Raw genomic sequence first — 57671 nt, forward strand, 5'->3', positions numbered from 1 at the left:
AGATTTCCCATAGCGTAAGCTAGTAAGATCCCTGAAAGATGATCAGGTTGATAGGTTCGAGGTGGAAGCATGGTGACATGTGGAGCTGACGAATACTAATAGATCGAGGACTTAACCATATAATATGTAGCAATGTTATCTAGTTTTGAAGGAATATGCCTTCAATAGTTTGGTGATGATGGCAGAGAGGTCACACCCGTTCCCATACCGAACACGGAAGTTAAGCTCTCTAGCGCCGATGGTAGTTGGGACCTTGTCCCTGTGAGAGTAGGACGTCGCCAAGCAAGAACCTAAGTCATTTCGACTTAGGTTTTTTTGTGTTTATTTTTATTTACCGAATGCTATAATCCATAAATTTAATAAAGCTAAAGACGAAAAAGAATGAAATAGCCACTAAAGTAATACTTAAAATAGGACACATTATTTCTATCATAAGTATATATTTTAAATAATGAGATGCTATAAATAAGTATTTAATAATTACAGAAATTACTGCAATAGAGAAAAATAAATAGGATAATAGCATAGTTCTTTCTTTAACAGTTATCCTCCTTAGAAATTAAATCGTTATAATAATACAAGAGTGTATATATTTTGATTTAAAACATACTGAAGTGCCATTTAAAAGATTATACGTAAAATAGATGTCTAGAAATATATATTCTAATTCCCTTTTCTTCTTGCATATAGTTGCAATTCTTCTTTTGAATATAACTAAAACACGAACGTTATTGACTACTAATAAAAAAACATTCGATTATTTATTGACATTGTTTATGAAATATTGTTAATATAACCATAGAAACAATAATATAAGACCTCATATAATCGCGGGGATATGGCCTGCAAGTCTCTACCTAACGACCGTTATTCGTTAGACTATGAGGGAAAGTCACTCGGTATTTTTCTATTCACAAGGGATACGTATGCCTGAGTAGAGCGCTTTCTCTCATAGTAAAAGAGAAACTGTTCTATTTCAGGCTTTTTTTATTTGAATCGGGGGGATTCTAATATGAAATCACTAGTTGGAGTCATAATGGGAAGTACGTCAGACTGGGAAACAATGAAATATGCTTGTGACATTTTAGATGAATTAAATATACCGTATGAGAAAAAAGTTGTATCCGCTCATCGGACTCCGGATTATATGTTTGAATATGCAGAGACGGCTCGTGAACGTGGATTGAAAGTTATTATTGCTGGAGCTGGTGGAGCAGCACATTTACCAGGAATGGTTGCAGCGAAGACAAATCTTCCTGTAATTGGAGTTCCAGTTCAATCAAAAGCATTAAACGGCTTAGATTCATTATTATCCATCGTCCAAATGCCAGGAGGTGTTCCAGTTGCAACTGTTGCAATTGGTAAAGCCGGTTCAACGAATGCTGGATTACTTGCCGCACAAATACTTGGATCATTCCATGATGACATACATGATGCATTAGAATTGAGACGAGAAGCGATTGAAAAAGATGTGCGTGAAGGTAGTGAGCTAGTATGACGAGGATCATTTTACCTGGAAAAACAATCGGCATTATTGGAGGCGGCCAGCTAGGAAGAATGATGGCATTGGCAGCTAAGGAGATGGGATATAAAATTGCTGTTTTAGATCCTACAAAGCATTCGCCATGTGCACAAGTTGCTGATATTGAAATTGTTGCACCATATGATGATTTAAAAGCAATTCAGCATTTAGCAGAGATAAGTGATGTTGTCACATATGAATTTGAGAATATTGATTATAGATGTTTACAATGGCTTGAAAAACATGCGTACTTACCACAAGGTAGTCAGTTGTTAAATACAACGCAAAATCGTTTTACAGAAAAGAATGCGATTGAGAAGGCTGGGTTACCAGTAGCAACGTATAGACTAGTTCAAAATCAAGATCAGCTTACAGAAGCAATTGCTGAGTTATCATTCCCTTCCGTCTTAAAAACGACGACAGGTGGATATGATGGGAAAGGGCAAGTTGTTTTAAGAAGAGAAGCTGATGTTGAGGCAGCAAGAAATCTTGTGGATAAAGCAGAATGTATTTTAGAGAAATGGGTGCCTTTTGAAAAAGAAGTATCAGTTATTGTGATTCGTAGTGTAAGTGGTGAAACAAAAGTGTTTCCAGTAGCAGAAAATATTCATGTAAATAACATTTTACATGAATCTATCGTTCCAGCTCGCATTACAGAAGAGCTTTCTCAAAAAGCAATTGCTTATGCAAAGGTACTTGCGGATGAATTAGAACTTGTGGGAACACTAGCTGTAGAGATGTTTGCTACAGATAATGGTGAGATTTATATTAATGAATTAGCGCCACGACCTCACAATTCAGGACACTATACACAGGATGCATGTGAGACGAGTCAATTTGGTCAACATATTCGAGCAATCTGTAATTTACCTCTAGGAGAAACAAATTTGTTAAAACCAGTTGTCATGGTAAACATTTTAGGCGAACATATAGAAGGGGTCCTAAGACAAGTGAATAGATTAACCGGGTGCTATTTACACTTGTATGGAAAAGAAGAAGCAAAAGCACAGCGAAAAATGGGGCATGTTAATATTTTAAATGATAATATTGAAGTCGCTCTAGAAAAAGCGAAGAGTTTGCATATTTGGGACCATCAAGAACAACTGTTGGAGGGAAAAAGATGATTAGTCGTTATACACGCCCTGAAATGGGTGCGATTTGGACGGAAGAGAACAAATTTAAAGCGTGGTTAGAAGTTGAGATTTTAGCTTGTGAAGCATGGGCTGAGCTTGGCGATATTCCAAAAGAAGATGTTAAAAAAATTCGTGAACATGCATCATTTGATATTGATCGTATTTATGAAATTGAAAAAGAAACACGTCATGACGTAGTTGCATTCACTCGTGCTGTATCAGAAACGCCAGCATTAGGCGAAGAACGTAAATGGGTTCATTACGGTTTAACATCTACAGACGTAGTAGATACAGCATTATCTTACATCTTAAAACAAGCGAATGAAATTATATTAAAAGACTTAGAGAACTTTGTAAGCATTTTAGCTAACAAAGCGAAAGAGCATAAATACACAATCATGATGGGAAGAACACATGGTGTTCATGCAGAACCAACGACATTTGGTTTAAAACTTGGTCTTTGGTATGAAGAAATGAAACGTAACGTAGAGCGTTTCAAACAAGCTGCTGATACAGTTCGTGTTGGTAAACTATCTGGTGCGGTTGGTACATATGCAAATATCGATCCATTCGTAGAAAAATATGTTTGTGAAAATTTAGGATTAGAAGCAGCACCAATTTCAACACAAACATTGCAACGTGATCGTCATGCACACTACATGTCAACACTTGCACTAATTGCAACATCTATCGAAAAGATGGCAGTTGAGATTCGTGGTTTACAAAAGAGTGAAACACGTGAAGTTGAAGAAGCTTTCGCAAAAGGTCAAAAAGGTTCTTCTGCAATGCCACATAAACGTAATCCAATTGGTTCTGAAAATATGACTGGTTTAGCTCGTGTTATCCGCGGTTATATGATGACAGCTTACGAAAATGTTCCATTATGGCATGAGCGTGACATTTCTCACTCTTCGGCAGAACGCGTAATTTTACCAGATGCTACAATCGCATTAAATTACATGTTAAATCGCTTTGGTAATATCGTTAAAAACTTAACTGTATACCCAGAGAATATGAAACGCAATATGACAAGAACATACGGCTTAATTTATTCTCAGCGCGTAATGCTTACACTAATTGACAAAGGTATGGTACGTGAAGAAGCTTATGATATCGTACAGCCTAAAGCGATGGAAGCTTGGGAAACACAAGTACAATTTAAAGAGCTTGTAGAAGCTGATGAGCGTATTACAAGCAAGTTAACACAAGAAGAAATTAATGAATGCTTCAACTATGAGCATCATATGCAACACGTTGATACAATCTTTGAACGCCTTGGATTAAACGAAGCGTAAAATTTCATATGGCACAGAATAGAGTCATTCTGTGCCATTCTTTATAAAAACATTATTCACATTTTTCAAACTACAGGGGGCTTGCGAAATGCAAAAGCTAGAATTGCTGTATGAAGGTAAGGCAAAAAGAATTTATCGTACAGAATCAGCAGATATGGTTTGGGTAGAGTACAAAGATAGTGCGACTGCTTTCAATGGGGAGAAAAAAGAGACGATTACAGGAAAAGGTCGTTTGAACAATGAAATTACAACTTTATTGTTCAGAAAGTTACAAGAAGTGGGAATTAAAACGCATTTTGTTGAGAAGTTATCTGAAACAGAACAACTTGTTAAAAAAGTGAGTATTATTCCTTTAGAAGTTGTCACAAGAAATGTAATTGCAGGAAGTCTTTCAAAACGATTAGGAATGGAAGAGGGAACTGTACTTGCAGAACCAATCGTAGAATTTTACTTCAAAGATGATGATTTAGGAGATCCGCTTGTAACGGAAGATCATATTCGTGTATTAAACGTTGCATCACCAGAGCAAGTAAGTGTATTACGAGATATGGCTCTACAAATCAATCAAGTGTTGATTGATCATTTCGCAAGCTGTCGTGTAAGATTAGTAGATTTCAAATTAGAGTTTGGTGTAACGGAAGAAGGAGAAATCATTTTAGCGGATGAAATTTCACCAGATACTTGCCGTTTATGGGATGAAACGAGCAATGAAAAGTTTGATAAAGACGTATTCCGTCGTGATCTTGGAAATTTAACAGATGCTTATGAAGAGATTTTAAAACGTTTAGGGGGAATTTCACATGTATAAAGTTAAGGTATATGTAACATTAAGAGAGAGCGTATTAGATCCACAAGGAACAGCAGTAAAAGGAGCACTTCATAGTCTTTCATTCACAGAAGTACAAGATGTTCGAATCGGAAAGTACATGGAACTAACAATTGATAAATCTGTATCTGATTTAGATAGCAAGGTAAAGGAAATGTGTGAAAAACTATTAGCGAACGTTGTAATGGAAGACTTCCGTTATGAAGTTGAGGAGGTTGTCGCACAGTGAAATTTGCCGTAATAGTATTTCCGGGTTCGAACTGTGATGTCGATATGTTCCATGCAATTAAAGATGAGCTTGGCGAAGAAGTAGATTACGTTTGGCACGATACAGAGAATTTAGATGAATATGATGCAATTCTACTACCAGGTGGATTTTCTTATGGTGACTACTTACGCTGCGGTGCTATCTCTCGCTTTGCTAATGCAATGAAAGCAGTGCAAAAAGCTGCTGAGCAAGGAAAGCCGATTTTAGGTGTATGTAATGGATTCCAGATTCTTGTTGAATCAGGATTACTACCAGGAGCGTTAATGAGAAACGAAAACTTAAAATTTATGTGTCGCACTGTTCAGTTGCGAGTTGAAAATAATGAAACGATGTTTACATCACAATATGGAAAAAATGAAGTAATTAATATTCCAATTGCGCATGGTGAGGGGAATTACTATTGTGATGAAGCGACTCTTAAACAATTAGAAGAGAACAATCAAATCGCATTCCGTTACGTAGAAAACCCTAACGGTAGCGTTTCAGATATTGCTGGTATTGTAAATGAAAAAGGAAATGTACTTGGTATGATGCCACACCCAGAGCGTGCTGTAGATGAATTACTTGGCGGTGCTGAAGGGTTAAAAGTCTTTCAATCTATCTTAAAACAGTGGAGGGAAACATATGTCGTTAATGCTTGAACCAAATCCAACACAAATTAAAGAAGAGCGTATATATGCGGAAATGGGGCTAACAGACGAAGAGTTTGCCATGGTTGAAAAGATTTTAGGTCGTCTGCCAAATTATACAGAAACAGGGTTATTCTCTGTAATGTGGTCTGAACATTGTAGTTATAAAAATTCGAAACCAGTTCTTCGTAAGTTTCCAACTACAGGTGAGCGCGTTCTGCAAGGACCTGGAGAAGGTGCTGGAATTGTAGATATCGGTGATAATCAAGCAGTTGTATTTAAAATGGAAAGTCATAACCATCCTTCAGCTATTGAACCATATCAAGGAGCTGCAACAGGTGTTGGTGGTATTATTCGTGACGTATTCTCTATGGGAGCACGTCCGGTAGCTCTATTAAACTCACTTCGTTTCGGTGAATTACAGTCACCACGTGTGAAATATTTATTCGAAGAAGTAGTAGCAGGAATTGCAGGATACGGTAACTGCATCGGTATTCCGACTGTTGGCGGCGAAGTACAATTTGATCCATGTTATGAAGGAAATCCACTTGTAAATGCAATGTGCGTAGGTTTGATTAACCACGAAGACATTAAAAAAGGGCAAGCGCACGGTGCTGGTAACACAGTAATGTACGTAGGAGCATCAACTGGTCGTGACGGTATTCACGGTGCAACATTCGCGTCGGAAGAACTATCTGAAAGCTCAGAAGCGAAACGTCCAGCGGTTCAAGTAGGGGATCCATTTATGGAAAAACTTCTTATTGAAGCGTGTTTAGAATTAATTCAATCTGATGCACTTGTTGGAATTCAAGATATGGGTGCGGCTGGTTTAACATCATCATCTGCAGAAATGGCAAGTAAAGCAGGAATGGGTATTGAAATGTACTTAGATGATGTACCACAGCGTGAAACAGGAATGACACCATATGAAATGATGCTATCTGAATCACAAGAGCGTATGTTAATTGTCGTGAAAAAAGGTAGAGAACAAGAAATAGTAGATTTATTTGAGAAGTATGGTCTTGCAGCGGTTACGATGGGGAAAGTAACAGAAGATAAAATGCTTCGTTTATTCCATAAAGGTGAAAAGGTAGCTGAAGTTCCAGCAGATGCTTTAGCAGAAGAAGCACCAATTTATCATAAGCCATCAAAAGAAGCAGCATACTTTGCTGAATTCCAAGCAATGAAAATGGAAACGCCAAAAGTAGAAAATTATAAAGACGCGTTATTTGCTTTATTACAGCAACCAACAATTGCAAGTAAAGAGTGGGTATACGATCAATACGATTACCAGGTTCGCACAAGCACAGTTGTTACGCCAGGTTCAGATGCTGCAGTTGTACGTGTACGCGGTACAGAAAAAGGATTAGCAATGACGACAGATTGTAACTCTCGCTACATTTATCTAGACCCAGAGATGGGCGGTAAAATTGCAGTAGCAGAGGCAGCGCGTAATATCGTATGTTCTGGCGGAGAGCCACTTGCAATTACAGATTGCTTAAACTTCGGTAACCCAGAAAAACCAGAAATCTTCTGGCAGATTGAGAAATCAGTAGACGGTATGAGTGAAGCTTGTCGCACATTACAAACACCAGTTATCGGCGGAAACGTATCGATGTATAACGAGCGTAGTGGTGAAGCTGTATATCCAACACCAACTGTTGGGATGGTGGGACTTGTGCATGACTTAAAACATGTAACAACACAAGAGTTTAAGCAAGCTGGTGATTTAGTGTATGTAATTGGTGAGACGAAAGCTGAGTTTGGCGGAAGTGAATTACAGAAAATGATTCACGGCAAAATTTTCGGTCAATCACCAAGTATCGATTTAGATGTAGAATTAAAACGCCAAAAACAAGTATTAGAAGCAATTCAGGCTGGTCTTGTTCAATCTGCACATGATGTTGCTGAAGGTGGTTTAGCAGTTGCGATTTCAGAAAGTGCAATTGGTGCTAAAGGCTTAGGTGCTACTGTGAAATTAGATGGAGAAGCAACAGCAGCATTATTCGCTGAATCACAGTCTCGCTTCGTGATAACTGTAAAACGTGAAAATAAAGAGGCGTTTGAGAAAGCAGTAGAAGCAATCCAAGTTGGAGAAGTAACAAGTACAAATGAAGTAACAATTCATAATGAAGAAAATGAAGTATTACTTACAGCAAATGTAGATGAAATGAGAAAGGCTTGGAAAGGGGCAATCCCATGCTTGCTGAAATAAAGGGGTTAAACGAAGAATGTGGCGTTTTCGGAATTTGGGGGCATGAAAATGCAGCACAAGTTTCATACTACGGATTGCACAGTTTACAGCACCGTGGGCAAGAAGGCGCAGGCATTGTCGTAAATAATGGGGAAAAAATCGTCGGTCACAAGGGGTTAGGTTTAATATCAGAAGTGTTTTCAAGAGGTGAGCTAGAAGGATTAAATGGAAAATCAGCAATCGGACATGTACGATATGCAACAGCTGGTGGAAGTGAAGTTGCTAACGTTCAACCATTGTTGTTCCGTTTTTCTGATCATAGTATGGCGTTAGCTCATAACGGAAATTTAATTAACGCAAAAATGCTTCGTCGTGAATTAGAAGCAGAGGGCAGTATTTTTCAAACTAGTTCAGATACAGAAGTACTTTTACATCTTATTAAACGTAGCACGAAAGATTCTTTAATTGAAAGTGTAAAAGAGGCTTTAAATAAAGTGAAAGGTGCGTTTGCGTATCTTTTACTAACTGGAAATGAAATGATCGTTGCATTAGATCCGAATGGGTTCCGTCCGCTTTCAATTGGAAAGATGGGGGATGCTTACGTTGTAGCATCTGAAACATGTGCTTTTGATGTAGTAGGTGCAACATACATTCGTGATGTAGAACCGGGTGAATTACTTATCATTAATGATGAAGGAATTCACGTAGATCGTTTCACAAACGATGTAGAACATGCAATTTGTAGTATGGAATATATTTACTTTGCAAGACCAGATTCTAATATTGCAGGCGTTAATGTTCATGCAGCACGTAAGAATATGGGGAAACGTTTAGCGGCAGAAGCTCCTATTGAAGCAGATGTTGTTACTGGTGTACCAGACTCTAGTATTTCAGCTGCGATTGGCTATGCGGAGGCGACAGGTATTCCATATGAGTTAGGATTAATTAAAAATCGTTACGTTGGACGTACGTTTATTCAACCTTCTCAAGAACTGCGCGAGCAAGGGGTTAAGATGAAGCTTTCCGCAGTAAGAGGTGTAGTTGAAGGGAAACGAGTTGTTATGATTGATGACTCTATCGTAAGAGGAACGACAAGTAAACGAATTGTTCGTATGCTTCGTGAGGCTGGAGCGACAGAAGTTCACGTAAGAATTGCTTCACCACCTCTGAAATATCCATGTTTCTATGGCATTGATATTCAAACGAGAAAAGAATTAATTGCAGCAAATCATACAGTAGAAGAAATCCGTGAAATGATCGGAGCAGATTCTTTAACATTTTTAAGTGAAGATGGATTAGTAGATGCAATTGGACGTCCATATGAAGGGAAATATGGCGGCCTATGCATGGCTTACTTTAATGGGGACTATCCAACAGCTCTTTATGATTATGAGCAAGAGCTTTTAGAAAGCATGAAATAAGAAAAGTGAGAAAAGCTTCTACTTCTTTTGATGTAGAAGCTAGATCCTTTCTTAAAATAGCCCGCCCTGGATGGGGAGAAATTAAAAGACGAGGTGTAAATAACGATGGCGAATGCATATAAGCAAGCAGGAGTAGATATTGAAGCTGGATATGAAGCGGTATCTCGCATGAAAAAACACGTACAAACAACTATGAGAAAAGAAGTACTAGGCGGTTTAGGCGGTTTTGGAGGTATGTTTGATCTATCAAAATTTGCATTAGAAGAACCTGTATTAGTATCTGGAACAGATGGCGTGGGAACGAAATTGATGCTCGCTTTTATGGCAGATAAACATGACACAATTGGTATTGATGCAGTAGCAATGTGTGTAAATGATATTGTTGTCCAAGGCGCAGAGCCGCTTTTCTTCCTTGATTATATTGCTTGTGGTAAAGCTGAACCTAGTAAAATTGAAAACATCGTCAAAGGTATATCAGAGGGCTGTCGCCAAGCTGGTTGTGCATTAATCGGTGGAGAAACAGCTGAAATGCCAGGAATGTATTCTACGGAAGAATATGATTTAGCTGGTTTTACAGTTGGGATTGTTGATAAAAAGAAAATTGTAACAGGTGAAAAGATTGAAGCTGGTCACGTGCTAATTGGCTTAGCATCTAGCGGTATTCATAGCAATGGTTACTCTTTAGTACGAAAAGTGTTACTAGAAGATGGAGAACTATCTTTAGAGCGTATTTATGGCCGCTTAGAACTACCTCTTGGTGAAGAATTATTAAAACCAACGAAAATTTATGTCAAACCTATTTTAGAACTATTGAAGAAACATGAAGTATACGGTATGGCGCATATTACAGGTGGCGGATTTATTGAAAATATTCCACGCATGTTGCCAGAAGGAATCGGTGCTGAGATTGAACTAGGATCTTGGGAAATTCAGCCGATCTTTAGTTTGCTTCAAGAAGTTGGAAAACTGGAAGAGAAAGAAATGTTCAATATTTTTAACATGGGTATTGGTATGGTAGTAGCAGTGAAGGAAGAAGATGCAAAAGATGTTGTTCGTCTTCTTGAAGAGCAAGGAGAAATGGCTCGTATTATTGGACGTACTATACAAGGAGCTGGCGTTACTTTTAATGGGGGCACAGCACTATGAGTAGATTAGCAGTTTTTGCTTCTGGAAGCGGATCTAACTTTCAATCTCTCGTTAATGCGGTAGAAGAAAAAAGATTGGATGCAGAAATTAGTTTATTAGTATGTGATAAACCAGAAGCACGCGCTGTTGGACGGGCAAATTATCATCATATTCCGTGTTTTGCTTTTTCAGCGAAAGCATATGAGTCAAAAGAAGCGTTTGAAAAAGAGATATTAAAGAAGCTAGAAGAATATGAAATTGATTATGTTATTTTAGCTGGATATATGCGTTTAATCGGGCCGACGTTATTAGAAGCATACGGCGGGAAGATTATTAATATTCATCCATCATTACTACCGAGCTTTCCGGGTAAAGATGCTGTCGGTCAAGCGTTAGAAGCAGGTGTGAAAATAACTGGAGTAACAATTCATTATGTAGATGCAGGTATGGATACAGGGCCAATTATTGCACAAGAAGCAGTGGCTGTTTCTGAAGGGGATACGAGAGAAAGCTTACAAAAGAAAATTCAACAAGTTGAACATAAATTATACGTAAATACAGTGAATCAAATTGTTCAGTCTGTGAAAGAATCAACTGTTAACTAACATACAACCAGGGGTGAAGGATAAATGAAAAAGCGTGCATTAGTAAGTGTTTCAGATAAAACAGGAGTAGTAGAATTTGTTAAAGGATTACTAGAACAAGGGATTGAAGTTATTTCAACAGGTGGTACGAAAAAGTTACTAGAAGAAAACGGCTTACAAGTAATCGGCATTTCTGAAGTAACTGGTTTCCCTGAAATTATGGATGGCCGTGTGAAAACATTACATCCAAATATTCATGGTGGTCTATTAGCAGTTCGTGATAATGAAACACATGTAACACAAATGAATGAGTTAGGTATAGAGCCAATTGACTTTGTTGTTGTTAACTTATACCCATTTAAAGAAACAATCGCTAAGCCTGATGTAACATTTGCTGATGCAATTGAAAATATTGATATCGGTGGCCCAACAATGATTCGCTCTGCTGCGAAAAATCATAAATTCGTATCGGTAATTGTAGATCCAGTAGATTATGATATTGTGTTAGCAGAACTGAAAGAGAACGGTGAAGTAGCAGAGGAAACAAAACGTAAACTAGCAGCGAAAGTATTCCGTCATACAGCAGCGTATGATGCGCTAATTTCTAACTACTTAACAGAGCAAATGGGTGAAGAAAGTCCAGAAACATTAACCGTGACATTTGAGAAAAAGCAAGACTTACGTTATGGCGAGAACCCACATCAAAAAGCAACTTTCTATAAAGCGCCATTCGCAGCAACTTCTTCTGTTGCATACGCAGAACAATTACACGGTAAGGAATTATCGTATAACAATATTAATGATGCAGACGCAGCGCTTAGCATCGTAAAAGAATTTACAGAACCAGCAGTAGTAGCAGTAAAACATATGAATCCATGTGGTGTTGGAGTAGGAACTAATATTCACGAAGCATATACTCGTGCTTATGAAGCAGATCCAGTATCAATCTTCGGCGGTATTATCGCAGCAAATCGTGAAATTGATAAAGCTACAGCAGAAAAGTTACATGAAATTTTCTTAGAAATTGTTATCGCACCTTCGTTCTCACAAGAAGCTTTAGAAGTGTTGCAAAGTAAGAAGAACTTACGTTTATTAACTATAAATATTGAAAAAGCGACAAGTGCAAGCAAAAAACTAACTTCTATACAAGGTGGACTTCTCGTTCAAGAGGAAGATACGTTATCATTAGATGAAAGTACAATTTCAATTCCAACGAAACGTGAACCTTCAGAGCAAGAATGGAAAGATTTAAAACTAGCTTGGAAAGTTGTAAAACATGTGAAATCAAACGCAATTGTTTTAGCGAAAGATGACATGACAATTGGTGTCGGTGCGGGACAGATGAACCGTGTAGGTTCTGCAAAAATCGCAATTACACAAGCTGGTGAAAAAACACAAGGTAGCGCGCTTGCATCTGATGCTTTCTTCCCAATGCCAGATACATTAGAAGAAGCAGCAAAAGCAGGAATTACAGCAATCATTCAACCGGGCGGATCAATCCGTGATGAAGATTCTATTAAAGTGGCAGATACTTATGGGATTGCTATGGTGTTCACTGGCGTACGTCATTTCAAACACTAATAGAGGATGTTTAAAAAGTCCGGTTAAGATAACCTTCGCATGTCGTCGTTGCAATGCCAGTGCGGTACTCATGTAGGAAAGCTACACTCCGTGTCCTCCTGGCAAATGCGCCTAGACCTGCTCGGTTCTCTTAATCCTCCTTTTTAAACCTTTATTGATATGGATGTTTAAAAAGTCCGGTCGAGATAACCTTTTATTGATATGAAAAAGCAAACTAGGAGCATAGCTTCTAGTTTGTACTTATTTAATTATTGGGGGATGAAATATGAATGTTTTAGTAATTGGCCGCGGTGGGCGTGAGCATGCTTTAGCTTGGAAGTTTGCACAATCTGAAAAAGTAGAAAAGGTATATGTAGCACCAGGTAATGAAGGTATGAGAGATGTTGCAACACCAGTTGATATTGATGAAAATGATTTTGATGCATTAGTTTTATTTGCAAAAGAGAATAATGTTGAGTTAACTTTCGTTGGACCAGAAATTCCGCTTATGAATGGAATTGTTGATCGTTTTAAAGAAGAGGGACTTCGCGTATTTGGTCCGAATAAAGCGGCTGCTGTTATTGAAGGTAGTAAAGCTTTTACAAAAGAGCTTATGAAAAAGTATGATATTCCAACTGCGGCGTACGAAACTTTTACAGATTATGAAGAAGCAGTACAGTACATTCAAAAAGTTGGTGCACCAATCGTTATTAAAGCTGACGGCTTAGCTGCGGGTAAAGGTGTAACGGTAGCGATGACGCTTGAAGAGGCATTACAAGCTGTGAAAGAAATGCTGCAAGATGTGAAATTCGGCGCGGCAAGTAAGAAGGTTGTTATTGAAGAGTTTTTAGATGGACAAGAATTTTCATTAATGGCATTCGTGAATGGAACAACTGTACATCCAATGATAATCGCCCAAGATCATAAAAGAGCTTTTGATGGTGATAAAGGTCCAAATACGGGCGGAATGGGTGCATATTCTCCAGTACCACAAATTCCAGAATCAGCAGTTCAAGAAGCGATTCAAACCGTATTGCATCCAACTGCTAAGGCGATGATTGCAGAAAACCGTTCGTTTACAGGTATTTTATACGCAGGTCTTATTTTAACAAATGATGGTCCGAAGGTAATTGAATTTAATGCACGCTTCGGTGATCCTGAAACAGAAGTTGTATTACCTCGATTAGAAAACGATTTAGTTGATGTATGTAACGCTGTATTAGATGAAAGTGAACTAATGTTACAATGGTCAGAAGAAGCGGTAATCGGTGTTGTACTTGCTTCTAAAGGATATCCAGAAGCATATAAAAAAGGTGATATTATTAGCGGACTAGATGCACTGCAAAATGTGATTGTTTTCCATGCAGGTACAGCAATGAAACATGGGGACTTTGTAACGAACGGTGGCCGTGTATTATTTGTTGCTTGTAAGGCAAATAGTTTACAAGAAGCAAAAGATAAAGTATATAAAGAAATCGGTAAAATTGAGAGTGATGGTCTATTTTATCGAAGTGACATAGGATATCGTGCAATTGGGCATGAGATGACGAAAAGTTAATATGTAAAAATCCCGCTGAGGAATCAGCGGGATTTTTTATGCATCTTTATCTTTTTTTAATTTCCCTTTTTGCTTTGCCATTTCTCGAAGTAAATACTCGATGTGTGCATTGACGCTACGAAATTCATCATTTGCCCATTTTTCGATGACTGCGTGTAATTCAGGATCAATACGTAATGGAAAGCTTTTCTTTTTAGCCATAATTACTTATAGCCCTTAGTATAGGCTTCCTGTATTAATAACTGGCTGCGCACCTTTATCTGAAACGATGGCAACTAATAAGTTGTTTACCATATTTGCTTTACGCTCGTCATCGAGTTCTAGTACGCCTTCTTCATCTAACATATGGATGGAATCTTTCGCCATCTTCACAGCACCTTCAACAATTTCTTTTCTAGCAGCTAATACTGCTTTTGCTTGCTGGCGTTGTAGCATTGCATGGGCAATTTCTGTTGCGTAAGCTAAGTGCGTTAAACGAGTTTCTAATACTTCTACACCAGCAATTTCAAGACGCGCCTCTAACTCACGTTTTAATTCCTCAGAGATTTCTTCAGTATTTCCGCGTAACGTAACGCAGGTTTCATCTTGGAAATTGTCATAAGGATATTTTGTTGCAACATGGCGAATTGCCGTTTCGCTTTGAATTTCTACAAATCGATCATAATGTTCAACACCAAACATTGCTTTTGCAGAATCAACAACTTTATATACGATAACAGCTGCAATTTCAATTGGATTTCCATCAACGTCATTTACTTTTAATTTTTTACTGTTAAAGTTTTCAACACGTAAAGATACAGTTTGACGGAATGCGAACGGAATCGTTAAAAATAAACCGTTTTGACGAATTGTTCCTAAATAATTACCGAAGAACGTAATAACCTTCGCTTGATTCGGTTGAACAATACCGATACCTGTAGCGAGAACTGCGGCTAATATAATAGTTAGTGCCGCTCCTATGAAAATTTCTTGTGCAAGGAAAAATACACCGATAGCAGCTAAAATCAAAATTCCAATAATACCGAGAAAACCATTTACATAAAATACTTGTTTTTCTTTCATATGATCGCCTCCTGATATAAAAATGATATCACTTTTATATCATTTTAAGCAAGAGGTATGCATCTAATTTTCTGAATTTTATTGGTTGATATCTTTTATATACATTTTAAGGTTCAAAAAGAGAATGTACGTTCTGTTTTGTGGTAAAATAAAGAAGACTTAACCGCCCACTGCAGCAGCTAAGTCCCTTTGAGAGCATCTTGCATCGTGACAAATGATTCAAAGCGGTTTTGCCAGGATTATATCTTCAATCGCTGACTCAATCTCTTTGTCAGAAGCGTCATAACTTCCTTTTGACTCTGGCTTGTCATGAGTGGAAGTTTGATTCACTTCTTCTTTAGCATGTCCTTTTTCAGCAAAATTCATGCTAGGCATTTTAAATGCCCCCATATTCATGTATTTTCCGAATTTCCACATTTCAACAACAGGGCAGAAACGAACAATTCCTTCTGCAACTTTCATTGCACCAATCCATAGAAAAATGTTAGACCAAGTGCACCACGGCTTGCGTACAAGTTTAGTTGCACTACATCCGAAGAGGACGAGACCAAGTGTAATTCGAATTAGAGCGTTTATTGTCCCGATATTTTGCTTCATTAGAAAAACACTCCTTTTTATGAAAGTTGAAATAGATAATACTATTTCTTTTATTAGTATCCCGTTTGATTTTTGGGATATGTAATCCAACATTTGACGTGGAAAAAGATGTTGGAATGTGCGTGTGTGTAAGTAACTTTTTTTGTTATAATGAAAGAATGCATAAAAGGAACTTCAAAATTAAATCCTCTAGTTTAAAAAATATGGAAGAGGTAATTCCAAACTTAATTCTCCGTTTTAAACAAATATTTAAGATGAAGTTAAAACAATAATGATGAAAATAAACTGTTATTTTGAACAGAAATATATATAACTAGAGAAAAGGAAGGGTGTTTTCATGTACGATATTTCCGGATGGAAACATGTATTTAAGCTTGATCCAAATAAGGAGTTAAGCGATGAACATTTAGAAATGATTTGTGAGTCTGGAACTGATGCGGTTATTGTAGGCGGAAGTGATGGAGTTACAATTGATAACGTATTACACATGCTAGTTAGCATTCGTAGATATGCAGTTCCTTGTGTATTAGAGGTTTCTGATGTAGAAGCAATTACACCAGGATTTGATTTTTATTACATCCCAAGTGTTTTAAATAGCCGAAAAGTAGAATGGGTAACAGGTGTTCATCATGAGGCATTGAAAGAATTTGGGGATATTATGGACTGGGACGAAATTTTTATGGAAGGGTATTGTGTTTTAAATCCAGAAGCGAAAGTAGCCCAGCTTACAGAAGCGAAATGTGATGTAACAGAAGATGACGTTATTGCATATGCTCGTTTAGCAGACAAGCTATTACGTTTACCGATATTTTATTTAGAATATAGCGGTACGTATGGAGATGTTGAACTTGTTAAAAATGTAAAAGCAGAATTGAAACAAGCTAAGTTATATTATGGCGGTGGTATTTCTAATGCAGAACAGGCGAAAGAAATGGCACAATATGCTGATACAGTAGTTGTTGGAAATATTATTTATGATGATATAAAATCGGCGTTAAAAACAGTTAAAGCAGTAAAAGGAGAGTAGGTGCAGGCGTATATGAGTATGACAGATAAGTTATTAAACGGTTTAAATCCACAGCAACAAAAAGCAGTACAAACAACGAATGGACCACTTCTATTAATGGCAGGTGCAGGTAGTGGTAAGACACGTGTGTTAACACATCGTATTGCGTATTTACTTGGTGAAAAAGGTGTAGCACCATGGAATGTACTAGCTATTACCTTCACAAATAAAGCAGCTCGTGAAATGCGTGAGCGTATTGATACACTTGTGGGACCAGAAGCAGAAGATATTTGGATTTCGACGTTTCACTCTATGTGTGTACGTATTTTACGACGCGATATCGATCGTATTGGTATTAATCGTAACTTTACAATCTTAGATTCAGGTGATCAGCTAACTGTAGTCAAAAAAATTATGAAAGAGCGCAATGTTGATCCGAAGAAATTTGAGCCGCGCTCTATTTTAGCGGGCATTAGTAATGCGAAAAATGAACTGTTATCTGCGGATAAATATGCAAAAAAAATTACAATGGCTGATCCATATGAAAAATTAACGAGCGATGTATATACAGAGTATCAAAAACGTCTTTTGAAAAATAATTCATTAGACTTTGATGATTTAATTATGACGACGATTCAGCTATTTGAACGTGTTCCAGAAGTATTAGAGTTTTATCAGCGTAAGTTCCAATATATTCATGTTGATGAGTATCAAGATACAAATAAAGCGCAATATCTTCTTGTTAAACATTTGGCAGCGCGTTTTAAAAATCTTTGCGTTGTGGGTGACTCTGACCAGTCTATTTATCGCTGGCGTGGTGCAGATATTTCTAACATTTTGTCATTCGAAAAAGACTATGAGAATGCACAAGTAATTCTGTTAGAACAAAACTATCGTTCGTCACAAAATATTTTAAATGCAGCGAATGCTGTTATTGAAAAAAATACGAATCGTAAGCCGAAGAAATTATGGACAGACAATCAAGTTGGAAGTAAAATCTCGTATTATCGTGCTGCAACTGAAAAGGACGAAGCGTATTTTGTTGCAAAAAAAATTCGTGACGATATTCAAATGGGGAAACGAAAATATACTGATTTTGCAGTGCTATATCGTACGAATGCTCAGTCTCGTATGGTCGAGGAGATTTTCCTTAAATCTAACATTCCGTATAAAATTGTCGGGGGTACGAAGTTCTACGATCGTAAAGAGATTAAAGATATTTTGGCGTACTTACGTTTAATCGGTAATCCAGATGATGAAATTAGTTTTGCACGTATTATAAATGTGCCAAAGCGTGGCATTGGTGCGACTTCTATCGATAAAATTATTAATTACGGTGTGCAAAATGGAATTTCATTAACTGCTGTATTTGATGAGATTGAGCATGTTGGAGTAAGTGCAAAAATTACAAAGGCAGTAAAAGAATTCGCGAATTTATTAAATAACTGGGTAAATATGCAAGAGTATTTATCTGTTACAGAATTAGTAGAAGAAGTTATTGAAAAAACAGGCTATCGCGATATGTTGAAAAATGAACGTTCTTTAGAAGCGGAAGGTCGTTTAGAAAACTTAGACGAGTTCTTATCTGTTACGCAAACATTTGAATCTCAAAGCGAAGATAAGAGCCTTGTTGCATTCTTAACAGATTTAGCACTTGTTGCTGATATTGATCGTGTAGATGAAGACCCAACTGCTGGTGAAGAAGTTATTTTAATGACGATGCACTCGGCGAAAGGATTAGAGTTCCCGGTTGTCTTTATTGTTGGCTTAGAGGAAGGGATATTCCCTCATACTCGTTCTCTTATGGAAGAGGATGAAATGCAAGAAGAACGTCGTCTTGCTTATGTAGGTATTACTCGTGCAGAAGAAGAGCTATATTTATCTAACGCGCAAATGCGTACATTATTTGGTAGAACAAGTATGAACGCTGCGTCTCGATTTATTACAGAAATACCGACAGAACTAGTGGAATCATTAAATGAAACAGCGCCGAAGCGTGAAACATCGTTTGGTACAAAAGGCAGAACGGCAAGTAGCGGCAAAACGACAATCACAACAGCAACACGCTCTCGTTCAGCTTTCGCGCGCCCTGCAGCTAAGACGACAGGTGGCGAACAAATTGGCTGGGCTGTAGGAGATAAAGCTTCCCACCAAAAATGGGGAGTCGGTACAGTTGTAAGTGTAAAAGGTGAAGGTGATGCAAAAGAATTAGATATTGCGTTCCCAAGCCCAATTGGTGTTAAACGTTTGTTAGCAAAATTTGCACCTGTGACGAAACAATAGGAAAGGAATGAGGATATGTCAAAAGAGATAGTAAAAAAACGTATAGAAGAATTACGTGACTTGTTAAATACATTTAACTATCAATATCACGTATTAGACAATCCTTCTGTTTCTGATGCGGAATATGACCGTAATATGCAGGAGCTTATAAAATTAGAAGCAGAGAACCCAGAGTTTATGAGTGAAGATTCTCCCTCCGTTCGCGTTGGGGGGACTGTTCTTGATATATTTGAAAAAGTAACACATAAGTCACCAATGTTAAGTTTAGGAAATGCATTTAACGAAGGAGATTTACGTGATTTCGACAGAAGAGTACGTCAAGGAATTGATGGTGCGAATGTAAGATATATATGTGAATTAAAAATTGACGGGCTTGCCGTTTCGCTTCATTATGAAAAAGGACGCTTCATTCAAGGGGCGACACGTGGTGATGGTGTAACGGGTGAAGATATTACTCAAAATTTAAAAACGATTAAAGCTATCCCACTGCGTTTAAATGAAGAAGTAACGTTAGAAGCACGAGGCGAAGCATATATGCCGAAGCGTTCATTCGTTAAACTAAATGAAGAAAAAGAGCAAAATGGAGAAGATGTATTTGCGAATCCGCGTAATGCAGCAGCAGGTTCAATACGTCAACTTGATCCGAAAATTGCAGCGAAGCGTAACTTATCTATGTTTGTGTATGGTCTTGCGAATGTAGAAGAAAAAACAATTTCATCACATGGTGAATCGCTGGATTTCTTAGGTGAACTTGGATTTAAGACAAATCCAAATCGCCGTACATGTGAAACAATTGAAGAAGTTATAGCTTATGTAGAAGAATGGCAAGAAAAACGTCCGCATCTTGATTATGAGATTGATGGAATCGTTATAAAAGTAGATGATGTTGCCCTTCAAGAAAGTCTAGGAACTACAGCGAAGAGTCCAAGATGGGCGATTGCTTATAAATTCCCGGCTGAAGAAGTTGTAACGAGATTAACAGGCATTGAATTAAGTGTTGGCCGAACAGGGGTTGTAACACCGACTGCAGAACTAGAGCCAGTGAGAGTTGCTGGTACGATTGTTCGTCGTGCTTCTTTACATAACGAAGATTTAATTCGTGAAAAAGACATTCGAATTGGTGACTACGTTGTTGTGAAGAAGGCTGGAGATATTATTCCTGAAGTTGTGAACGTTATTTTTGATAAGCGTACTGGTGAGGAAGAAGAATACCGCATGCCAACTCATTGTCCAGCATGTGAGAGTGAACTTGTTCGTTTAGAAGAAGAAGTAGCACTTCGTTGTATAAATCCAACTTGTCCTGCTCAAATTCGAGAAGGGTTAATCCATTTCGTTTCAAGAAATGCAATGAATATTGATGGACTTGGAGAACGTGTCATTACACAACTCTTTGATGCTGATTACATTCGTACATTTGCTGATTTATATGCATTGACGAAAGAGCAATTATTACAGTTAGAACGTTTTGGTGAAAAATCAGCAACAAACTTAATACAAGCAATTGAAAATTCTAAAGAAAACTCGTTAGAGCGATTATTATTTGGTCTTGGAATTCGCCACGTTGGAGCGAAAGCAGCACGTACATTTGCAGAGCACTTTGAAACGATGGATGAGCTTGTAAAAGCAACGGAAGAAGAACTAAAAGCAATTAATGAAATTGGCGAAAAAATGGCTCAATCTGTTGTGACATATTTTGATAATGAAGATGTATTAGAGTTATTACAGCAGTTTAAAGAGTATGGCGTGAATATGACATACAAAGGTATAAAAATTGCAGATTTACAAAATGTTGAATCTTACTTCGCAGGAAAAACGGTTGTTTTAACAGGTAAGCTAGAAGTTATGGGACGAAGTGAAGCGAAGAAGAAGATTGAGGCATTAGGTGGAAAAGTAACAGGAAGTGTTAGTAAGAGTACGGATTTAGTTGTTGCAGGTGAAGCAGCTGGTTCGAAATTAGCACAAGCGGAGAAACATAATGTTGAGGTTTGGAATGAAGAGAGGTTCTTACAAGAGCTAAATAAGTAAGAGGTGCAAACTTACCATGAAAAAAATAGCATTAGCGGTATTAAGCCTTGGCCTACTTGTAAGTGGGTGTAGTGCAGGTGCCGACAAAGATGAAAAAGTGGCTGGGAAATCGGGGAAAGCAAAAGAACAATCAGTTGTTCCAAAATACGCTATTTCGGATGAATATTATAAGACGACTATTCCATTTGATGGTGGAAAGGCACGTGGTTTAGTGGTGCAAGGGTTAAATAGTCGCCTTGATATAGATGAATTTGAAACAGGATTAATGCGAATTGCAAAAGAATCATTTAGTACGAAAGATAATTTTTTAAAAGGCGGAAAAGCTCTAGATACTCAAACTATACAGATGCTTGTTAAAAGAAAACGTACAGATGCTGAACAAAAGGAACTAGAGGAAAAATTAAAAAAAGATGCAGTTAAATTTCCTAATATAGGATTAAATCCTGCATTAGGAACAGGATCCGAATCACTAGAAGTGAAAAATAAAAAAAATCCAATATATATTTCAAATATTTTAGAGCATGATTATTACGTGAAAAAAGGCGATAACGGCGAGGAACGTGTTGGTATGGTAGTTGGATTAGCGATGAATTCTGTTCAATATTTTAACGAAGAGCATGGTTACCCACGTGAAGCTGCAATCCCAGATGAAAAGATGTTAGCTGAAGGGAAAAAAATGGCGCAAGAAATTTTGAAAGTCATACATCAAAAAGAACCTGAAACAAAAAATATTCCGATAACATTTGCGATTTATCGCCAAGCTCCAAAGTCTTCGCTCGTGCCAGGTAATTTTGTTTCTTATGCAAATGTCGAAAAAGGTAGTGAAACGGTTGAAGATTGGAAACAAATTAATGAAAAATATTATTTGTTCCCATCAGAGCAAGCGAAAACAGATAATAAACGTGAAGATCTTGCAAGAGTATCCAACTTTAAGGCAAAACTAAGCGATTATTTCCAAGGCGACTATACAGCTGTTATTGGTACTGGTATGTATAGAGATGATGAATTAAGAGAAATGAAGCTTGATATTCCTGTCCAGTTTAATGGAAAAGCTGAAATAGTTGGTTTTACACAATATGTGGCAGGGCTTGTTATGGAATACTTCCCGAATTATATGAAAGTACAAGTAACGATTAAATCTGTAGAACGCCCAGAAGCTATTATTATACGTGAAGCAAAACAAGATGAACCACTTGTGAAAATTTTAGATTAAATATGAAGGCTGTTCCTCTATGGAACAGCTTTTTTTCTTATATAATTTTGTTATAATTTAAAATGTTGTAAAAAATAGGAGTAAGGGGTAAAGCTCATGGAAGAATTAAGTTTTCAAGTCATTATTTTATTAATTGCATTCGGTTTTTTAGCAGCTTTTATTGATTCCGTTGTTGGAGGAGGAGGGTTAATTTCGCTTCCTGCACTTATGTTTGTTGGCTTATCGCCAGCTTCGGCAATTGCAACGAATAAATTAGCGGCAACAATGGGGACGTTTACGAGTGCGATGTATTTCATTCGATCAGGAAAAGTTGATTTTAAAATTGTAGGAAAGTTAATCCCGTTAACTATTGTTGGAGCTGTTGCAGGTGCTTTAGTAGTAAAATTTATTCCATCGGATATTTTACGCCCATTAGTACTTGTAATGTTAGTATTTATTGCTATTTATATTATTGCAAAAAAGAATTGGGGAAGTGTGTCTACCTATAAGAAGATGACGCAAAGAAAAACATTAATATTTTTCTTTGCTATTTTAATGATAGGATTTTATGATGGTTTTTTTGGACCAGGGACAGGGTCGTTTTTAATTTTTGCATTTTTATTAATTGGCTTGGATTTTATTCAAGCGGCAGCATCTGGAAAACTTTTGAACTTTGTTAGTAATATTGTATCTTTAATTACTTTTTTATTTTTAGACATAATTCATTTTGAATACGGTATTATCATGGGATTATCAATGATCTTAGGTGCTTATTTTGGATCGAAGTTTGCGGTTCAAAAAGGTGTTGGATATGTAAGAACTTTATTTTTATTAGTTACTATATTATTGATTGGGAAAAATGTTTTGGAATATACTCATATTTTGTAGATTCATACGCATGTATGAATCTCTTTTTTTATTATATTTTAAAAATTTATTAATTTTTAAAATATAAGTCTAGGAATATTTGAATAAATCTAAATTATCGTGTAGAATAATGTTGTAAAATGTAAACGTTTTTCTAAGGGGAGGCTAAAAAAATGGTAGTAGCATACAAACATGAGCCATTTACAGATTTTTCAGTGGAGGCTAACAAATTAGCGTTTGAAGAAGGTTTAAAGAAAGTAGAATCTTATCTTGGACAAGACTATCCATTAATTATTGGGGGAGAAAAAATCACTACAGAAGACAAAATTGTTTCTGTAAACCCTGCAAATAAAGAGGAACTTGTTGGTCGTGTTTCAAAAGCAAGCCGTGAGTTAGCTGAAAAAGCAATGCAAGTAGCGGATGAAACATTCCAAACTTGGAGAAAATCAAAGCCAGAAATGCGTGCAGACATTTTATTCCGTGCTGCAGCAATCGTTCGTCGCAGAAAACATGAATTCTCTGCTATTCTTGTAAAAGAAGCAGGTAAGCCATGGAATGAGGCAGATGCTGATACAGCAGAAGCAATCGACTTTATGGAATATTATGGTCGTCAAATGTTAAAATTAAAAGACGGTATTCCAGTAGAAAGCCGTCCAATTGAATATAATCGTTTCTCTTACATTCCATTAGGAGTAGGTGTTATCATTTCTCCTTGGAACTTCCCATTCGCAATTATGGCAGGTATGACAACAGCTGCTTTAGTTTCTGGTAACACAGTATTACTAAAACCAGCTAGTACAACTCCTGTAGTAGCAGCGAAATTTATGGAAGTATTAGAAGAAGCTGGCTTACCAGCTGGCGTAGTAAACTTCGTTCCAGGTAACGGTTCTGAAGTTGGTGACTACTTAGTAGATCATCCTCGTACACGTTTCGTAAGCTTCACGGGATCTCGTGATGTAGGTATCCGTATCTACGAGCGTGCAGCGAAAGTAAACCCAGGACAAATTTGGTTAAAACGTGTTATCGCTGAAATGGGCGGTAAAGATACAATCGTTGTTGATAAAGAAGCAGATCTTGAATTAGCAGCTAAGTCTATCGTTGCATCAGCATTCGGATTCTCAGGACAAAAATGTTCTGCATGTTCTCGTGCAGTAATCCATGAAGATGTATACGATCACGTATTAAATCGTGCTGTTGAATTAACAAAAGAATTAAAAGTTGCTAACCCAGCAGTATTAGGTACAAACATGGGTCCTGTTAATGACCAAGCTGCATTTGATAAAGTAATGAGCTATGTTGCAATTGGTAAAGAAGAAGGTAGAATCTTAGCAGGTGGCGAAGGAGACGATTCTAAAGGCTGGTTCATCCAACCAACAATCGTTGCTGACGTTGCAGAAGATGCTCGCTTAATGAAAGAAGAAATCTTCGGACCAGTAGTAGCATTCTGTAAAGCGAAAGACTTTGATCATGCACTTGCAATTGCAAACAATACGGAATACGGTTTAACAGGTGCTGTTATTACTAACAACCGTGACCATATTGAAAAAGCACGCGAAGACTTCCACGTTGGTAACTTATACTTCAACCGTGGATGTACTGGTGCAATCGTAGGTTACCAACCATTCGGTGGCTTTAACATGTCTGGTACAGACTCTAAAGCTGGTGGACCTGATTACTTAGCACTTCACATGCAAGCAAAAACTACTTCTGAAACTTTATAAGAAATAGTAGAGGAGCTCTTCACAGAATGTGAAGAGCTCCTTTTAAAATTGAACCCCCATATATTACCGTCGTTCGAAGAGAATGAGCTAAAACCTATTAATAGCGTGATAAACATGTGAACAGAAATAAAATGATGAGAAAAGTTGACTTATTAGTCATATTTTTTAGTATTCATTTTGAGAATTTCCTGTATAATACAATTTGAAAGAAAATCTATGGTTCGACAAGGAACACTCCTTTCAGTTTTGCTCACTGAAAGGAGTGTTTTTTTATGTAGCTAAAAATTCTTGCGTGCTTATTACATTTGCATATACGCCATTTAAACTAGCTAAAATTGTATTGTGAATATAAACAGCTGGTATAGTAGCGTTCTTAAAAGAAAGGTCTTTTGTAGCACAAGCGTCATGTATAACGGTACATTGAAAGCCAAAATCGAATGCAGCCCTTACTGTTGCATCGATACACATATGAGTCATCATCCCGCATACAACGACATGTTCAATATTTAAACGTTTTAATTGCTCTAGAAGATTAGTTTCTCGGAAGCTATTTGGATAATGTTTGACTATAACTGTTTCTTCTCTAAGTGGACGTACGCTTTCATGAATATGTACACCTTCTGTATTAGGTAGGAAAAAAGTAGCGTCATCTTTTATAGCTACGTGTTGGATATGAAAAATAGGTTCGCTGTTTGTTCTAAAGTGTTGTAATAACTGATTAGCATATTCGCTTGCTTCTACTGGATTACGCAATTCCATCTTTCCATTTGGAAAATAATCGTTTTGAATATCGACGAGTAAAAGAGCTGTTTTCATATATTTATCTTCCTCCGAGTTTCATATTCAAATAAATTTATTCAATTCGTAGAGAGGATTCTCCTGTTTAAAAATATGAGGAAGAAGAATTTTAAATAACCTTGAAAGTTACTATTTTTCAGATGAATATTCATCTGAAAATTTTAATAAAGGAATAATTAATATTTTTCTAAAAAATGTATTGACTCTTATTATTCTGAGTTCTATAATGAGAATTAATTAAACGACAATTAAATCGATACATTCTTATCCAGAGAGGTGGAGGGACTGGCCCTACGATACCTCAGCAACGGGTTTTTTAATACCGTGCTAACTCCAGCAAGCCATATAAAGGCTTGGAAGATGAGAAGATGTGAACGAGTACATATAAGTGCTCTCCTTCTTATCTTTATGGTTGATAAGAAGGAGGGCACTTTTTATTTTACCTCGAAAGCTCTGCTTCAAGTTTTTACAGCATATAGGAGGGAAAAAAATGATTTCTTTTAACAATGTAAGTAAAGTGTATGAATCAGCTGGCCAATCTGTTCATGCGGTGGAGGATGTAACATTATCAGTTGAGAAAGGCGAAATTTTTGGCATTATCGGTTTTAGTGGCGCTGGAAAGAGTACGTTATTACGCTTAGTAAATATGTTAGAGAGACCGACGGCAGGAACGATTTCAATAGATGATAAAGATATTACATCATTATCGACGAAAGAATTACGTAAACTGAGACAAAGAATTGGAATGATTTTTCAAAGTTTTAATTTATTTAATTCAAGAACAGTATTTGGAAATATTGCTTATCCATTAAAGTTAGCGAAAGTACCAAAGAATGAGATAAAAAAAAGAGTAAATGAACTGCTGAAGTTTGTAGGGTTAGAAGATAAAGCAAACTATTACCCAGAGCAGCTATCAGGTGGACAAAAGCAGCGTGTGGGCATTGCTAGAGCACTTGCGACATCGCCAGATATTCTTATATGTGATGAGGCAACATCAGCCTTAGATCCAGAAACAACGACAGAAATTCTAAACTTATTAAAGAAAGTAAATCGAGAATACAATTTAACAATTCTTCTTATTACACATGAAATGCATGTTGTGAAAGAAATTTGTCACCGTGTAGCTGTAATGGAGAAGGGAAAAGTTATTGAAGAAGGAAAACTGTTTGATGTTTTCACACAACCAAAAACAAAGACGACTCAAAACTTTGTACGTTCTGTCATTAATGATCATTTACCGGAAAGTGTTCTAGCGAAAATTCAAAATGGTGGTCAAATTTATCGTCTAACATTTACTGGTGAGGAGACAGGACAGCCGGTACTATCATATATCGCAAAAAACTATAACGTCGATGTAAATGTACTGTACGGAAATATTATTGAACTTCAAAATGTGCTATTTGGAAATCTTCTTGTAGAGTTGCAAGGTGAGCAGAGGGAAATTCAAAAAGCATTACAACATCTAAGACTGCAAGTGCAGCTGAAGGAGGTAGAAGCTCATGCGAGTTGATTGGAGTATATTTTGGCCGCGTATACTAGATGCGACGGGGGATACCCTCTTAATGGTAATTGTAACCCTTATATTTGCTACAATTCTGGGTATACCTCTAGGTTTACTTTTATATGTAACGAGAAAAGGAAACTTTTTAGAAAATAAATGGGTCTTTTCTATTCTTAACATCATAATTAATACAATTCGTCCGGTACCATTCATTATCTTTTTAGTAGCCTTAAGTCCACTAACAAGAAGTGTTATCGGAACGACGATTGGAACAGCAGCGGCAATTTTCCCGATGACGTTAGTCGCATCAATTGGTATTGCTAGAATGGTTGAAACAAACCTTGTTTCCGTTCCGAAAGGAGTAATTGAAGCAGCGCAAGCAATGGGCGCCTCGCCAATTAGAATTGTTTTTGAAATCCTTGTACCAGAAGCGTTAGCACCATTAATCTTAGGTGTCACATTTATGACAGTTGGTTTAATTGAATTCTCTGCAGTTGCTGGGCTTGTCGGTGGTGGCGGTCTTGGTGACTTGGCAATGACATATGGTTATCAACGTTTTGATACATCAGTTATGTTCGTAACGGTCGTGTTACTTATCATTCTCGTACAGATAGCTCAAAATTTAGGAAACTACTTTGCGAAAGTCTTGTTACGCAGATCATAAAAAGGAAGAGAGGAAAAGAAAATGAAGAAAATTTTAGCATTTGCATTATCAGCGATTGTAGGAGTCTCAGCATTAAGCGGCTGCTCAAGTGGAGACACGGGTGCAGGAGCGAAAGAAAAAGTAGTTCGCGTCGGTGTAACTGGAACGGATGGAGACGCTTGGGAAATTTTGAAGAAAAAAGCTGAAAAAGAAGGGATTAAGATTAAACTGGTGGAGTTCTCTGATTACACAACGCCAAATAAAGCGTTAGCTGATGGAGATATTGAATTAAACTCATTCCAGCATATTGCTTTCTTAGAGCAATTTAAAAAAGAGCATAAGTTAGATATTACAGCTGTTGGTACAACGCAAATTGCGCCAATGGGTTTATACTCTGAAAAATATAAGAAAGCAAATGAAATCCCAGATGGTTCAGAAATTGCAATTCCAAACGATCCAACGAACCAAGCACGGGCATTAAAACTTCTTGATGCAGCTGGATTATTAAAGCTTAAAAAAGACTTTGGTCTATTTGGAGATCCAAGTGGTATTGCTGAAAATCCGAAGAAATTAAAAATTACACCGGTTATCGCACAGCAAACACCTCGTGTGTTAAAAGATGTAGCGGCATCAGTTATTAATAACGGTGTTGCTGGTCAAGCTGGATTAGATCCAGCTAAGGATCCTATTTTCTTAGAAGATCCAAAGAATGCAAATGCGAAGCCATATATTAATATTTTTGCAGCTCGTACGAAAGATAAAGATGATCCAACATTGAAAAAAGTAATTGAACTATATCATTCAAAAGAAGTAACAGACGCAATTAAGAAAGAAACAAATGATGGTTCCATTTCAGTAGATCTTTCACTTGATGAGCTTGAAAAAATCGTAAAATAATCATTGGGTTTAATGGACTAACAGAAGGAACCCCTCCGCTGTTAGTTCGTTCAACATATAAACTTAACAAACAAACCCTAATTCTGTACTTTCCAATTTTGTATAACATAGAATCCAATGTTTGTTAAGTAGAGTGATAGACCAGGAGTTTTCCTGGTCTTTTTTTATGAATGAAAGTAGCTAGCGAACAGTAAGGTAATCCAAATTATAATGGGATAAGAAAATAAGCTGAAAAGGAGTGTAATTACGAATTGCTTTGGATGAATTAAGTGTTTTTTTGATAAAAAAAAGAAAATAGAAAAGAGAGTAATGAAAAATGCTGATATTACGCCGGGGTTATAGGAGCGATAAATGAAAAACAAAATAATATGTTGAACAGAGTTGAAGAAGATGGCCCCTTGTATAAAAATAATCCAGCATATAGAAGACAAGAAGTTAAGTTGATATAGAAAGACGATAAGTAATACAAAGATTGTTAATACGGAAATGGCAATGAAAAATTGTTGGCTAGTTATAAGACGGATTGAAAATTGATTAGCAAGGTATTGTGGCATTTGGAAAGCTTCTTCAAGGTTATGAATGAAAAATAATAAGGGAATGATCCAGAATATAGTAGTGGGATGTTTTTTCATCAATTTACATCACTCCAATAAAGTATAGAAAGCCTAAAAAAGGCCCTCTATACAGAGATAGTTATTCAATTATGATATTTTTTAAATTAACTTCATGATGCTCTTGTTCTTTCGGATAAGCAGCTAGTTCCTCTTGTAAAATATTTAATATTTGCTTAGCTGAATGCTGGATGGGATTAGGTAGCTCTTCTAATATATGCATCCCGACTTTTACTTTTGTACGAATTACCCTTCGTAGTAATTCCTCATGCATGTACTACACCTCCAAACCGAATATTTAGTACATCTTCTTCAAATTTTGCTCCTTGAATAGAAAGGTGTGTTAATGTTTTTGGTAACGTGATGTTCCGTTTAACAGAACCAGCTCGAATAATAAGTTCATCACCTTTTTGATTTAAGGAAAGTTCACTTTTGTTTGAGAAGGGAATGGACAGAACGAAAATATACTCATCGCCATCCTTTTTTACATATTGAGTGCGCCCGTTAAATTTCACTTCTGTAGGGGAATGATCAGTTTTAAATAAAGAATCTCCTACACGTTCTAACATAGACAAACCAACAACTTCTTGTTCAAACATTGGAGCTTCGTAAATAGGAAGGGGTTGAAAACTATCTTTAATTAATGTTTTATATTTCTTCTGTGTATCTTTCCATGCCTGAAAATAAGGATCGGTGACAGTGTTAGGGATGACGCGGTTAATCATAATGGCATCTACGTTATAATCGTATAAATTCAAATAAGTAAAGCTGCGCTGGGCTTCTTTAATGACCATTTTTTCAGGATTTACAACGATGCGGATACTTGTTACTTCTCGATTTGATAAAATATCTCTCATTTCTCCGAGCTGTTCAAGTGTACTTGTTAATTCGTCCATAATATCGTCGGTTGGAAGAGGGACACCAAGGAGTGGTTGAGCTACAGGACGAACGACTTTTAAAACTTTTCTTTTAATAGGAAATAATTTTTCCATCCACCAGCCGAGCATGTCTGGAAAGCTTAGCATTGCTAATGTTTCTCCTGTTGGAGCACAATCAATGATAATAACATCATATGTGTTTTGTTTATAATAATCGAGTACGCGAAGTAGGCTAATTAAATCTTCCATACCAGGAAACATCGTTAACTCTTCTGTTGTAATATCATCAGCTGCTTTGGAAGTGAAGAGTAGTGTAATATATTTCTGTAATTTTCCCCAGCCTTTTTCCATTTCATAAATCGTATTAATTTCTTGTGCCCACAAATTTTCACGAATTTCTAGTGGTTCAGAAGATAGCCTTATACCAAATGAATCTCCTAAACTATGAGCAGGATCTGTGCTCATTACTAATGTTTTTAATCCTTGTTTCGCACTTTGAATTGCTGTTGCTGCTGAAATGCTAGTTTTTCCTACGCCGCCTTTACCTGTATACAAGATAATTCTCATCATTCATATCCCCTTTGTTTCGAATGTCGAATATTACGAGTGTCGAAGTAAATGATTGAATAAAAACCCAGATAGGGTTTTATTCAATCGGAATGTTTTTCATTTTAGGTGTAGAAATCTTTTCTTCTGTTTTTCGCTGTGACGTAGCGATGTGATTCATGATTTTTTGGAAGATTTGTAGTAAGAATGCTTTTTCTTCTTCTGATAATGCTTCTGTTACTAAGCTAAAGTAATGGGCCGCATTTTGTTTTACTTCTTGAACGAGCATTACGCCGTTTTCTGTTAACCGAATTAATACAATACGTCGGTCATTTTCATCACGGTAGCGTTCAATATATCCCTTTTTTACAAGGCGATTTACAACGCCCGTTGTTGTACTCATCGGTATATCAAGAAGATCAGCAATTTTCGTCATTGTAATATCTGTATTTCGTTCCATCCAAAGTAAACAAAATACTTCTGTTTTAGAAAGTGTTAAATCTAGGCTTACCCATTCTTCAGGATAGAAAAGTTTCTTGGCGTTATCTAGCAGTAAGTCTAAAAAATGTTCATATTGCAACAATTAATTCCACTCCCGTATATTTCGAGGTTCGTAATATTTATTTTATGTAGAATAGAAATAATTGTCAATGATTTTAATTGTTTTTTCAGATTAGGCAGAAAACTTTCTTTAAAATAGTATTCTTTTATGGTAGATTTATAAATATAAAACTAGAATTTACATAAAAATCCATCATGGTAAATATACTTATCTATAATGGGTATACAGCTAACGAGGGGGAGAACGATGAGAAGACGTAATACGCAAGCGTTCACGTTTTTAGCATGGACTTCATTTGTTTGTGCGCTTTCAGGTATGCTAATTGGGATTTATACGTTAGATGAAACGCTTAGTGTAAAAGGATACTATTTAATTGGAACATTATTTTTAACGATGTCTTGTTTTGTATTACAAAAAACAATTCGTGATAATGAAGAAGATAACGAGAGATTTCCGAAAAATAAAACGTTAGATAAAGAGTAAATTGTAAAGAAAGGCATTTGCCTTTCTTTTTTTATGTAAAAATGGCGTAAGTACTCTGTGTTGACTTGCTTGAAGTACTGAAAATTTGGTATCATCAATAGTATTGTAGATTGAACGATATATTATGGAGGTGGCCTAGCCGTGTCAAGAATTTCCGTTGAGAATGTAAAGCACGTAGCACATTTAGCACGTCTTGCAATTACTGATCAAGAAGCAGAAAAATTTCAAAAACAACTAGATGCAATTGTTACATTTGCAGAACAGTTAAATGAATTAGATACAACAGATGTAAAACCAACAACTCATGTATTAACTATGAAAAATGTTATGCGTGAAGATGTACCAGAAAAAGGTTTACCAGTTGAAGAAGTATTAAAAAATGCACCGGATCACAAAGATAATCAAATCCGTGTTCCAGCAGTATTAGAATAGAGGAGGGGAATTTCGATGTCATTATTTGATCATTCAGTATCAGAGTTACATAAGAAGTTAAACAACAAAGAAATTTCCGTTACGGATTTAGTAGAAGAATCTTACAAACGTATTGCGGATGTTGAAGATAACGTAAAAGCTTTTCTTACATTAGATGAAGAAAATGCACGCGCAAAAGCGAAAGAATTAGATGCAAAAATCGGCGCTGAAGATAATGGTTTATTATTCGGTATGCCAATTGGTGTAAAAGATAACATTGTAACTAACGGCCTTCGTACAACTTGTGCGAGCAAAATGCTAGCAAACTTCGATCCAATTTATGATGCGACAGTTGTGCAAAAGCTAAAAGCTGCTGACACGATTACAATCGGTAAATTAAACATGGACGAGTTTGCAATGGGTTCTTCAAATGAAAACTCAGGATTCTACGCTACGAAAAACCCATGGAACTTAGATTACGTTCCGGGCGGATCTAGTGGTGGTTCTGCAGCAGCTGTAGCAGCAGGAGAAGTACTATTCTCTCTAGGTTCTGATACGGGTGGTTCTATCCGTCAGCCAGCTGCATATTGCGGTGTTGTAGGTTTAAAACCAACTTACGGACGCGTATCTCGTTACGGATTAGTAGCATTCGCATCTTCACTTGACCAAATCGGACCGATTACACGTACAGTCGAAGACAATGCATACTTATTACAAGCTATTTCAGGTATTGACCGCATGGATGCAACTTCTGCAAACGTTGAAGTTGGAAACTATTTAGCTGGTTTAACAGGCGATGTTAAAGGTTTACGCATTGCTGTACCGAAAGAATACTTAGGCGAAGGTGTTGGCGAAGAAGCTCGTGAGTCAGTACTAGCTGCTTTAAAAGTATTAGAAGGTATGGGCGCAACTTGGGAGGAAGTATCTCTTCCACACTCTAAATACGCTCTAGCAACGTATTACTTACTATCTTCTTCTGAAGCATCTGCGAACCTTTCACGCTTTGATGGCGTGCGTTACGGTGTTCGTTCTGATAATGTAAATAACTTATTAGATCTTTACAAAAACACACGTAGTGAAGGTTTCGGTGATGAAGTTAAACGTCGTATTATGCTTGGTACTTTTGCACTTAGCTCTGGTTACTATGATGCATATTACAAGAAAGCACAACAAGTACGTACATTAATTAAAAACGACTTTGAAAATGTATTTGCTAACTATGATGTTATTATTGGACCAACAACGCCAACTCCGGCATTTAAAGTGGGCGAAAAAGTTGATGATCCAATGACAATGTATGCAAATGACATTTTAACAATCCCAGTAAACTTAGCGGGTGTTCCAGCGATTTCTGTTCCATGTGGATTCGGTGCTAACAACATGCCACTTGGTCTACAAATCATTGGTAAACACTTCGATGAAGCGACAATTTACCGCGTTGCACATGCGTTTGAGCAAGCAACAGACTATCATACAAAAAAAGCAAGTCTGTAAGGAGGCGAGCATAGATGAATTTAGAAACAATTATTGGTTTAGAGGTTCACGTTGAGTTAAAAACAAATTCGAAAATTTTCTCTGCGAGTCCAACAGAATTCGGAGCGGAGCCAAATACACAAACAAGTGTAATTGACTTAGGATACCCAGGGGTACTTCCTACTTTAAATAAAGAAGCAGTTAACTTTGCAATGAAAGCTGCAATGGCATTAAACTGTGAAATCGCAACGGAAACGAAGTTTGACCGTAAAAACTATTTCTATCCAGATAACCCGAAAGCTTACCAAATCTCTCAATTTGATAAGCCAATTGGTGAAAATGGTTGGATTGAAATCGAAGTAGACGGTAAAAAGAAACGTATCGGTATTACACGTCTTCATTTAGAAGAAGATGCTGGTAAATCAACGCATACAGCTGATGGTTCATTAGTAGACTACAACCGTCAAGGTATGCCTTTAATCGAGATCGTATCTGAGCCAGATATGCGTACGCCAGAAGAAGCATATGCATACTTAGAGAAGTTAAAATCAATCATTCAATACACTGGTGTATCTGATTGTAAGATGGAAGAAGGTTCCTTACGTTGTGATGCGAACATTTCTCTTCGTCCAGTTGGACAAGAGAAGTTCGGTACAAAAGCGGAACTGAAAAACTTAAACTCATTCACTTACGTACAAAAAGGTCTTGAGCATGAGCAAGTGCGCCAAGAAAAAGAACTGTTATCTGGTGGCATCATCCAACAAGAAACACGTCGTTATGATGAAGCAACGAAGAAAACAATCTTAATGCGTGTGAAAGAAGGATCTGACGATTACCGTTACTTCCCGGAGCCAGACTTAGTTGAACTTTACATCGATGATGAGTGGAAAGAAGCAGTTCGAGCTTCTATTCCAGAACTTCCAGATGCACGTAAAGCTCGCTACGTTGCAGAACTAGGCTTACCAGCTTATGATGCACACGTGTTAACATTAACGAAAGAAATGTCTGATTTCTTTGAAGCAACTGTTGCAGACGGTGCTGATGCGAAATTAACATCGAACTGGTTAATGGGTGAAGTACTTGCATACTTAAACAAACAACAAAAAGAATTAAAAGACGTTGCATTAACGCCTGCTGGTTTATCTAAAATGGTTCAATTAATTGAAAAAGGTACAATTTCTTCTAAAATCGCGAAGAAAGTATTTAATGAATTAATTGAAAAAGGTGGAGACCCAGAAGAAATCGTTAAAGCGAAAGGTCTTGTTCAAATTTCTGACGAGGGTACACTTCGTAAAGTTGTAACAGAAATTCTTGATAATAATGAGCAATCTATCGAAGACTTTAAAAACGGTAAAGACCGTGCAATTGGCTTCTTAGTTGGTCAAATTATGAAAGCTACAAAAGGACAAGCAAATCCACCGCTTGTTAACAAAATCTTACTTGAAGAGATTAATAAGCGATAATAGTAGTGACTTTTAAAGATTAAGCAGAAAAACACCCGTACATGGGTGTTTTTCTAGGTTAATCAAACGTTTGTTTAAATGAGACAAAATCGTTTAAACAAACGTTTGATTAACTGTCAAAAGTGGAAAAATGTTTGTATAGCAACTATGGTATGATAGTTGCAAAAAGGTGGGAATAATGATAAATCTAAACATAGAGGTTTTTTTCATCTCATGAAATAATAGATAGTTATTATTCGTTATATGTAAATTTTTATGGAAGAATGGATAGAAATAAAGTGAAACTTTAATCAGTAGGAGGTTCATCCACCATTGATTATTAGCCCTCACCAATCGGGCATTTACTGCCCGCAAATAGCGGGATAAATTTTGGAGTCAAATAAAAAACCATTGAAATGAATATTTACTTTTGATGGACTACACGAATCGGGTTCTTACTGCCTGTTTGAGCGGGATAAAAGAAGGATAGCAAGATGAGAGGAGGTAGGCATGGGAATACTGAATAGAAGTTCAGTATGTTCTTTTTCGATATATAAAGAAATTTCCTGTGCTAATAAATGATGAAGCGAGCAAGAATTATTTATAATCCTACTTCTGGGCGTGAGCTATTTAAGAAGAGCTTACCAGAAGTATTACAAAAATTAGAACAAGCTGGCTATGAGACATCTTGTCATGCGACAACGGGTCCTGGAGACGCTACTGTGGCGGCGAGACAAGCTGCGGATCGTAAGTTTGATGTTGTTATTGCGGCTGGTGGCGACGGTACATTAAATGAAGTAGTAAACGGTTTAGTTGGGCATGAATTCCGTCCGAAATTTGGAATTATTCCAGTTGGAACGACAAATGACTTTGCACGTGCAATTGGTGTACCTCGTTCTATTGAAGAGGCAGCAGATATTATTTGCGAAGGAAAAACAGTGCCATTAGACCTTGGTAGAGCGAACGATACATATTTTATTAACATCGCTGGTGGCGGTCGTATTACAGAATTAACATACGAAGTACCGAGTAAGTTAAAGACAGTATTAGGACAACTTGCTTATTACCTAAAAGGTATCGAGATGTTACCATCATTGCATCCGACATATGTTGAAATTGAGTATGATGGAAAGTTACTACAAGAAGAAATTACGATGTTTTTAATTACGAATACTCGTTCAGTAGGTGGATTTGAAAAGGTAGCACCGTATGCATCTATTAACGATGGGTTATTTGACCTATTAGTACTGAAAAAAGGTTCTATCGCTGATTTAATTAAAGCAGCAACACAAGCACAACGTGGTGAACATATTAATAATCCAAAAGTGTTATATACACAAGCGAACCGAATTAAAGTACATTCACCAGATAAACTAATGATTAATTTAGATGGTGAGTATGGTGGAGATGCACCGATGGAATTCGAAAATATATATCATTGTTTAGAACTATTTGTTCCTGAACATCAAGAGGATGCCCTGTAAAGGCATCCTTTTTACTTTGTTAAAATGAATTGTAAATTGGGAGTTAGTTTGATTTTTATGGTATTTTTACAATTCTTTTATTTTACATCCATACTTTATTGATACACTGGAAGAGATAAGAAATGAGAGGTAGGGTGCTATGGAGAAGGTAAAGGCGATATTATTTGATAAAGATGGGACATTAATGGATTTTCATTCAATATGGATAAAAGTAGCTGAAGAACTTGTAGCTGAATGTATAAGTTTATATCATTTACCAAGTACAATAGGGCAGACCTTATTAGAAGAGATCGGTGTAGAGGGAGCATTTGTTAATCCGAGGAGTGCAATAGCTGCTGGAACAAGCCTTGATGTAGCGAAGGGGCTTTGTAATTATATTGAGTCTGCTAGAGAAGAAGAGATGCATCATTGGGTAAGTGAGAAGTTATTTTCCCTTATGTATGAGCATCGTTCGCATATGAAAATGACAGCAGATTTACCGAAAGTGTTACAGGCATTAAAAGATAAAGGATTTATATTAGGGGTTGTCACGGCGGATGATTTTGCACCAACAGAATTATTTTTAAAACAATATAAGTTGGAGAACTTTTTTGATTATATTATAGCCTCGGATACATTCCCTGCGCAAAAACCAGATAAAAAGATTATAGAAGTGTTTTGTGAGAAATTTAATTTAGCATCATGTGAGGTTGCGGTTGTTGGAGATACGCCAACTGATTTACATTTAGCCAAAAATGGCGATTGCTATGCAATTGGGGTGCTATCTGGTACGGGAGACCGTCCAACATTAGAACCACTTGCTGATTTAGTGTTAGATTCTGTTGAAGAGTTTATTTCTCAATCGGGTGAGTTTTTCTGGGAGAAAGAAAAGTCTAATGTGTAAGGAAAATAAGTCTATAAAGACTCTTAATAAGTCTTTATAGACTTATTTTTTATGCCTGGATACAAAGAATATAGGATAAATGCTAGAAAAGAAAGTTGGCATACATTTTGCAATAAAAAGAGAAAACAATGTAAAGAAAAGGATGGGGTACGCAATGAACACAAAAAAATTTGCTAAAGTAAATGAACAAATTCCAGGACCGAAAGCGGCATCTTTATTAGAACGCCGTCAAAATATAGTACCAAAAGGAGTAAGTAACGGCATCCCAACGTTTGTACAATCTGCAAATGGTGCTCTTGTAACAGATGTTGATGGTAATCAGTACATTGATTTTGCAGGAGCAATTGGGACAATTAACGTAGGGCATTGTCATCCAACGGTTAAAGAAGCGCTCCATAAACAAGTCGATCAATACATTCATACTGGATTTAATGTCATGATGTATGAGCCATATATTGAATTAGCGGAAAAGCTTGCGGCATTGGCACCGGGAAGTTTCGATAAGCAAGTCCTCTTTTTAAATAGTGGTGCAGAAGCAGTTGAGAACGCGGTGAAGATCGCTCGTAAATATACGAAGAGACCTGGTATTATCGCATTTTCTAAAGGTTTCCACGGGCGTACATTAATGACAATGACGATGACAAGTAAAGTGAAGCCATATAAATTTGGGTTTGGTCCATTTGCTCCAGAAGTATATAAAGCGCCATTTCCATACGAATACCGTCGCCCAGAGGGATTAACGGAAGAGCAGTATGATGATTTTATTATTGAAGAGTTTAAGAACTTCTTCATATCGGAAGTAGCACCAGAAACAATTGCAGCTGTTGTAATGGAACCTGTTCAAGGGGAAGGTGGGTTTATCGTCCCAAGTAAGAAATTTGTTCAAGAAGTACGCCGCATTTGTTCAGAGAACGGCATCTTATTTGTAGCGGATGAAATACAAACAGGCTTTAGTCGTACAGGAAAATATTTTGCAATTGATCACTATGATGTCGTTCCAGATTTAATTACAGTGTCTAAATCATTAGGTGCTGGTGTACCGATAAGTGGTGTCATTGGACGTAAAGAAATTATGAATGAGTCTGCACCAGGTGAACTTGGTGGAACGTATGCAGGAAGTCCATTAGGATGTGCGGCTGCATTAGCTGTTCTCGATGTAATAGAAAATGAGAAATTAAATGATAGAGCGATAGAATTAGGAAAAGTCGTAATGAACCGATTCAAGGAGATGAAAAATAAATATCATTGCATCGGCGATGTGCGTGGGTTAGGTGCAATGTGTGCATTTGAGGTCGTTCAAGATCGTAAGACGAAAGCACCTGACAAAACGTTAACGGCTAATCTATGTGCAGAAGCAAATAAGCGTGGGTTACTGTTATTATCAGCAGGAACATATGGAAATGTTATCCGTGTGTTAATGCCTTTAGTTATTACAGATGAGCAACTTGAAGAAGGTTTAACAATAATTGAAGAATCATTGCAAGCTTGTTATGAGCAAACAAACATCGCTCGCGTTTAAAAACTGAAGTATAAATAGCAAACATTCTAGCTGACTCTATATTAAATGCAGAAAATTCACTTTATAATAAAGGTAGTGAAGTGGATCGATGGATTTGAAGTTAGGGGTGGCTAGGATGGTTGCAGAAAAGGAACGAGTGTTAATGGATTTAAAAGATGTATTTGAATATGCGTTTGACGAAATTTTTGTTACAGATGAGCAAGGGATCGTTGTGCGTGTAAATAGTACATGTGAAAGGCACTACCAACTAGCTGCCGAAGAGTTAGTTGGTAAGCATGTAAAAGAACTACAAAAGGATGGAATCTTTTATCCATCAGCGACATTAGAAGTGATTGAAAAAAAGAGGCCAATTGAACTCGTTCAAACTACAAAATCAGGAGAGTATTTACACGTTCGTACAAGGCCTGTTTTTGATGATGAGGGAAATTTAAGAAGAGTGATTAGTTATTCTCGGGACCTTACTGAACTCTATCAATTACGTCAAAAGGTAGAGGAAATGGATAATCAGCTAAAAACATATAAAAAAGAATTAAGAGAAACATATGAGCATGAAGGACTTATTTTTAAAAGTCTAGCTATGCAAAAAATAGTCGATACAATCAAAAAAGTATCTGTAGTGGATAGTACTGTTCTCGTTTTAGGCGAGACTGGAGTTGGGAAAAGTCGATTAGTACGCCATTTACATGAAGTGAGTCACCGTAAGAATGAAAGTTTCTATGAAATTAATTGTGCGGCATTGCCAACTAATTTAATTGAATCGGAGCTTTTTGGATATTCAGGTGGATCTTTTACAGGTGCGAATCGTGAAGGGAAAAAGGGACTATTAGAATCCGCGCATAATGGAACTCTTTTTTTAGATGAAATCGGTGAAATGCCGCTGGAAATTCAAGCGAAGCTTTTGCAAGTATTGCAAGAAAAAACATTTCGTCCTATAGGCGGAAGAGAATTAAAAAAAGTGGATGTTCGAATTGTGGCGGCAACAAATAGAGATTTAAGTATGATGGTGAAACAAGGAACATTTCGGAAAGATTTATACTATCGTCTGAATGTTATTCCAATTGCAATTCCCCCGCTTAGGGAAAGAACAGAAGATATTTTGCCGCTTATTTATCATTACTTGCAGCACTTTAATAAAAAGTACGGACGTGATGTGAAACTAGCGCCGAGTACGTTACAAATGTTTGTTGGATATCCGTGGGAAGGAAACAATAGAGAAATAGAGAATGTAATTGAGAGAATTGTTATTACTGTCGATGATGTTGTAACGGTAGAGGATTTGCCACTCTCTATGCAAGAGGCTGCAGTTGAACAATCGGGGCAAAGCCTTTATAAAATGCTGGAAGAGGTAGAGAGAAATATTATTCTTAAAGCGTATAAAACGTATGGATCAAGTTATAAAGTGGCTGAGTTTTTGCAAATTAGTCAATCTGCTGCTACTAGGAAAATTAAGAAGTTCATAGAGGAGGAAGAAAACATTGGATAAAAAGGCGACTTTCGTAAGTATAGATAAAAAGGCGATGTATATAAATGGTGAGTGGATTACACTACAAGAACAAATTGAAGTAAATAATCCTGCGACGAAGGAAATATTTGCAACTGTACCAAAAGGCGGAGTAACAGAGGCAAAGCAAGCTGTTGATGCTGCACATGAAGCTTTTAAAACGTGGTCTAAGTTAACGGCAGCAGATCGTGCAACGAAGTTAAAAAAGTGGTTCATGCTTATTGATAAAAACAAAGAAGAGATCGCAGCGATTATGACAAAGGAACAAGGAAAGCCGTTTGCAGAAGCGCTTGGTGAAGTGAATTATGCAAATAGTTTTGTTGAATGGTATGCAGAAGAAGGGAAACGTGTGTATGGTGAAATGATTCCTGCTTCTCATCCGAATAAGCGCATTTTAGTTATGAAGCAACCAGTTGGCGTTATGGCAGCTATTACACCTTGGAACTTCCCGGCAGCGATGATTACGAGAAAGGTAGCCCCAGCGCTTGCAGCAGGCTGTACAGCCGTTGTGAAACCGGCGAGTCAAACGCCATTAACTGCATTGAAATTAGCTGAATTAGCTCATGAAGCAGATATTCCAAAGGGCGTAATCAATATCGTAACAGGTAGTGCAAAAGCAATTGCTGATACATGGATGGAAGATAGTCGCGTTCGAAAAGTGTCCTTTACAGGGTCAACGGAAATTGGGAAAGAGTTAATGGCTAGTGCGGCGCAAACGATGAAAAAAGTTTCACTTGAGTTAGGTGGTCACGCTCCGTTTATCGTAATGAATGATGCAGATTTAGATAAAGCAGTAGAAGCGGTGATTGGTTCGAAATTCCGTAACGCAGGACAAACGTGTATATGTACAAACCGAGTATTCGTTCAAGAAGAAGTATACGAAGTATTTGTAGAGAAGTTCCAAAAGGCAGTAGGGCAGTTGAAAGTAGGAGACGGTTTCAGTGACGGAACGACTGTCGGACCACTTATTGATGAGAATGCAGTTTCAAAAGTACAAGAACATATTGAAGATGCTATTCAAAAAGGTGGAACAGTTTTATATGGTGGTCAAAAGGTCGCAGAGTTAGAGGGACATTTCATTCAACCGACTGTAATTGGATTGGCAAATGATACGATGCTTTGTATGAATGAAGAAACATTTGGGCCAGTGGCACCAGTTGCGAAATTTAAAACAGTTGATGAAGTAATCGAACGTGCAAATAATACACCATACGGTTTAGCTGCGTATATTTTCACGAAAGACATTAGCCAAGCATTCCAAATTAGTGAAGCGTTAGAGTACGGTATTATCGGTCTAAACGACGGTCTTCCATCAGTTGCACAAGCACCATTCGGTGGCTTTAAAGAAAGTGGTATCGGTCGTGAAGGAGGCCATTTCGGCATCGAGGAATATTTAGAAATTAAATATATTTCATTGGGACTATAAGTAGTATACTAGAATCTCTATAAGGTAACAGAGAAGGAGATTTTAGTATGGTATATTGGCTATTATTACTTGTTACAATTATTTTTGAAGTAGCTGGAACAATTGCGATGAAACTATCAAATGGTTTAACAAAGCTCGTTCCGAGTGTACTGATTTTCGTATTCTATGGTATTTGTTTTAGCGTATTTGCCATCGTCGTTAAAAAGATTCATTTAAGCATTGCTTATGCTATTTGGTCTGGCGTTGGAACATTACTTATTACAATCATTAGTGTTTACTTTTTTAAAGAGCATATTAGTTTATTCCAAGCATTTTGTATTCTTTTTATTGTTTTGGGTGTCATTGGGCTTAAGGTTTCATCGGCATCATGAAAGCTATCTTTTGTAGAAGATAGCTTTTTTCTATTTGTGCAGTTAGCAATTAATACGACAAAATATGACAAGAAAGCGTAAAGCATTTTGTTATGATACATATGAAATATTGTCTTATGTGGGGGAAAGAGTATGTTAAAAAAGGTGAGTCAAATTTTTTTGATTTTTGGCATAGCTTTTAGTTTAAGTGCTTGCACTGAGACTAAAGATAGTAATGAAAGTAAACAAGAAGATGTTCAAGATAAAGTGTATAAAATAGGGGAGACAGTAGAAGTAGATGGTTTGCAAGTAACTATCGATTCAGTTAAATTAGGATATCCGGATTATGATGAGGATAAAAAGAAAGAGGAGATTTTGGGGATTATTTTCAAAGTGGAAAATAATAGTAAAAAGGAAATACCTTTTGCATTTTATGAATTTGAGATTACCGATAAGAAAGGTACAAGATTTAAAGAATATAATAACCCTGATAGCTTTATTAGTAAAAAGTTAGCACCAGAAGAAAAAATTCAAGATATCATGCTATTTGACGTAGCGAAAGAAAATACGTATATCGCTACGTATAGACCAGAGTTTACGCGTGAAAATAGAATAATAAAATTTGAATTGAAACCAAATAAATAAAGAAACACATTGGATTATCCAATGTGTTTCTTTATGGTAATAAATTTAAAACGCCCAGTTACCTTTACGGAAGATAGGCTCATGTCTGCCATCAGCAGTAATACCGTCAATATCAAGCTCAGCTGATCCAATCATGAAGTCGTTGTGTGTGATACTAGCGTTTGCGCCGTTTTCAGCAAGTTCTTCTTTAGACATTGTTTTTCCGCCAACTAAGTTAAATGCGTAAGCATTTCCAATCGCAAGGTGGCAAGATGCATTTTCGTCAAATAGTGTATTGTAGAATAAAACATTTGTGTTTGAAATTGGTGAGTCATGAGGTACTAAAGCTACTTCCCCTAAGAAGTGAGAACCTTCATCTGTTTCTACTAAATGTTTTAAAGCTTCTTCACCAGCTTCAGCTTTATAGTCTACGATACGTCCGTTTTCAAATGTTAACGTGAAATTATCGATAATATTACCTGCAAATACTAACGGTTTTGTACTAGAAACTTGGCCGTTTACACCTGTTTTAAGTGGCATTGTAAATACTTCTTCAGTTGGAATATTAGCCATAAATGGTACGTTCTTTTCATTTAAGCTACCAGCACCAGCCCATACATGTTTTTCTGGAAGTTCGATTGTTAAATCTGTTCCAGGACCTGTATAGTGAAGAGCTTTATAATGCTTTTCGTTTAAGTAATCCACTTTTGTATGTAATGTTTCATCATGTTCTTTCCATGCTTCTACAGGATTTTCTAAATCAGCACGAGTAGCTTTGAAAATAGCATCCCATAACTTTGCTTCTTGTTCTTCTGGCGCTACGTCAGGGAATACTTTCGCAGCCCATTCTTTCGTAGGAACAGAAATGACACACCAACTTACTTTATCTGCTTGTACGTAATCACGGTATACTTTCATTGCTTCTCCAGCTACTTTATGAGCTGTTGCGATACGCGATGGTTCTACACCTTTTAATAAATCAGGGTTTTCTGCATAGATAGACATAAATGCAGCGCCTTCTTTTGCTAATTCTTCACGAGCATGTGCTTTCCAAGATGGAAATTCAGCGAAAGCTTCTTCAGGAGCTAGATCGAATTTTAAGCGTGTTAACGTCTCATCATTCCAATCTACATATACGTGTTTTGCACCAGATTTATATGCTTTTTCTGTAACGAGGCGTACAAATTGTACAGCTTCAAGAGGTGCACTAATTGATAAAGTTTGTCCAGGTTGAATATTAACACCAACATTAACTGCAAGAGCAGCATATTTCTCTAACGTTTGTTCAAATGACATATGTATAATCTCCTTTAATTTGAAAGATTTCTTACTATATATAATACAAGAAAATTCTAAAAATATATATAAATATAAAGTAAAAAGAGAGCTCAAAATGTATTGAGCCCCTATATTTACTTAATTGAAGAAGCAAACTGCTCTACAGTCGTTGTATGGTGTATACGAACGCGCTTCATCTTTAACAATTCATCAGGTTCACCCTTCGTAATGAATTGCCCAGGCTTTGTCGTCGTCGCAAATTGATAATACTTCTTCGTTTCTGCAACAACCTTATCATCTACATGACCGAATGGATAAGCAATCGCGATAACAGGCTTACCTGTTATTTTTTCTAGCTTTTCTTTTGAACCTTTTAACTCTTCCTCATAGTTTGTAATTTTCGGTAAGTCTGCATGTGTTGCAGTATGAGATTGCACCGAGAAAATGCCGGAATCAACCATTTCTTTTATTTCAGAAGTAGACAATGCTCCTTCTACATCAACGTTATCAACAATCATATATTCTGTTGCTGCCGGTTTAAAAGTATCATCTTTTAGCTTTTGTAAAATGTGAAATGCATTCATATTATTTTTCATACCGTCATCAAATGTAACAAAAATCGGCTTATTTACTTTATTTATATCGCCCCAGCGTTCAAACGTTAAAAGCGTATAACCATTATCCTTTAAATATTTTATTTGTGCTTCAAAGTTAGCTGGTGATACGAATAAGTCTTTAATACCTTGACCATGATAATCATCGATTGCGTGATACATAAGAACAGGAACCTTTTGTTCGAAAGTAATAGTAGATTTCGTAAGCGGGATTGTTTTCCCATCTTCTTTCATTCCTGTTGCTTCAATTTGAAACTCACCGCGTTTTCCTTCAAATTCTTTTATATCAAAAGGAATTGCAAATTGTTTCTCCTTTTCTTTAGAAGAAAAAGATTTAGCACGTTCCTTGCCATCAGCTGTGCGCCAAATTTTATATTGTACTTCATTTAAAGAATCTTTTATGTCTGTAATATGAATACTTGTGTTTGTAGATTCATGTGTAATTGCATTATATGAGATTTTACCTTGTTCTTGCACAGTCTCTGCTTGTTTCTTAATCCCTTGAGCCGTTTTCTCTTTTTTAGGTTCTGGACTTACATTGTTAGTATTACAGCCTGCTAGAATGGCAGACGTAAATAAAGCAATTGCTGCGTATTTTCTCATAAAAATCACCTTCTATTGTGTAGTATGTTGCATATTTACATTAAAATCCCCACCGCTATAAGAGTGGTGGGGATATACCCTTGTTCATCATATCATTTGAAGAAAATGAGGGGAATATGATTTTTAGGAGGTTATTAATGTAATAGATTAGTGACTTTGAATAGATGTGTTTTTTTGTTTCTTATTAGAATTAATAATAATATAACCGACTACAAAGATAAGAGGAATAATGAAGACATAGATAGGCATTCCCCATACATAATAGCTTTTCAGGGTTAAGACTAGTAAATGTAAGAAATCGAAAATTGCGTGAGCTTTCATAATATCCTCCAATGGTTTTTTGAAAATTATAACATTTTAAACTTGTTATTTGTATAATTTGGAAAGTGATTTAAGCTAATTTTAAAGTAAGAAGAAGACTTATTAATATGCAATTTTGCATAAGGGTATGTATTTTATTAAAATATAAAGATTTTATACTATAATGAAAACCGCTATAAAACTAAGTAAGAATAATGTATGGAGTGGAGAATAGAAATGAAATATAAAAAAATAATATATATCTTTTTCATATCGCTATTTATAGTTGGTTGTCAAAGTGAAGTGAGTAAAGCGAATAGCGTGGAAGAGTATATTCCATCGCATCTTATGAATGCGGAAGTGACGGCGGATATTATGACACTTGAATTTCCTTATGAGATAAAAGAGAAATTAGAGAAAATCGGAAATAAAATGAGCGATAGTATTACAAATAATTTAGATTGGTATTTGAAGTATGCCGAAGAAGAAATTATACCGAAAAAAACGTTTCCTTATCATCAAAACTTAGGTATTACAAAAGAAGAATATGATTTTATGATAGATAAAATGGATAATGCAGAATATATAAATACCAAAGATGGAAAACTCTTTTTTAAAAAGAAAGATCATGAAATTCAAATTCTCTCTGATGAAAATTTGAATCTAATTAAAAATATTCGAATTGATACAGAGAAGAATACAATTAAAACTCCTTTGGGAGAATGCGAATATGAAGGTGAAATCAAGGCGTCTGATGAACAAAAAGCTACTGGTCCATGGAGTGGAAAGATGTGGACTTTAAAAAGCAATGGATTGCTTTATCATTTTTCATTAGGAAAGTTAAAAAACATAAACAAATCTATCATTTACATTTCAATAAAAGGTATATATAAAGATAGGATTATCAATACAGAAGAAGCAGTTGAATTTCACTCGGTTTCATAAATAATCAAAAAAATCACCTTACTCGTTAAAGTAAGGTGATTTTTTATTAAATAAACAATCCAGCGATTGTCGCAGATAAAATAGAAGCAAGTGTTGATGCAAATAGCATTTTCCAACCAAATTTAGAAACAACGCTTCCTTGTTTTTCAGAAAGGGCACGGATTGTACCAACGATTGCACCAATTTGGCTAATACTTGCGAAGCTAATTAAGAATACTGTAACGATTCCAACTGTACGTGGAGCTAATGTTGTAGCTGTGTCTTTTAAATCAAGGATTGCTACAAACTCATTTAAAACAATCTTCGTACCCATAATACCACCAGCTGGGATAATATCTTGAGTTGGAATACCCATTAAGAATGCGAATGGAGAAAGTACGTAACCGAAGATTTGTTGTAAAGTAATGGCATGTCCCATTGCGCCTGAAGCTGCACTAATTACGTAGTTTACAACTTCCATCACACCGATAAAGGCGATCATTAATGCGGCAACGATACCAGCTACTTTTAAACCATCAAGCGCACCGTTAATCATTGCACCGATAAAGCTGTCCCCGAATAGCGTTCTATCAAATTTTTGAATCACTTCATCTTCTTTCTTCGTATCAACTGGTGTTAATAACGAACAAACGATTAAGCTTGAGAATAAATTTAGCGGAAGAGCTGCTAGTACGTATTTTGCATCTAACATCATTACGTATGATGCTGTAACAGAAGCAGAAACGGAGCTCATCGCAGAACAACAAATGATAAACATACGGTTTTTATTGAAATGCTGTAAATCGTTTTTAATAACGATTAACGCTTCACTTGAACCGAAGAATACAGAGTTTACTGCGTGGAATGACTCAACGCGTGGCAAACCAGTAATTTTTGAAATTGCACCGCCGACAACACGAACGATGAATGGTAAAACACCTAAATAACTAAAGATTGAAAGTAGTGCTGAGAAAAATACGATAATTAATAATACGTTTAAGAAAAAGACAAAATCTCTGTGAATTCCATTAAAGAGAAAATCGACACCTGTCGTACCAAGTTTAATTAGTTTGTTGAAAACTTTACTAATTAAAATAATGATTTGTTGACCAATCTTTGTAGCAAACATAAACCAACCGATTAAAATTTGGAAACCAATCATAATTGCAATTGCACGGAAGTTGATTTTACTTTTGTTGTTTGACAAAGCAAAACATAAACCTAACACGGCAATAATACCGATAATGCTCATTACATATTGCATGTAGTTGCCCCTTTCAGAAGTTCGTATAAAGTTTGTACATAAAACGCTCGTTATATTACTAAAAATAAAGGAATGAGGTTTTATGTCATACGTAAGATGTCTGACCTTTTAGAAAAATAAAAATAAAAAAAGACCCATATGGATTCACTTTCATCTATGAGAGAAAGCTAATCAATATGAGTCCTTTTTTGCGCATAGGCTAATATTCATTAGTTTTCCCCATAGTCCAGCAATTTAAGGTTGCCGGGTAGAAACTCTCGATCCATATTATCAAGTATATATGAGGTAACATCGTCCGTATTAAATTAGTAGTAGCGTAACATTAACAGAGAAGTATCGTCAATAGCTTTTTTTCTTCCAATAGAAAAAGACCATATAAGTATGATAAAATGTAACGCAGTGTTATGAAAAAGAGAGGTCGGAAAATGAGTACTAAAATGACGCCACCAGTTGAGAAAAACGAGTTTATAGATGTAGTATTTGAAGATTTAACACATGATGGTGCCGGTGTTGCGAAAGTAAAGGGCTATCCTATTTTCGTTAAAAACGGATTACCAGGTGAAGAAGCGCAAATTAAAATTATTAAAGTGAAGAAAAACTTTGCATTTGGTCGTTTAATGAAGCTTCATACAGAAAGCCCATATCGTAAAGATGCTGAATGCCCAGTATATAATCAGTGCGGCGGTTGTCAGCTTCAGCACTTATCATATGAGGGACAATTACAGGCGAAAGAAAAGCAAGTACGTGACGTTATGCAGCGCATTGGAGGACTAGGTGATGTTCCTGTTCATCCTGTACTTGGCATGCAAAATCCGTGGGTATACCGTAATAAAGCACAAGTACCAATCGGAGAACGTGAAGGCGGACTTGTAGCTGGTTTCTATCGCCAAGGAACGCATGATATCATTAATATGGAATCATGCTTAATTCAGGCAGAAGAAAACGATATATTAATTCAAGAAGTAAAACGTATTTGTGAAAAGCACGGTATCACTGCGTACAACGAAGAGCGTAACAAAGGAACACTTCGTCACGTAATGGCTCGTTACGGGCAAGTAACAGGAGAAATTATGCTGGTCTTCATTACACGTACAGCAGAATTGCCGAACAAAAAAGCAATTATTGAAGAAATTGCAGCGAAATTCCCAGAAGTAAAATCGATTGTTCAAAACGTAAATACGAAGCGTACAAACGTAATTTTCGGAGACAAAACGACAGTATTATACGGATCAGAATATATTTATGACTTTATCGGTGACATTAAATTTGCGATTTCAGCACGTTCATTCTATCAAGTAAATCCAGAACAAACGAAAGTGCTATACGATAAAACGTTAGAATACGCAAAATTAAACGGTAACGAAACAGTAATTGATGCCTATTGCGGAATCGGATCAATCTCGTTATTCCTAGCGCAAAAAGCGAAAAAAGTATACGGCGTTGAAATCGTCCCAGAAGCAATTGAAGACGCAAACCGAAATGCAGCACTAAACAACATGACAAACGCTGAATTTGGCGTAGGAGAAGCAGAAGTAGTCATTCCAAAATGGTACAAAGAAGGCGTAATTGCTGACACAATGGTCGTAGACCCACCGCGTAAAGGCTGTGACGAAGCATTACTAAACACAATCATCGACATGAAGCCAAACCGCGTCGTATACGTATCATGTAACCCAGCAACATTAGCACGTGATTTAAAAGTACTAGAAGAAGGCGGATATAAAACACAGGAAGTACAACCTGTTGATATGTTCCCGCATACGACTCATGTGGAGTGTGTGGCTTGGCTTAAGTTAGTATAATAGGAAAGCAGTTGATATAGAAAAAATCTATACCACCTGCTTTTTGGTTTACAAAAATACCATTCATAAGCGATTTTAGTTAAAATAAATATTGCTGATTTTCACAAATTATAAATTTAGATTTTGAAATTGTATTCATAGTGAGAGGATTTGAATTTGAAATGATAGATAATTTTTGGCGTGAATTACCACGACCATTTTTCGTACTTGCACCAATGGAAGATGTGACAGACGTTGTTTTCCGTCACGTAGTAAGTGAAGCTGGTCGTCCGGATGTATTCTTCACAGAGTTTACAAACTCGGATAGCTATTGCCATCCAGAAGGTATGAAAAGTGTACGTGGCCGTTTAATTTTTACAGAAGACGAACAACCGATGGTAGCACATATTTGGGGAGACAATCCCGAATACTTCCGTCAAATGAGTATCGGTATGGCAGAACTAGGATTTAAAGGCATCGATATTAATATGGGTTGCCCAGTACCGAATGTAGCATCAAGAGGGAAAGGTAGTGGCCTTATTCTACGTCCAGACGTTGCAGCAGAACTTATTCAAGCAGCAAAAGCGGGCGGACTACCTGTCAGCGTAAAAACAAGACTTGGCTTTAAAGAGTTAAGCGAGTGGGAAGATTGGTTAACGCACATTTTCAAACAAGATATTGCAAACCTTTCTATTCACTTACGTACAAGAGAAGAAATGAGCCAAGTAGATGCGCATTGGGAACTAATTCCGGAAATTAAAAAATTACGTGACCGTATCGCACCAAATACGTTAATAACAATCAATGGAGACATCCTTGATCGTAAAATGGGGCTGGAACTTGCTGAAAAATACGGCATTGATGGCGTAATGATCGGACGAGGCATCTTCAAAAATCCATTTGCTTTTGAAAAAGAGCCAAGAGAGCATAGCAGCAAAGAACATCTAGATCTTTTAAGACTACAACTTGATCTTCAAGATCAATATGCAGAAGTATTACCACGATCCATAACAGGATTACATCGCTTCTTCAAAATTTATGTGAAGGGCTTCCCAGGAGCTGCTGAACTAAGAAATCAATTGATGAGCACGAAGTCGACGGATGAAGTGCGTGCTTTGTTGGATAAGTTTGAGGATAGTGTTGGTGTGGCTCAGGATAGTGAGACGGTTTAACTTTTAAGCAGTTAAATCATTTCATATGTAGTGCATGACATGAGTGAGTTGAAAATAAGTGCAGAGCTGGAAAAGAACAGTGTATTTGAGAAATCAAAGCACTGTTTTTTTCTTTTAGTTAATGTTAAGAGGGAAATCTTTTTATAGGCATATAAAAAACATGTAAGAGCTCTGTAGATACAATGATAGAGAAAAGTTCGGGTAAGACTATAAAACATATCTTTAAAATGTTAAAGTATTAATTTAGCGGACAATAACTAAAAGGTTAGATTAAACATGATAATTTAAAGCAGGTTATAGCATAAACTTTAACCGCTGAATAAATAATCAACATTTCAGGAGGGAAACCCAATGGCAATGAGCAACAACGATATATTAAAAAGAGTAAGATACGCTTTAGATATAAAAGATATAGATATGGTAGAAATCTTTAAACTAGGTGGCGTAGAAGTAACGAAAGAAGACGTAGTTGATATGCTTACAAAAATAAAGAGAGCGCCTCAGCATGAAGCTGAAAATGATGAGGTAGCTGAAGATGAGTACGTAAAAACATGCGATATGATGATGTTAGAGGCGTTTTTAAATGGATTTATTACCTTAAAAAGAGGGAAGCAAGATCCGAAACCAGGGCAGCCTGCACCTGTACAGAGCAAGGAGAGTGCCAATAACCTTCTTCTAAAGAAAATGAAAATCGCACTATCTTTAACGAGTGAGGATGTACTTGATATATTAGATAGCGTGGGCGTTACGGTAACAAAAGGAGAGTTAGGCGCTCTATTAAGAAAAAAAGGCCATAAAAATTACAAAGAGTGCGGCGATAAATACGCAAGGAATTTCATTAAAGGATTAGCTGTAAAGTATAGAGGATAATGAGTTCGTTAAAGCAGTAAATGATATAATAGGTAGAGTAGGACGTTCGTATCCTACTCTTTTTTATTTGTAAAATAATACGCTAGGTGATGAAATGGTACATACATATTTAGGTGAGACAATTAATTTTCATATAACTTATAAGAAGAAAAAGTCCGTGCGTCTTTTTGTGGATTCGTATGGAAATGTGGAAGTGCAAGCTCCGAAAGGGACACCTGTTGAATACTTAGTCCAGTTGCTAGAGGAAAAGTGGGATTGGATTCAGACAACACGTAAGGAAATGGCGGAGCGAGCGCGTGGACCACAGGAAAAGGATTATGATCAAGGAGAAGGCTTTTTATATTTAGGAAATACGTATCCGATACAAATTTCTCAAGACGCAAGCATTACGCAAGACAATGCAGTGTTTGAAAAGGATAAGTTACATATTTATGTAAAAGAGCTAAAGGATGAGAAAATACAGCAAGCTTTAAAACGATTTTATTATAAGCAGTGTAAAACTTTAGTAGAGAAGAGCATTAAAGTGCATCAAAGTAACTTTAAGACAAAACCACGTTCTATTCGTATTACAGATAGTAGTCGTACTTGGGGTACTTGCGATTCGAATTTACAACTAACATTCAATTGGAAGCTAGCAATGGCACCACAGCGAGTAATTGACTATGTAGTTGTTCATGAAATGTGTCATATGGTTCATTTAAATCATGATCGATCTTTTTGGCGTCTTGTCGGGAAGATAATGCCTGATTATAAAGAAATGGAGAATTGGTTAGCATTATCTAGTTGGAAGATGACGGTTTAATGTTGCGCTTTGTATAGGTTGCGATTATTGTCAATCTTTGTCGGTAAGTCGATATATTTCGAAAATCGCTGATATATTTGAAGTTGCGCCGATATATTTCGAAAATCGCTGATATATTTGGAGTTGCGCCGATATATTTCGAAAACCGCCGATATATTTGGAGTTGCAATCGATATGTTCAATGAAGAGAAAGTAAAAGGAGATGTCATAGCAGGCATCTCCTTTTTTTGAGTATATAGATTATCGTCCAAACTTCACAACAAATTCTTCATCAACTTTCTCCATCTCATACCCACGATACCCCTCCGAAAGCAACGCCTGCTGTCCACTAGCATCATTCATTAGAATACTTTGAACATCTGTCCAATCGTTTTCCTTATCTCTGCGCAATTCCTTCACAAAAACATACCGCAGGCTACCACCATACTTTTCCTTCAGCGCAGCAATCTCCATTCCTTGCGCAAATTTATCCTTCAAACTCGGAATGTTAAAAGGAGCAACGGTGCAGCATACATAATCATATTTGCTGTCTTCTTTTTGCAATTCTTCCATAATGACTTTTGCTAATATTTTTTGCATACCATTTCCTCGGCAGTTCGGATGAACGTTTGAGATTTCTTGATAGATGACGCGGTGTAGTTCACTTTCTGACAAACCAATATCAAGCCCTAAATGTTCATCGTCGATAGGAGGGACGAGTAGAGCGCGAAATGCGATGAGTTCGTTTTCGATAAAAGCACCGATCATCATGCCGTTTCCTTCTAGAATGTATTGAAATTCTTCTTGTGAGAGTGGTTGTAAACGACTTTTATCTTCTAGTGCTTCAACTACGATGTTTTGTAGTGATAAAATTTGTTCGATGTGCTCTAGTGATAGTAATGTAACGTGAAATGATTCGTTATTTTGTTTTAATGTTCCTTCGTATAGAACCGTCATATGATAGTCCTCCTTTAGCGTACAACGTCTTGAAAGACGGTTAGTTCTTGTAGTGTATCTTCGTTTATTTCAATGCCGAGTCCGGGCTTTTCGTTTAAGCGAATGAATGGTACATCGTAATGTAAGTTTCCAATGTCTTTCGTGAATTTTAATGGTCCTGTTAGCTCTACGCTCGTAATGATTTTCTTTGAGAAAGCGACATGGAATCCTGCGGAAGAGGCAACAGATGATTCGACCATTGATCCCACTTGGCATTCAATGCCGGCCATTTCAGCTTGATGAGCGAGCTTTACAGCTGGATATATGCCACCGCATTTCATTAGTTTTATATTCACTTTATCAGCAGCTTCTAATTTAATAATTTGGCGCATTTCACGAGAACTTTTTAGTCCTTCATCAATCATAAGCGGGAGGTCTGTCTTAGAACGGATATGAGCCATGGCATCAATATCGTCCGCGATAACAGGTTGTTCAATCCAGTCAATGTTTAAATGTCCTAATGACCGCAGTGCTGTTAATGTGTTTGCGCTATTTTTCCAGCCTTGGTTTACATCAACGCGAATAGCGATGTCATTTCCTACACGTTCTCGTACAGCTTCAATACGTTTCACATCTTCTTTTACATTCGTACCAACTTTCATTTTGAAAGATTGGTAACCTTTTTGAATCATAGAAGCAGCTTCTTCAGCCATATCTTCAGGATCGGCAATACTTAAAACGTGAGTGACAGGGAATTCTTCATGATAGCGCCCGCCAATTAATTGATATACAGGTTGATTTAGTTTTTTGCCCATTATATCAAAACAAGCAATATCAATTGCAGCTTTCGCTGTTGGAACACCGTAAATTGTATTGTCCATTATGTCGTGTATTTTTTCGATATTCATTGGATTTTTCCCGATTAGAGCAGGGGTTAGCGTATGTTTTAAAGTATGGAAAGTACTTTCCCATGATTCACCTGTGACGTGATCATCAGCAACGCCTTCACCGTAACCGATAATACCTTCATCTGTTTCCATTTTGACGATAATAGAGGGCATATCAGAATAAGAGCCATAACTAATAACAAACGGATTGCGAAGCGGTAAACGAATTGCGTAAAGATGAATAGCTGTAATTTTCATTGAATAGAAACCCCTTCCTGTTTACAATAGTTTTGTACATTTGATATAGTTGACGTTAAATAGTCGTTAATTAATGATAAGGAGTTAGAGAAAATGATGATAAAAATTGCAGTTGTCGGTTCAAAGGAGTTTATGGAGAACCTTTTTCCTATTGCTCAAAAATTAGAAGGAATAGAAATTGATCCATATATTTACCTTCATCCGGCGGAATCTTCTGAATTATTAAAGTGTCTAAAGCCTTGTGATGTCATCTTTTTCTCAGGTGCTTTACCTTATTATATGGCAAAAGAAATAAGAGAACAATTACGAATTCCAAGTACATACTTACAGCAAGACGAGACAACTGTCGCATCTTCAATTCTTTCTATCATGTATCATCAGAGTATTCAACCACATAACATTTCCATCGATTTAGTAGACCGCTCGTTTATTACAAATGTGTTCCATGATATCGGTATAAAAGAAAGTCCGCAAGTGTTGGATTATGAAAATATGCTGTGGAGTAAAGATGAGATAAATAGAGTTATCGATTTTCATGTAGCTAAATATCAATCTGGAGAAGCTCATTTAGCTTTAACTAGTATTCACGCTGTTTACGACGAGCTTCAAAAAATAGGTGTTCCTTCAGAGCGCATGATTGATCCAACACAATCCATTATACATGGGCTAAAAGATGCAAAAATAAAAGCTGAGTTAGCAAAAAGCTATTCAGCTACTGTTGGTGCTTGTATTATTTCTTCCTTAGAATTACGAGCGAGTTTGCTTGAAAAACTAGATGTCATTTCAAAAGAACTACGTGGTTCATTTAAACAAGTGGATGAAATGACATGCATTTTGTATACAACTCGTGGTGATATCGAATCAATTATTAAAACAAATGCAATAGATAACTTGTTTGCGAGCGTAGAAGGAACGATAGCTATTGGATTTGGTTATGGGAAAACCGTGAAAGAAGCGGAGCAAAATGCAAAAATTGCTCAAAGTTTTGCAAAGAACAATCCAATAGATCGTTGTTTTTATATACTAACAAGTGATAAAGATTTGTTTGGTCCGTTCCCGAAAGAACAGAGAGTACAAAGTTTGAAAAATGATAATCCGGAACTAATGAAAATAGCGAAGGAAACAAAGCTTAGTCCGGCCAATTTGTCAAAAATCATTCAATTTAGTCAATCGCACCCGTCATTGAAGTTTACAGCAGCTGACCTTTCTGAGTACTTACAAGTGACTCGAAGATCGACAGAAAGGTTGTTAAAGAAATTAGTTGATTACGGGTATGCTCATATTTGCGGCGAGGAAATGCCCTATCAACAAGGGCGACCTCGCGCACTATATGAACTGAATTTACCGCTATTTTTAAGCTTCTAGTTGAGCTTTTTGTTTCTTTAGTAGTTCTGCTTTTTCAATGTCTGATAGTTTTACAATTGTGAAGCCTGTTATACCATAAATGATTGAGATAATAGGTACGATGAAATTCAAAATAGCATAAGGAGCATATTCAAATGCACCTACGCCAAGTGTTGCGAGAATAAATACACCGCACGTATTCCAAGGAACGAAGACAGAAGTTAATGTTCCACCATCTTCTAATGCTCTGGATAAGTTTTTTGAATGTAGTCCTTTTTCCGTGTATGCATTTGCGTACATTCTTGAAGGGACAACAATTGAAATATATTGTTCAGAGCAAGTAAGGTTTGTTGCAAAACAAGATGCGATAGTAGAAGCGATAAGCCCTTTTGCTGATTTCGCTAACTTTAAAATTTGATTTACAATTGAGCGAAGAATACCTGTATGTTCTAATACTCCTCCGAAAGTCATAGCGACAATTGTCATAGAGACTGTATTCATCATCGAATCTAAGCCACCGCGGTTAAATAGTTCGTCTACTAGCTTGTTTCCAGTGTCTATAACAAATCCAGCTTGGAGTGCACCGACAGATGCTGAGACAGAACCACCTTGAATAAAGACTTGTGATAAAAATCCTAAAATAATACCGACGAGAATCGCTGGTATGGCAGGGACCTTTTTAGCGACCAATACCATAACGACTACGGGTATAATGAGTAGGAAAGGTGAGATAACAAAGTTTTGTTGCAATACTTGTAACGTTTGATCGATGCTCTTCGCATCAATATTGTTAGCGCCGAAGCTTCTTCCTAAGACCGCGTAAACGATAAGAGTAATAATTAAACCTGGAACTGTAGTAAATAACATATGACGAATGTGTGCGAATAAATCTGTATTTGTTAATCCTGCGGCTAAGTTAGTTGTATCTGAAAGCGGTGACATTTTATCGCCAAAATAAGAGCCTGAAATAATGGCACCAGCAACCATTGGAGCTGGGATTCCCATACTTAGGCCAATTCCCATTCCAGCAACACCAATTGTTCCCATTGTAGACCAAGAGCTACCAATTGCTAATGCAACGATAGAACAAATGACGGTAATGGAAACTAAAAATAGTGATGGAGTTAAAAGTTTTAAACCGTAATAAATCATCGTTGCGACGATTCCACCGCCAATCCAAGCACCAATTGTTAAGCCGACAAGAATAATAATGACGATAGCGGGTAATGCAAGACGAATCCCTTTATACATTGCTTCTTCAAGATCATTCCATTTGTAACCGTAACGCCAAGCGACAATAGAAGCAACGGTTGTACCGATAATAAGTGGAACGTGAGGGGTTTGTTTTAATACAACAATTGTAACCATCATAACTGCAACGGTAATGATAATAGGGATAAGCGCTATTCCAAAAGGTATTTCTTTTTTCATAAAGTTCCTCCTTGTTACGTATGTTTGTTTGTATTTTTAGAATTGTCGTAAAATAGACGTTTATTAGGTTATGATAACTAAAAGTTTATGTAAGCGTCAACACAAAAAACAGAAAATAAGGAATGTTCTAGTTGTTTGTTTAGTTTGTAATATAGGTGAGGAGTAAGCTTTTTAAGTATTTAAAAATAAACAATTGACTTTTTTCTTAAAATTCAATATGTTCATAAAAACATCTGTTTTTCATAAATATAATTAACCCGAATCGTTTGTAATGTGGGAAGGAGACTGGAACGTTGAAAACATTAGAACTACAAGAGCGCTTAACGGA

The 57671-nt window shown here is 36.6% G+C and carries 52 protein-coding genes, 2 rRNA genes, 2 pseudogenes and 3 riboswitches (1 of these 59 running past the window's edge); of the genes and pseudogenes, 41 read left to right on the plus strand and 15 right to left on the minus strand.

Features of this window, described 5'->3' with window-relative positions:
* Together EBQ15_RS22205 and rrf are read left to right on the plus strand one after the other, a co-directional pair.
* A 23S ribosomal RNA gene (locus EBQ15_RS22205) occupies positions 1 to 119 on the plus strand; the annotation flags it as partial.
* 49 nt (positions 120 to 168) lie between these two features.
* Positions 169 to 284 (plus strand): 5S ribosomal RNA (gene rrf / locus EBQ15_RS22210).
* 43 nt (positions 285 to 327) lie between these two features.
* Here rrf and EBQ15_RS31695 read toward each other — a convergent pair.
* A pseudogene (locus tag EBQ15_RS31695) lies at positions 328 to 526 on the minus strand (hypothetical protein).
* Positions 527 to 800: 274 nt separating this feature from the next.
* Positions 801 to 902: riboswitch (purine riboswitch) on the plus strand.
* A gap of 110 nt (positions 903 to 1012) precedes the next feature.
* On the opposite strand from EBQ15_RS31695, the gene purE reads away from it, so the two are divergent.
* The 12 genes from purE (at position 1013) to purD (ending at position 14115) form a co-directional block, all read left to right on the plus strand.
* Entirely contained in the window at positions 1013 to 1498 is a 486-nt protein-coding gene (purE, locus tag EBQ15_RS22220) for a 5-(carboxyamino)imidazole ribonucleotide mutase (protein WP_000839367.1), read from the plus strand.
* Positions 1495 to 2646 (plus strand): 5-(carboxyamino)imidazole ribonucleotide synthase, encoded by a 1152-nt coding sequence (gene purK / locus EBQ15_RS22225; protein WP_000196769.1) that lies wholly within the window; start codon positions 1495 to 1497, stop codon positions 2644 to 2646. The genes purE and purK overlap by 4 nt, the downstream gene beginning before the upstream one ends.
* The gene (purB, locus tag EBQ15_RS22230) at positions 2643 to 3950 is read left to right on the plus strand and encodes an adenylosuccinate lyase (protein ID WP_000625682.1); all 1308 of its coding nucleotides are present in this window, start codon (positions 2643 to 2645) and stop codon (positions 3948 to 3950) included. The genes purK and purB overlap by 4 nt, the downstream gene beginning before the upstream one ends.
* Before the next feature lie 88 nt (positions 3951 to 4038).
* On the plus strand, positions 4039 to 4758 hold the full coding sequence (purC, locus tag EBQ15_RS22235) for a phosphoribosylaminoimidazolesuccinocarboxamide synthase (RefSeq protein WP_001170544.1): 720 nt from the start codon (positions 4039 to 4041) through the stop codon (positions 4756 to 4758).
* Positions 4751 to 5005, plus strand: coding sequence for a phosphoribosylformylglycinamidine synthase subunit PurS (gene purS, locus EBQ15_RS22240; protein WP_000278823.1), 255 nt, complete (start codon positions 4751 to 4753; stop codon positions 5003 to 5005). The genes purC and purS overlap by 8 nt, the downstream gene beginning before the upstream one ends.
* Positions 5002 to 5685 (plus strand): phosphoribosylformylglycinamidine synthase subunit PurQ, encoded by a 684-nt coding sequence (purQ, locus tag EBQ15_RS22245; RefSeq protein ID WP_000666790.1) that lies wholly within the window; start codon positions 5002 to 5004, stop codon positions 5683 to 5685. Before purS ends, purQ begins: the two co-directional genes overlap by 4 nt.
* Positions 5669 to 7888, plus strand: coding sequence for a phosphoribosylformylglycinamidine synthase II (purL, locus tag EBQ15_RS22250; protein WP_000055558.1), 2220 nt, complete (start codon positions 5669 to 5671; stop codon positions 7886 to 7888). Before purQ ends, purL begins: the two co-directional genes overlap by 17 nt.
* On the plus strand, positions 7873 to 9288 hold the full coding sequence (gene purF, locus EBQ15_RS22255) for an amidophosphoribosyltransferase (protein WP_000879025.1): 1416 nt from the start codon (positions 7873 to 7875) through the stop codon (positions 9286 to 9288). The genes purL and purF overlap by 16 nt, the downstream gene beginning before the upstream one ends.
* 105 nt (positions 9289 to 9393) lie before the next feature.
* A complete protein-coding gene (purM, locus tag EBQ15_RS22260; protein WP_001262439.1) occupies positions 9394 to 10434 on the plus strand; it encodes a phosphoribosylformylglycinamidine cyclo-ligase in 1041 nt (346 codons plus the stop codon).
* Positions 10431 to 11018 carry a phosphoribosylglycinamide formyltransferase gene (purN, locus tag EBQ15_RS22265; protein WP_000088588.1) on the plus strand — a complete coding sequence of 196 codons (588 nt, stop codon included), beginning with the start codon at positions 10431 to 10433 and terminating at the stop codon, positions 11016 to 11018. The genes purM and purN overlap by 4 nt, the downstream gene beginning before the upstream one ends.
* 24 nt (positions 11019 to 11042) lie before the next feature.
* Positions 11043 to 12578, plus strand: coding sequence for a bifunctional phosphoribosylaminoimidazolecarboxamide formyltransferase/IMP cyclohydrolase (gene purH, locus EBQ15_RS22270; RefSeq protein WP_000745433.1), 1536 nt, complete (start codon positions 11043 to 11045; stop codon positions 12576 to 12578).
* Positions 12579 to 12843: 265 nt separating this feature from the next.
* On the plus strand, positions 12844 to 14115 hold the full coding sequence (gene purD / locus EBQ15_RS22275) for a phosphoribosylamine--glycine ligase (protein WP_001101973.1): 1272 nt from the start codon (positions 12844 to 12846) through the stop codon (positions 14113 to 14115).
* A gap of 36 nt (positions 14116 to 14151) precedes the next feature.
* On the opposite strand, the gene EBQ15_RS22280 is transcribed toward purD, so the two are convergent.
* From EBQ15_RS22280 to EBQ15_RS22290, 3 genes are all read right to left on the minus strand, one after another.
* Positions 14152 to 14316, minus strand: coding sequence for a type II toxin-antitoxin system antitoxin (locus EBQ15_RS22280; protein WP_001085171.1), 165 nt, complete (start codon positions 14314 to 14316; stop codon positions 14152 to 14154).
* Between the two features lie 15 nt (positions 14317 to 14331).
* Positions 14332 to 15177 (minus strand): SPFH domain-containing protein, encoded by an 846-nt coding sequence (locus EBQ15_RS22285; RefSeq protein ID WP_000660669.1) that lies wholly within the window; start codon positions 15175 to 15177, stop codon positions 14332 to 14334.
* A 219-nt stretch (positions 15178 to 15396) separates the two neighbouring features.
* Complete coding sequence (locus EBQ15_RS22290; protein ID WP_000812345.1) at positions 15397 to 15774, minus strand: YgaP family membrane protein; 378 nt, start codon at positions 15772 to 15774, stop codon at positions 15397 to 15399.
* Between the two features lie 337 nt (positions 15775 to 16111).
* On the opposite strand from EBQ15_RS22290, the gene pcrB reads away from it, so the two are divergent.
* From pcrB to pruA, 6 genes are all read left to right on the plus strand, one after another.
* Positions 16112 to 16801, plus strand: coding sequence for a heptaprenylglyceryl phosphate synthase (gene pcrB / locus EBQ15_RS22300; RefSeq protein WP_000272103.1), 690 nt, complete (start codon positions 16112 to 16114; stop codon positions 16799 to 16801).
* A 12-nt stretch (positions 16802 to 16813) separates the two neighbouring features.
* Positions 16814 to 19063, plus strand: a complete 2250-nt coding sequence (pcrA, locus tag EBQ15_RS22305; RefSeq protein ID WP_002100669.1) for a DNA helicase PcrA — start codon at positions 16814 to 16816, stop codon at positions 19061 to 19063.
* A 15-nt stretch (positions 19064 to 19078) separates the two neighbouring features.
* Positions 19079 to 21088, plus strand: coding sequence for an NAD-dependent DNA ligase LigA (ligA, locus tag EBQ15_RS22310; protein WP_000031612.1), 2010 nt, complete (start codon positions 19079 to 19081; stop codon positions 21086 to 21088).
* A 16-nt stretch (positions 21089 to 21104) separates the two neighbouring features.
* Complete coding sequence (locus EBQ15_RS22315; RefSeq protein WP_000717034.1) at positions 21105 to 22301, plus strand: CamS family sex pheromone protein; 1197 nt, start codon at positions 21105 to 21107, stop codon at positions 22299 to 22301.
* A gap of 96 nt (positions 22302 to 22397) precedes the next feature.
* Positions 22398 to 23168 (plus strand): TSUP family transporter, encoded by a 771-nt coding sequence (locus EBQ15_RS22320; RefSeq protein ID WP_000391975.1) that lies wholly within the window; start codon positions 22398 to 22400, stop codon positions 23166 to 23168.
* A 152-nt stretch (positions 23169 to 23320) separates the two neighbouring features.
* Positions 23321 to 24868, plus strand: coding sequence for an L-glutamate gamma-semialdehyde dehydrogenase (pruA, locus tag EBQ15_RS22325; RefSeq protein ID WP_000259552.1), 1548 nt, complete (start codon positions 23321 to 23323; stop codon positions 24866 to 24868).
* Between the two features lie 250 nt (positions 24869 to 25118).
* On the opposite strand, the pseudogene EBQ15_RS22330 reads toward pruA, so the two are convergent.
* Positions 25119 to 25684, minus strand: a pseudogene (locus EBQ15_RS22330) (cysteine hydrolase family protein).
* Between the two features lie 243 nt (positions 25685 to 25927).
* Positions 25928 to 26033: riboswitch (SAM riboswitch) on the plus strand.
* Positions 26034 to 26156: 123 nt separating this feature from the next.
* Here EBQ15_RS22330 and EBQ15_RS22340 point away from each other — a divergent pair.
* Genes EBQ15_RS22340 through EBQ15_RS22350 form a run of 3 tightly spaced genes read left to right on the plus strand, consistent with a single transcriptional unit; the run spans position 26157 to position 28707 of the window.
* Complete coding sequence (locus EBQ15_RS22340) at positions 26157 to 27176, plus strand: methionine ABC transporter ATP-binding protein (protein WP_000622972.1); 1020 nt, start codon at positions 26157 to 26159, stop codon at positions 27174 to 27176.
* Positions 27166 to 27831, plus strand: coding sequence for a methionine ABC transporter permease (locus EBQ15_RS22345; protein ID WP_001261865.1), 666 nt, complete (start codon positions 27166 to 27168; stop codon positions 27829 to 27831). Before EBQ15_RS22340 ends, EBQ15_RS22345 begins: the two co-directional genes overlap by 11 nt.
* Before the next feature lie 21 nt (positions 27832 to 27852).
* The gene (locus EBQ15_RS22350) at positions 27853 to 28707 is read left to right on the plus strand and encodes a MetQ/NlpA family ABC transporter substrate-binding protein (protein ID WP_000721593.1); all 855 of its coding nucleotides are present in this window, start codon (positions 27853 to 27855) and stop codon (positions 28705 to 28707) included.
* A gap of 164 nt (positions 28708 to 28871) precedes the next feature.
* Here the strand turns inward: EBQ15_RS22350 and EBQ15_RS22355 are convergent, their stop codons facing one another.
* The 4 genes from EBQ15_RS22355 to EBQ15_RS22370 form a co-directional block, all read right to left on the minus strand.
* Positions 28872 to 29339, minus strand: coding sequence for an HXXEE domain-containing protein (locus EBQ15_RS22355; RefSeq protein ID WP_016117075.1), 468 nt, complete (start codon positions 29337 to 29339; stop codon positions 28872 to 28874).
* 61 nt (positions 29340 to 29400) lie between these two features.
* Positions 29401 to 29592 (minus strand): DUF3926 domain-containing protein, encoded by a 192-nt coding sequence (locus tag EBQ15_RS22360; RefSeq protein WP_000544104.1) that lies wholly within the window; start codon positions 29590 to 29592, stop codon positions 29401 to 29403.
* Positions 29585 to 30766, minus strand: a complete 1182-nt coding sequence (locus EBQ15_RS22365) for an ArsA family ATPase (protein ID WP_016117076.1) — start codon at positions 30764 to 30766, stop codon at positions 29585 to 29587. The genes EBQ15_RS22360 and EBQ15_RS22365 overlap by 8 nt, the downstream gene beginning before the upstream one ends.
* A gap of 76 nt (positions 30767 to 30842) precedes the next feature.
* Entirely contained in the window at positions 30843 to 31325 is a 483-nt protein-coding gene (locus EBQ15_RS22370; protein ID WP_000942484.1) for a MarR family winged helix-turn-helix transcriptional regulator, read from the minus strand.
* A 225-nt stretch (positions 31326 to 31550) separates the two neighbouring features.
* On the opposite strand from EBQ15_RS22370, the gene EBQ15_RS22375 reads away from it, so the two are divergent.
* The 11 genes from EBQ15_RS22375 (at position 31551) to EBQ15_RS22425 (ending at position 42921) form a co-directional block, all read left to right on the plus strand.
* Positions 31551 to 31787, plus strand: coding sequence for a YiaA/YiaB family inner membrane protein (locus tag EBQ15_RS22375; protein WP_001254395.1), 237 nt, complete (start codon positions 31551 to 31553; stop codon positions 31785 to 31787).
* A 141-nt stretch (positions 31788 to 31928) separates the two neighbouring features.
* Positions 31929 to 32219 (plus strand): Asp-tRNA(Asn)/Glu-tRNA(Gln) amidotransferase subunit GatC, encoded by a 291-nt coding sequence (gene gatC / locus EBQ15_RS22380; protein WP_000086999.1) that lies wholly within the window; start codon positions 31929 to 31931, stop codon positions 32217 to 32219.
* Positions 32220 to 32234: 15 nt separating this feature from the next.
* On the plus strand, positions 32235 to 33692 hold the full coding sequence (gene gatA, locus EBQ15_RS22385; RefSeq protein WP_000051441.1) for an Asp-tRNA(Asn)/Glu-tRNA(Gln) amidotransferase subunit GatA: 1458 nt from the start codon (positions 32235 to 32237) through the stop codon (positions 33690 to 33692).
* Positions 33693 to 33706: 14 nt separating this feature from the next.
* The gene (gene gatB / locus EBQ15_RS22390; RefSeq protein ID WP_001047685.1) at positions 33707 to 35134 is read left to right on the plus strand and encodes an Asp-tRNA(Asn)/Glu-tRNA(Gln) amidotransferase subunit GatB; all 1428 of its coding nucleotides are present in this window, start codon (positions 33707 to 33709) and stop codon (positions 35132 to 35134) included.
* Between the two features lie 557 nt (positions 35135 to 35691).
* Positions 35692 to 36597, plus strand: coding sequence for a diacylglycerol kinase (locus EBQ15_RS22395; protein WP_000977679.1), 906 nt, complete (start codon positions 35692 to 35694; stop codon positions 36595 to 36597).
* A gap of 139 nt (positions 36598 to 36736) precedes the next feature.
* Positions 36737 to 37480, plus strand: coding sequence for an HAD family hydrolase (locus tag EBQ15_RS22400; RefSeq protein WP_000416659.1), 744 nt, complete (start codon positions 36737 to 36739; stop codon positions 37478 to 37480).
* Between the two features lie 154 nt (positions 37481 to 37634).
* Positions 37635 to 38999 (plus strand): 4-aminobutyrate--2-oxoglutarate transaminase, encoded by a 1365-nt coding sequence (gene gabT, locus EBQ15_RS22405; protein WP_016117078.1) that lies wholly within the window; start codon positions 37635 to 37637, stop codon positions 38997 to 38999.
* Positions 39000 to 39114: 115 nt separating this feature from the next.
* On the plus strand, positions 39115 to 40482 hold the full coding sequence (locus EBQ15_RS22410) for a sigma-54 interaction domain-containing protein (RefSeq protein ID WP_000225145.1): 1368 nt from the start codon (positions 39115 to 39117) through the stop codon (positions 40480 to 40482).
* The gene (gabD, locus tag EBQ15_RS22415) at positions 40475 to 41926 is read left to right on the plus strand and encodes an NADP-dependent succinate-semialdehyde dehydrogenase (protein WP_000358129.1); all 1452 of its coding nucleotides are present in this window, start codon (positions 40475 to 40477) and stop codon (positions 41924 to 41926) included. Before EBQ15_RS22410 ends, gabD begins: the two co-directional genes overlap by 8 nt.
* 47 nt (positions 41927 to 41973) lie before the next feature.
* A complete protein-coding gene (locus EBQ15_RS22420) occupies positions 41974 to 42297 on the plus strand; it encodes a DMT family transporter (protein ID WP_000263262.1) in 324 nt (107 codons plus the stop codon).
* A 132-nt stretch (positions 42298 to 42429) separates the two neighbouring features.
* Positions 42430 to 42921 carry a DUF4352 domain-containing protein gene (locus tag EBQ15_RS22425; protein ID WP_000915099.1) on the plus strand — a complete coding sequence of 164 codons (492 nt, stop codon included), beginning with the start codon at positions 42430 to 42432 and terminating at the stop codon, positions 42919 to 42921.
* Positions 42922 to 42966: 45 nt separating this feature from the next.
* Here the strand turns inward: EBQ15_RS22425 and EBQ15_RS22430 are convergent, their stop codons facing one another.
* Positions 42967 to 44196, minus strand: a complete 1230-nt coding sequence (locus tag EBQ15_RS22430; RefSeq protein ID WP_000007357.1) for an aminopeptidase — start codon at positions 44194 to 44196, stop codon at positions 42967 to 42969.
* A 116-nt stretch (positions 44197 to 44312) separates the two neighbouring features.
* Positions 44313 to 45395 carry a polysaccharide deacetylase family protein gene (locus EBQ15_RS22435; protein WP_001233758.1) on the minus strand — a complete coding sequence of 361 codons (1083 nt, stop codon included), beginning with the start codon at positions 45393 to 45395 and terminating at the stop codon, positions 44313 to 44315.
* Between the two features lie 537 nt (positions 45396 to 45932).
* Here EBQ15_RS22435 and EBQ15_RS22440 point away from each other — a divergent pair.
* Positions 45933 to 46640 (plus strand): hypothetical protein, encoded by a 708-nt coding sequence (locus EBQ15_RS22440; RefSeq protein ID WP_000875595.1) that lies wholly within the window; start codon positions 45933 to 45935, stop codon positions 46638 to 46640.
* Between the two features lie 46 nt (positions 46641 to 46686).
* Here EBQ15_RS22440 and EBQ15_RS22445 read toward each other — a convergent pair whose 3' ends face one another.
* Positions 46687 to 47883: a NupC/NupG family nucleoside CNT transporter gene (locus EBQ15_RS22445; protein WP_001200488.1), complete on the minus strand. Its 1197-nt coding sequence runs from the start codon at positions 47881 to 47883 to the stop codon at positions 46687 to 46689.
* A gap of 202 nt (positions 47884 to 48085) precedes the next feature.
* A riboswitch (purine riboswitch) is annotated at positions 48086 to 48187 on the minus strand.
* Between the two features lie 121 nt (positions 48188 to 48308).
* On the opposite strand from EBQ15_RS22445, the gene rlmD reads away from it, so the two are divergent.
* From rlmD to EBQ15_RS22465, 4 genes are all read left to right on the plus strand, one after another.
* Positions 48309 to 49685 (plus strand): 23S rRNA (uracil(1939)-C(5))-methyltransferase RlmD, encoded by a 1377-nt coding sequence (gene rlmD, locus EBQ15_RS22450; RefSeq protein ID WP_000105018.1) that lies wholly within the window; start codon positions 48309 to 48311, stop codon positions 49683 to 49685.
* 161 nt (positions 49686 to 49846) lie between these two features.
* Positions 49847 to 50836, plus strand: a complete 990-nt coding sequence (locus tag EBQ15_RS22455) for a tRNA dihydrouridine synthase (protein ID WP_000566708.1) — start codon at positions 49847 to 49849, stop codon at positions 50834 to 50836.
* A gap of 351 nt (positions 50837 to 51187) precedes the next feature.
* Positions 51188 to 51706, plus strand: a complete 519-nt coding sequence (locus EBQ15_RS22460) for a YehS family protein (protein ID WP_001251717.1) — start codon at positions 51188 to 51190, stop codon at positions 51704 to 51706.
* Between the two features lie 94 nt (positions 51707 to 51800).
* A complete protein-coding gene (locus EBQ15_RS22465; RefSeq protein ID WP_000233762.1) occupies positions 51801 to 52508 on the plus strand; it encodes a M48 family metallopeptidase in 708 nt (235 codons plus the stop codon).
* A 240-nt stretch (positions 52509 to 52748) separates the two neighbouring features.
* On the opposite strand, the gene EBQ15_RS22470 is transcribed toward EBQ15_RS22465, so the two are convergent.
* Together EBQ15_RS22470 and EBQ15_RS22475 are read right to left on the minus strand one after the other, a co-directional pair.
* Positions 52749 to 53444, minus strand: a complete 696-nt coding sequence (locus EBQ15_RS22470) for a hypothetical protein (protein ID WP_000217551.1) — start codon at positions 53442 to 53444, stop codon at positions 52749 to 52751.
* 14 nt (positions 53445 to 53458) lie between these two features.
* The gene (locus tag EBQ15_RS22475) at positions 53459 to 54568 is read right to left on the minus strand and encodes a mandelate racemase/muconate lactonizing enzyme family protein (protein WP_000704486.1); all 1110 of its coding nucleotides are present in this window, start codon (positions 54566 to 54568) and stop codon (positions 53459 to 53461) included.
* 93 nt (positions 54569 to 54661) lie between these two features.
* Here EBQ15_RS22475 and EBQ15_RS22480 point away from each other — a divergent pair, with 93 nt between their 5' ends.
* Entirely contained in the window at positions 54662 to 55933 is a 1272-nt protein-coding gene (locus EBQ15_RS22480; protein ID WP_000972806.1) for a hypothetical protein, read from the plus strand.
* Here EBQ15_RS22480 and nhaC read toward each other — a convergent pair.
* On the minus strand, positions 55922 to 57343 hold the full coding sequence (nhaC, locus tag EBQ15_RS22485; RefSeq protein ID WP_000711529.1) for a Na+/H+ antiporter NhaC: 1422 nt from the start codon (positions 57341 to 57343) through the stop codon (positions 55922 to 55924). The two genes, EBQ15_RS22480 and nhaC, sit on opposite strands and share 12 nt — an antisense overlap.
* Positions 57344 to 57636: 293 nt before the next feature.
* Between nhaC and EBQ15_RS22490 the strand changes: the two genes are divergently transcribed.
* A protein-coding gene (locus EBQ15_RS22490) for a M20 peptidase aminoacylase family protein (RefSeq protein WP_000853547.1) crosses the window boundary here: on the plus strand, positions 57637 to 57671 show its beginning. Its footprint extends 1081 nt past the window's final position; only the first 35 of its 1116 coding nucleotides appear in the window; the start codon lies at positions 57637 to 57639; its stop codon lies beyond the right edge, outside the window.

The organism is Bacillus sp. 2D03, from assembly GCF_003946765.1.
Classification (GTDB): domain Bacteria; phylum Bacillota; class Bacilli; order Bacillales; family Bacillaceae_G; genus Bacillus_A; species Bacillus_A cereus.

Coding starts and splice junctions, on each gene's coding strand:
- ligA (WP_000031612.1), top strand. CDS start 19,079: ATGTCAAAAGAGATAGTAAAAAAACGTATAGAAGAATTACGTGACTTG.
- EBQ15_RS22460 (WP_001251717.1), top strand. CDS start 51,188: ATGGCAATGAGCAACAACGATATATTAAAAAGAGTAAGATACGCTTTA.
- EBQ15_RS22430 (WP_000007357.1), bottom strand. CDS start 44,196: ATGTCATTTGAACAAACGTTAGAGAAATATGCTGCTCTTGCAGTTAAT.
- EBQ15_RS22400 (WP_000416659.1), top strand. CDS start 36,737: ATGGAGAAGGTAAAGGCGATATTATTTGATAAAGATGGGACATTAATG.
- pruA (WP_000259552.1), top strand. CDS start 23,321: ATGGTAGTAGCATACAAACATGAGCCATTTACAGATTTTTCAGTGGAG.
- purN (WP_000088588.1), top strand. CDS start 10,431: ATGAGTAGATTAGCAGTTTTTGCTTCTGGAAGCGGATCTAACTTTCAA.
- EBQ15_RS22280 (WP_001085171.1), bottom strand. CDS start 14,316: ATGGCTAAAAAGAAAAGCTTTCCATTACGTATTGATCCTGAATTACAC.
- purD (WP_001101973.1), top strand. CDS start 12,844: ATGAATGTTTTAGTAATTGGCCGCGGTGGGCGTGAGCATGCTTTAGCT.
- EBQ15_RS22480 (WP_000972806.1), top strand. CDS start 54,662: ATGATGATAAAAATTGCAGTTGTCGGTTCAAAGGAGTTTATGGAGAAC.
- EBQ15_RS22440 (WP_000875595.1), top strand. CDS start 45,933: ATGAAATATAAAAAAATAATATATATCTTTTTCATATCGCTATTTATA.
- EBQ15_RS22320 (WP_000391975.1), top strand. CDS start 22,398: ATGGAAGAATTAAGTTTTCAAGTCATTATTTTATTAATTGCATTCGGT.
- purM (WP_001262439.1), top strand. CDS start 9,394: ATGGCGAATGCATATAAGCAAGCAGGAGTAGATATTGAAGCTGGATAT.
- EBQ15_RS22465 (WP_000233762.1), top strand. CDS start 51,801: ATGGTACATACATATTTAGGTGAGACAATTAATTTTCATATAACTTAT.
- rlmD (WP_000105018.1), top strand. CDS start 48,309: ATGAGTACTAAAATGACGCCACCAGTTGAGAAAAACGAGTTTATAGAT.
- gatA (WP_000051441.1), top strand. CDS start 32,235: ATGTCATTATTTGATCATTCAGTATCAGAGTTACATAAGAAGTTAAAC.
- EBQ15_RS22350 (WP_000721593.1), top strand. CDS start 27,853: ATGAAGAAAATTTTAGCATTTGCATTATCAGCGATTGTAGGAGTCTCA.
- EBQ15_RS22285 (WP_000660669.1), bottom strand. CDS start 15,177: ATGAAAGAAAAACAAGTATTTTATGTAAATGGTTTTCTCGGTATTATT.
- EBQ15_RS22410 (WP_000225145.1), top strand. CDS start 39,115: ATGGTTGCAGAAAAGGAACGAGTGTTAATGGATTTAAAAGATGTATTT.
- EBQ15_RS22455 (WP_000566708.1), top strand. CDS start 49,847: ATGATAGATAATTTTTGGCGTGAATTACCACGACCATTTTTCGTACTT.
- EBQ15_RS22445 (WP_001200488.1), bottom strand. CDS start 47,883: ATGCAATATGTAATGAGCATTATCGGTATTATTGCCGTGTTAGGTTTA.
- EBQ15_RS22375 (WP_001254395.1), top strand. CDS start 31,551: ATGAGAAGACGTAATACGCAAGCGTTCACGTTTTTAGCATGGACTTCA.
- gabT (WP_016117078.1), top strand. CDS start 37,635: ATGAACACAAAAAAATTTGCTAAAGTAAATGAACAAATTCCAGGACCG.
- purL (WP_000055558.1), top strand. CDS start 5,669: ATGTCGTTAATGCTTGAACCAAATCCAACACAAATTAAAGAAGAGCGT.
- pcrA (WP_002100669.1), top strand. CDS start 16,814: ATGAGTATGACAGATAAGTTATTAAACGGTTTAAATCCACAGCAACAA.
- EBQ15_RS22345 (WP_001261865.1), top strand. CDS start 27,166: ATGCGAGTTGATTGGAGTATATTTTGGCCGCGTATACTAGATGCGACG.
- EBQ15_RS22420 (WP_000263262.1), top strand. CDS start 41,974: ATGGTATATTGGCTATTATTACTTGTTACAATTATTTTTGAAGTAGCT.
- nhaC (WP_000711529.1), bottom strand. CDS start 57,343: ATGAAAAAAGAAATACCTTTTGGAATAGCGCTTATCCCTATTATCATT.
- EBQ15_RS22435 (WP_001233758.1), bottom strand. CDS start 45,395: ATGAGAAAATACGCAGCAATTGCTTTATTTACGTCTGCCATTCTAGCA.
- EBQ15_RS22290 (WP_000812345.1), bottom strand. CDS start 15,774: ATGAAGCAAAATATCGGGACAATAAACGCTCTAATTCGAATTACACTT.
- purS (WP_000278823.1), top strand. CDS start 4,751: ATGTATAAAGTTAAGGTATATGTAACATTAAGAGAGAGCGTATTAGAT.
- gatB (WP_001047685.1), top strand. CDS start 33,707: ATGAATTTAGAAACAATTATTGGTTTAGAGGTTCACGTTGAGTTAAAA.
- purF (WP_000879025.1), top strand. CDS start 7,873: ATGCTTGCTGAAATAAAGGGGTTAAACGAAGAATGTGGCGTTTTCGGA.
- EBQ15_RS22425 (WP_000915099.1), top strand. CDS start 42,430: ATGTTAAAAAAGGTGAGTCAAATTTTTTTGATTTTTGGCATAGCTTTT.
- EBQ15_RS22365 (WP_016117076.1), bottom strand. CDS start 30,766: ATGATGAGAATTATCTTGTATACAGGTAAAGGCGGCGTAGGAAAAACT.
- EBQ15_RS22355 (WP_016117075.1), bottom strand. CDS start 29,339: ATGAAAAAACATCCCACTACTATATTCTGGATCATTCCCTTATTATTT.
- EBQ15_RS22340 (WP_000622972.1), top strand. CDS start 26,157: ATGATTTCTTTTAACAATGTAAGTAAAGTGTATGAATCAGCTGGCCAA.
- purC (WP_001170544.1), top strand. CDS start 4,039: ATGCAAAAGCTAGAATTGCTGTATGAAGGTAAGGCAAAAAGAATTTAT.
- EBQ15_RS22395 (WP_000977679.1), top strand. CDS start 35,692: ATGATGAAGCGAGCAAGAATTATTTATAATCCTACTTCTGGGCGTGAG.
- purK (WP_000196769.1), top strand. CDS start 1,495: ATGACGAGGATCATTTTACCTGGAAAAACAATCGGCATTATTGGAGGC.
- EBQ15_RS22475 (WP_000704486.1), bottom strand. CDS start 54,568: ATGAAAATTACAGCTATTCATCTTTACGCAATTCGTTTACCGCTTCGC.
- EBQ15_RS22470 (WP_000217551.1), bottom strand. CDS start 53,444: ATGACGGTTCTATACGAAGGAACATTAAAACAAAATAACGAATCATTT.
- pcrB (WP_000272103.1), top strand. CDS start 16,112: ATGTACGATATTTCCGGATGGAAACATGTATTTAAGCTTGATCCAAAT.
- EBQ15_RS22315 (WP_000717034.1), top strand. CDS start 21,105: ATGAAAAAAATAGCATTAGCGGTATTAAGCCTTGGCCTACTTGTAAGT.
- EBQ15_RS22360 (WP_000544104.1), bottom strand. CDS start 29,592: ATGCATGAGGAATTACTACGAAGGGTAATTCGTACAAAAGTAAAAGTC.
- purH (WP_000745433.1), top strand. CDS start 11,043: ATGAAAAAGCGTGCATTAGTAAGTGTTTCAGATAAAACAGGAGTAGTA.
- purE (WP_000839367.1), top strand. CDS start 1,013: ATGAAATCACTAGTTGGAGTCATAATGGGAAGTACGTCAGACTGGGAA.
- purB (WP_000625682.1), top strand. CDS start 2,643: ATGATTAGTCGTTATACACGCCCTGAAATGGGTGCGATTTGGACGGAA.